The organism is Ruegeria sp. K3 (assembly GCF_056531845.1).
Map to the genome: position 1 here is coordinate 168,742 of NZ_JBQFMM010000009.1, position 42,724 is coordinate 211,465.

At 57.9% G+C, this 42,724-nt stretch carries 44 protein-coding genes and 2 tRNA genes (1 of these 46 cut by a window edge); 32 read left to right on the top strand and 14 right to left on the bottom strand.

What is annotated here, in order from left to right; translation table 11 throughout:
• The 4 genes from ACR0MP_RS16510 to ACR0MP_RS16525 form a co-directional block, all read left to right on the top strand.
• Positions 1–856 carry the 3' portion of a hypothetical protein gene (locus ACR0MP_RS16510; protein WP_480887339.1) on the top strand. The gene continues 827 nt to the left of window position 1, outside the view, so 856 of the gene's 1,683 nt are visible here — the last part of the coding sequence; its start codon lies off the left edge, out of view; it ends in the stop codon at positions 854–856.
• Positions 853–1,482 (top strand): DUF3726 domain-containing protein, encoded by a 630-nt coding sequence (locus tag ACR0MP_RS16515; protein ID WP_480887227.1) that lies wholly within the window; start codon positions 853–855, stop codon positions 1,480–1,482. Before ACR0MP_RS16510 ends, ACR0MP_RS16515 begins: the two co-directional genes overlap by 4 nt.
• A gap of 13 nt (positions 1,483–1,495) precedes the next feature.
• A complete protein-coding gene (locus ACR0MP_RS16520; protein ID WP_170408219.1) occupies positions 1,496–2,506 on the top strand; it encodes an Ldh family oxidoreductase in 1,011 nt (336 codons plus the stop codon).
• Between the two features lie 77 nt (positions 2,507–2,583).
• The gene (locus ACR0MP_RS16525; RefSeq protein WP_480887224.1) at positions 2,584–4,401 is read left to right on the top strand and encodes a BCCT family transporter; all 1,818 of its coding nucleotides are present in this window, start codon (positions 2,584–2,586) and stop codon (positions 4,399–4,401) included.
• Between the two features lie 145 nt (positions 4,402–4,546).
• Here ACR0MP_RS16525 and ACR0MP_RS16530 read toward each other — a convergent pair.
• Positions 4,547–4,621: transfer RNA gene (locus ACR0MP_RS16530), tRNA-Thr, on the bottom strand.
• 83 nt (positions 4,622–4,704) lie between these two features.
• Between ACR0MP_RS16530 and ACR0MP_RS16535 the strand changes: the two genes are divergently transcribed.
• From ACR0MP_RS16535 to ACR0MP_RS16580, 10 genes are all read left to right on the top strand, one after another.
• Positions 4,705–4,860: a hypothetical protein gene (locus tag ACR0MP_RS16535; RefSeq protein ID WP_170425679.1), complete on the top strand. Its 156-nt coding sequence runs from the start codon at positions 4,705–4,707 to the stop codon at positions 4,858–4,860.
• 6 nt (positions 4,861–4,866) lie between these two features.
• Positions 4,867–6,135: a UDP-N-acetylglucosamine 1-carboxyvinyltransferase gene (gene murA, locus ACR0MP_RS16540; RefSeq protein WP_170398447.1), complete on the top strand. Its 1,269-nt coding sequence runs from the start codon at positions 4,867–4,869 to the stop codon at positions 6,133–6,135.
• Positions 6,132–6,608, top strand: a complete 477-nt coding sequence (locus ACR0MP_RS16545; RefSeq protein ID WP_170408222.1) for a DUF2948 family protein — start codon at positions 6,132–6,134, stop codon at positions 6,606–6,608. The genes murA and ACR0MP_RS16545 overlap by 4 nt, the downstream gene beginning before the upstream one ends.
• Positions 6,605–7,126: a GNAT family N-acetyltransferase gene (locus ACR0MP_RS16550; RefSeq protein ID WP_170408223.1), complete on the top strand. Its 522-nt coding sequence runs from the start codon at positions 6,605–6,607 to the stop codon at positions 7,124–7,126. Before ACR0MP_RS16545 ends, ACR0MP_RS16550 begins: the two co-directional genes overlap by 4 nt.
• A 60-nt stretch (positions 7,127–7,186) precedes the next feature.
• Positions 7,187–8,488 carry a histidinol dehydrogenase gene (gene hisD / locus ACR0MP_RS16555; protein ID WP_480887222.1) on the top strand — a complete coding sequence of 434 codons (1,302 nt, stop codon included), beginning with the start codon at positions 7,187–7,189 and terminating at the stop codon, positions 8,486–8,488.
• Positions 8,489–8,586: 98 nt separating this feature from the next.
• Positions 8,587–9,066 (top strand): UPF0262 family protein, encoded by a 480-nt coding sequence (locus ACR0MP_RS16560; protein ID WP_170398457.1) that lies wholly within the window; start codon positions 8,587–8,589, stop codon positions 9,064–9,066.
• Between the two features lie 3 nt (positions 9,067–9,069).
• Complete coding sequence (locus tag ACR0MP_RS16565) at positions 9,070–9,522, top strand: arsenate-mycothiol transferase ArsC (protein WP_170398460.1); 453 nt, start codon at positions 9,070–9,072, stop codon at positions 9,520–9,522.
• 2 nt (positions 9,523–9,524) lie between these two features.
• Positions 9,525–9,923 carry a ketosteroid isomerase-related protein gene (locus ACR0MP_RS16570; protein WP_170398462.1) on the top strand — a complete coding sequence of 133 codons (399 nt, stop codon included), beginning with the start codon at positions 9,525–9,527 and terminating at the stop codon, positions 9,921–9,923.
• Positions 9,916–10,578 (top strand): GNAT family N-acetyltransferase, encoded by a 663-nt coding sequence (locus ACR0MP_RS16575; protein ID WP_480887220.1) that lies wholly within the window; start codon positions 9,916–9,918, stop codon positions 10,576–10,578. The genes ACR0MP_RS16570 and ACR0MP_RS16575 overlap by 8 nt, the downstream gene beginning before the upstream one ends.
• A gap of 82 nt (positions 10,579–10,660) precedes the next feature.
• Entirely contained in the window at positions 10,661–11,422 is a 762-nt protein-coding gene (locus ACR0MP_RS16580; RefSeq protein ID WP_480563079.1) for a hypothetical protein, read from the top strand.
• Between the two features lie 56 nt (positions 11,423–11,478).
• On the opposite strand, the gene ACR0MP_RS16585 is transcribed toward ACR0MP_RS16580, so the two are convergent.
• On the bottom strand, positions 11,479–12,252 hold the full coding sequence (locus ACR0MP_RS16585; protein ID WP_170408227.1) for a FadR/GntR family transcriptional regulator: 774 nt from the start codon (positions 12,250–12,252) through the stop codon (positions 11,479–11,481).
• Positions 12,253–12,582: 330 nt separating this feature from the next.
• Here ACR0MP_RS16585 and ACR0MP_RS16590 point away from each other — a divergent pair, with 330 nt between their 5' ends.
• From ACR0MP_RS16590 to dld, 3 genes are all read left to right on the top strand, one after another.
• On the top strand, positions 12,583–13,635 hold the full coding sequence (locus tag ACR0MP_RS16590) for a TRAP transporter substrate-binding protein (RefSeq protein ID WP_170398473.1): 1,053 nt from the start codon (positions 12,583–12,585) through the stop codon (positions 13,633–13,635).
• A 128-nt stretch (positions 13,636–13,763) separates the two neighbouring features.
• On the top strand, positions 13,764–15,830 hold the full coding sequence (locus tag ACR0MP_RS16595) for a TRAP transporter large permease subunit (RefSeq protein WP_480761889.1): 2,067 nt from the start codon (positions 13,764–13,766) through the stop codon (positions 15,828–15,830).
• Between the two features lie 14 nt (positions 15,831–15,844).
• Positions 15,845–17,527 (top strand): D-lactate dehydrogenase, encoded by a 1,683-nt coding sequence (gene dld / locus ACR0MP_RS16600; protein WP_170737025.1) that lies wholly within the window; start codon positions 15,845–15,847, stop codon positions 17,525–17,527.
• Positions 17,528–17,560: 33 nt separating this feature from the next.
• Here the strand turns inward: dld and ACR0MP_RS16605 are convergent, their stop codons facing one another.
• On the bottom strand, positions 17,561–18,184 hold the full coding sequence (locus tag ACR0MP_RS16605; protein ID WP_170398478.1) for a DnaJ domain-containing protein: 624 nt from the start codon (positions 18,182–18,184) through the stop codon (positions 17,561–17,563).
• A 107-nt stretch (positions 18,185–18,291) separates the two neighbouring features.
• On the opposite strand from ACR0MP_RS16605, the gene ACR0MP_RS16610 reads away from it, so the two are divergent.
• The 8 genes from ACR0MP_RS16610 to ACR0MP_RS16645 all read left to right on the top strand — a co-directional run bounded on the left by ACR0MP_RS16610 (position 18,292) and on the right by ACR0MP_RS16645 (position 28,363).
• Entirely contained in the window at positions 18,292–18,546 is a 255-nt protein-coding gene (locus ACR0MP_RS16610) for a BolA family protein (protein ID WP_170398480.1), read from the top strand.
• A gap of 159 nt (positions 18,547–18,705) precedes the next feature.
• Positions 18,706–19,812 (top strand): cytochrome-c peroxidase, encoded by a 1,107-nt coding sequence (locus ACR0MP_RS16615; RefSeq protein WP_480893832.1) that lies wholly within the window; start codon positions 18,706–18,708, stop codon positions 19,810–19,812.
• 11 nt (positions 19,813–19,823) lie between these two features.
• Positions 19,824–21,008, top strand: coding sequence for a cytochrome-c peroxidase (locus tag ACR0MP_RS16620; protein WP_480439567.1), 1,185 nt, complete (start codon positions 19,824–19,826; stop codon positions 21,006–21,008).
• A 5-nt stretch (positions 21,009–21,013) separates the two neighbouring features.
• The gene (locus ACR0MP_RS16625; protein ID WP_170408230.1) at positions 21,014–21,583 is read left to right on the top strand and encodes an arsenate reductase (azurin) small subunit; all 570 of its coding nucleotides are present in this window, start codon (positions 21,014–21,016) and stop codon (positions 21,581–21,583) included.
• A gap of 13 nt (positions 21,584–21,596) precedes the next feature.
• Complete coding sequence (locus ACR0MP_RS16630) at positions 21,597–24,278, top strand: arsenate reductase (azurin) large subunit (protein WP_170408231.1); 2,682 nt, start codon at positions 21,597–21,599, stop codon at positions 24,276–24,278.
• 143 nt (positions 24,279–24,421) lie between these two features.
• A complete protein-coding gene (locus tag ACR0MP_RS16635) occupies positions 24,422–26,626 on the top strand; it encodes a HEAT repeat domain-containing protein (protein WP_480893834.1) in 2,205 nt (734 codons plus the stop codon).
• A gap of 14 nt (positions 26,627–26,640) precedes the next feature.
• Positions 26,641–27,126, top strand: coding sequence for a plastocyanin/azurin family copper-binding protein (locus ACR0MP_RS16640; protein WP_170408233.1), 486 nt, complete (start codon positions 26,641–26,643; stop codon positions 27,124–27,126).
• Positions 27,119–28,363, top strand: coding sequence for a molybdopterin molybdotransferase MoeA (locus ACR0MP_RS16645; protein WP_480887214.1), 1,245 nt, complete (start codon positions 27,119–27,121; stop codon positions 28,361–28,363). The genes ACR0MP_RS16640 and ACR0MP_RS16645 overlap by 8 nt, the downstream gene beginning before the upstream one ends.
• 153 nt (positions 28,364–28,516) lie before the next feature.
• On the opposite strand, the gene ACR0MP_RS16650 is transcribed toward ACR0MP_RS16645, so the two are convergent.
• The 8 genes from ACR0MP_RS16650 to ACR0MP_RS16685 all read right to left on the bottom strand — a co-directional run bounded on the left by ACR0MP_RS16650 (position 28,517) and on the right by ACR0MP_RS16685 (position 32,820).
• Positions 28,517–29,035 carry an N-acetyltransferase family protein gene (locus ACR0MP_RS16650; protein WP_480887212.1) on the bottom strand — a complete coding sequence of 173 codons (519 nt, stop codon included), beginning with the start codon at positions 29,033–29,035 and terminating at the stop codon, positions 28,517–28,519.
• Positions 29,032–29,586 carry a helix-turn-helix transcriptional regulator gene (locus tag ACR0MP_RS16655; protein ID WP_170408235.1) on the bottom strand — a complete coding sequence of 185 codons (555 nt, stop codon included), beginning with the start codon at positions 29,584–29,586 and terminating at the stop codon, positions 29,032–29,034. Before ACR0MP_RS16655 ends, ACR0MP_RS16650 begins: the two co-directional genes overlap by 4 nt.
• Positions 29,587–29,702: 116 nt before the next feature.
• Positions 29,703–30,719 carry a Fe(3+) ABC transporter substrate-binding protein gene (locus ACR0MP_RS16660; RefSeq protein ID WP_480887211.1) on the bottom strand — a complete coding sequence of 339 codons (1,017 nt, stop codon included), beginning with the start codon at positions 30,717–30,719 and terminating at the stop codon, positions 29,703–29,705.
• Between the two features lie 141 nt (positions 30,720–30,860).
• The gene (locus ACR0MP_RS16665; RefSeq protein ID WP_223117417.1) at positions 30,861–31,424 is read right to left on the bottom strand and encodes a hypothetical protein; all 564 of its coding nucleotides are present in this window, start codon (positions 31,422–31,424) and stop codon (positions 30,861–30,863) included.
• 20 nt (positions 31,425–31,444) lie between these two features.
• Positions 31,445–31,966, bottom strand: coding sequence for a hypothetical protein (locus ACR0MP_RS16670; protein WP_480887209.1), 522 nt, complete (start codon positions 31,964–31,966; stop codon positions 31,445–31,447).
• Positions 31,956–32,342: a hypothetical protein gene (locus ACR0MP_RS16675; protein WP_170636916.1), complete on the bottom strand. Its 387-nt coding sequence runs from the start codon at positions 32,340–32,342 to the stop codon at positions 31,956–31,958. The genes ACR0MP_RS16670 and ACR0MP_RS16675 overlap by 11 nt, the downstream gene beginning before the upstream one ends.
• A gap of 185 nt (positions 32,343–32,527) precedes the next feature.
• Complete coding sequence (ykgO, locus tag ACR0MP_RS16680) at positions 32,528–32,653, bottom strand: type B 50S ribosomal protein L36 (RefSeq protein ID WP_005648635.1); 126 nt, start codon at positions 32,651–32,653, stop codon at positions 32,528–32,530.
• A 92-nt stretch (positions 32,654–32,745) separates the two neighbouring features.
• Positions 32,746–32,820 (bottom strand) — tRNA-Val (locus ACR0MP_RS16685).
• A gap of 149 nt (positions 32,821–32,969) precedes the next feature.
• On the opposite strand from ACR0MP_RS16685, the gene ACR0MP_RS16690 reads away from it, so the two are divergent.
• Complete coding sequence (locus ACR0MP_RS16690) at positions 32,970–33,842, top strand: N-formylglutamate amidohydrolase (RefSeq protein ID WP_170408238.1); 873 nt, start codon at positions 32,970–32,972, stop codon at positions 33,840–33,842.
• A gap of 2 nt (positions 33,843–33,844) precedes the next feature.
• Here the strand turns inward: ACR0MP_RS16690 and ACR0MP_RS16695 are convergent, their stop codons facing one another.
• Positions 33,845–35,098 carry a DNA polymerase IV gene (locus ACR0MP_RS16695; RefSeq protein ID WP_170408239.1) on the bottom strand — a complete coding sequence of 418 codons (1,254 nt, stop codon included), beginning with the start codon at positions 35,096–35,098 and terminating at the stop codon, positions 33,845–33,847.
• A gap of 91 nt (positions 35,099–35,189) precedes the next feature.
• Between ACR0MP_RS16695 and ACR0MP_RS16700 the strand changes: the two genes are divergently transcribed.
• Positions 35,190–35,588 carry an NUDIX hydrolase gene (locus ACR0MP_RS16700; protein WP_170408240.1) on the top strand — a complete coding sequence of 133 codons (399 nt, stop codon included), beginning with the start codon at positions 35,190–35,192 and terminating at the stop codon, positions 35,586–35,588.
• 257 nt (positions 35,589–35,845) lie between these two features.
• On the opposite strand, the gene pyrF is transcribed toward ACR0MP_RS16700, so the two are convergent.
• Complete coding sequence (gene pyrF, locus ACR0MP_RS16705) at positions 35,846–36,550, bottom strand: orotidine-5'-phosphate decarboxylase (protein WP_480887206.1); 705 nt, start codon at positions 36,548–36,550, stop codon at positions 35,846–35,848.
• Between the two features lie 141 nt (positions 36,551–36,691).
• On the opposite strand from pyrF, the gene ACR0MP_RS16710 reads away from it, so the two are divergent.
• On the top strand, positions 36,692–37,012 hold the full coding sequence (locus tag ACR0MP_RS16710) for a hypothetical protein (protein ID WP_170398514.1): 321 nt from the start codon (positions 36,692–36,694) through the stop codon (positions 37,010–37,012).
• A gap of 127 nt (positions 37,013–37,139) precedes the next feature.
• Positions 37,140–39,758 carry an ATP-dependent chaperone ClpB gene (gene clpB / locus ACR0MP_RS16715; protein ID WP_170737006.1) on the top strand — a complete coding sequence of 873 codons (2,619 nt, stop codon included), beginning with the start codon at positions 37,140–37,142 and terminating at the stop codon, positions 39,756–39,758.
• Between the two features lie 72 nt (positions 39,759–39,830).
• Here clpB and ACR0MP_RS16720 read toward each other — a convergent pair whose 3' ends face one another.
• Positions 39,831–40,208: a VOC family protein gene (locus ACR0MP_RS16720; RefSeq protein WP_170425724.1), complete on the bottom strand. Its 378-nt coding sequence runs from the start codon at positions 40,206–40,208 to the stop codon at positions 39,831–39,833.
• A gap of 40 nt (positions 40,209–40,248) precedes the next feature.
• Between ACR0MP_RS16720 and ACR0MP_RS16725 the strand changes: the two genes are divergently transcribed.
• The 3 genes from ACR0MP_RS16725 (at position 40,249) to msrQ (ending at position 42,438) form a co-directional block, all read left to right on the top strand.
• On the top strand, positions 40,249–40,788 hold the full coding sequence (locus tag ACR0MP_RS16725; RefSeq protein ID WP_170737004.1) for a winged helix-turn-helix transcriptional regulator: 540 nt from the start codon (positions 40,249–40,251) through the stop codon (positions 40,786–40,788).
• A gap of 131 nt (positions 40,789–40,919) precedes the next feature.
• Positions 40,920–41,819 carry a protein-methionine-sulfoxide reductase catalytic subunit MsrP gene (gene msrP, locus ACR0MP_RS16730; protein WP_170664176.1) on the top strand — a complete coding sequence of 300 codons (900 nt, stop codon included), beginning with the start codon at positions 40,920–40,922 and terminating at the stop codon, positions 41,817–41,819.
• 4 nt (positions 41,820–41,823) lie between these two features.
• The gene (msrQ, locus tag ACR0MP_RS16735; protein WP_170408256.1) at positions 41,824–42,438 is read left to right on the top strand and encodes a protein-methionine-sulfoxide reductase heme-binding subunit MsrQ; all 615 of its coding nucleotides are present in this window, start codon (positions 41,824–41,826) and stop codon (positions 42,436–42,438) included.
• The last annotated feature ends 286 nt before the right edge of the window (positions 42,439–42,724 follow it).

Below are 42,724 nucleotides of genomic sequence, written 5' to 3' on the forward strand. Positions count from 1 at the left end.
TGAGACCGCAACAGAGGCAGAAGCGGCCAAGTTTCGCAACATCTTCGCCCGTAGCAGATTGTCGATCTCGTGGTGGAAGTCCGAGCATCCAATCCAGATCGAAAAGCTCGCGGCGCTGAATGCTGACTTGTGCGCAATATCGGACTATCTCGACAAGACCGATCTGACGGGCAATCAGCCTTGGGACCGCTTGATAAAGTGGTCTCAGGCTGCGCTCAGCGAAGAAGGGCAGGAGTTGTTGGCCTCACTGATCCTTGAACCCTACGGAGAACTGGTCGATGGGCTGACCAGCTGTATGGCGGACAGCAACGGTGCGGCGCATGTGATTGATGGCACGATGACCGTTGGCGCAGTGCGCGACCTGATCCGCGCCAGCTTTGGCTGGGCAATGGATCTGGACTGGTACGCGCCCGAACACTGCGCGCGCGCTTGGTATGTGTCCGAGGAAAAGCTCGAGCCCCGGCTGGGTGAGCGGTTTGACGAGCCGATTGCAGACTACGAACAGCCGCTTGCCCCGGCGCGCGACGCGGCTCTGGCCGAAAGCGCGCTTTCGGAATGGGCGGATGGTGCACCCATCGCCGAGTTCCTACTTGAACACCCTGAACACCGCCACACGATCCGTCGCGCGCAAATGAGCCGCGTCGCGCCTTACGGCGAAATTCGCGACAACACGATCAGCGCGGATGTTCTGCCGATCGACATGCTGCGTGCCAAACTCTCGTTCTTTGGCGCCACGCATTTCGATCCTCGTTCAGACCGCTGGGTACGTATCTGCATGTATGCTGGCGCGCCTTATCCCGAAGAGTTAAGCAGCAAGACTGCCGATCTGTGGGTCTATCCGGAGCTAGGATCGTGAACGTATCGCTGAATGAGGTCGAAGCCACGGCCAAACGCGCCGCGCGCGGAGCCGGATATCCATGGGGTCTGGCGGAAGAGGCGGGCAAAGCCACACGTTGGCTATGCGCGCACGGGATTGATGGCACGAAATCCCTGGCGCAATTGTTGGAGCAAGGTCTGGTGGCCTCACTCAAGAATCACCGCCCGGTTGAGATGCAGTCGGCTTGGGCGGGGCAAGGCGTGCTTTGTCCGATCATTACGGGCGCGTTGCTTTCTGATCGGTCTGACCTGCTGCACGCAGGTCCCATACGTATCCAAAACCTTGCGGTGCCTGTCTATCTGCTGCCCTTCGTAGCTTCTGCGGCGCGCGCTCAGGGTAGCGTGATCTCGCTTACGTCCGACCTGTTCTCGGCCGCAACGGATGGCGGTCATTTGGAAGCCGGGCAGGAATGGCCCGCGCTTTCTGATCACGTCCAGATCGCGCTGGGCGGCCAACTCTCCACCCCTCGACCGCAAGTGACCCGCGCAACCCCGGACCCGGACAGTTGGGACACCCTTAACCGATTTGCCCACCGCACCTATGCGCCCGCCACCGAAGAATCCCGGCTGTTGGGTGCCGGTGCGGGCCTTTCCGACAATGACTGAATGAGAGACCGACATGATCGAAACCCGTACCCTTAGCCTTGCTGAAATCGAGGATCTTTCTTTCCGTGCGTTGGTGTCCGCGGGCACCAGCGAAGAAAACGCGCGTCCATTGGCAATTGCAACCGCCGCAACCGAGGCGGACGGGGTAGCGAGCCATGGTCTGGCCTATATCCCGATCTATTGCGAACATGTTCAGTGCGGCAAGGTAGATGGGCAGGCCAACCCTCAGCTGTCCCAGCCGCGCCCCGGCGTAGTGACGGTCGACGCCGCGACCGGGTTCGCCCACACGGCGATCGACGCGGGGTTCGAGGCATTGATCGCTGCGGCGCGCACGCAGGGCGTTGCGGTGCTGGCGATCCGCAACAGCTATAACTGCGGCGTTCTGGGGTATCACACCTACCGGCTGGCGCAGGCTGGTTTTGTGGGACTTGGGTTCACCAACGCGCCCGCCTCCATCGCGCCGTCCGGTGGTGCCAAACCGGTGGTCGGAACCAACCCATTTTCAATCGCGGTCCCTGGAAACGACGGCCAACCCGCATTACTGATCGATCAAAGCGCCAGCACCATCGCCAAAAGCGAGGTCATGAAACACGCGCGCGAAGGCAAACCAATCCCGGTTGGCTGGGCGTTGGACGCAGATGGCAACCCTACGACCGACCCGAATGTTGGGCTTAAGGGTTCCATGGCCCCATCGGGTGGGTACAAGGGGGTTGGCGTTGCCCTGATGACCGAGGTTTTGGCTGCAGCGCTGACTGGTGCCACGCTTGGGATACACGCCTCACCTTTTTCGGGAACCGCCGGTGGGCCTCCGAAAACAGGCCAGTTCTTTATTGCAATTGACGCTTCTGCGACTGCGGATGACGCATTTTCTTCCAGAATTGTCGATCTTGTCGAAGCGATCCGATCTCAGAACGGCGCACATTTGCCCGGTGACGGCCGCCAGGCAAAGCGTTTGGTGGCCAAGAACGATGGTGTGGCTGTCAGTGTAGCGACCCTCGACAAAATTGAAGCTCTGCTGACGTAGGGCTCGATGGCGAAGCTCCGGGACGCTCATGAAGATCTTTCTGGAAATCAGGACACGTGCGAATAGGGAGGAAACACATGTCTATGAAGGAACCTTTTACCGATCTGGAGATCAAGCGATCTTCGGGCGGGTTTTATGAAGGGCACAGTGTTGAGATTGCCTTGCTGAGCAAGTCAATCATGGTCGCGCTGGTTATCTGGGCGCTTGTCTGGCCCGCAAATGCAAACGGAGTTCTTGGAAGCCTGAACTCGCGTCTGCTGGAAGATTTCAACGCCTTCTATATCATTATTGTCGGCTTTTTTGTCTTTTTCCTGTTTGTCGTGGCGGCGCTGCCGCAAACCGGTAAGCGGCTTATGGGCCCAGAGGGCGAAAAACCAGAATTCTCGGATTTCTCATGGTTTTCGATGATGTTTGGCGCGGGCTTGGGCGTCGGTCTCATGGTGTTCGCTACCGCTGAGCCTTTAGGGCTGTGGGGATCGAACCCGGTTGTCATCGCGGGCGATGTCGTCGGCAATAGCGAAGACGCATTGCAGTCAGGATATCGCTACACTTTCTTGCATTACGGGTTTCACGCCTGGGCGATCTATGTGGTGACCGGCCTGTCGCTGGCCTATTACGCCTACACGCGCAACATGCCCCTGACTATTCGCACCGCGCTGACACCTCTGTTCGGCAAGCTGATGAACGGCTTCCTGGGCCACGTCGTGGATGTGCTGGGCGTGGTAGCAACCATTCTGGGTGTTTCAGTTACCATCGGGTACGGGGTTTCGCAGTTCATCGACGGCCTATACGCCATTTCGGGTATGGAATGGATGATGGATCTGACCGGTGACGCACCAGCCCCCAGCACTGTTGGTCTGCTGGCTGGCCTCATTGTGATCATGGGCCTTTCGATCATCTCGGCTGTCTCTGGTGTTGGTCGTGGCGTCAAGTACCTGTCTAACCTGAACCTGGTGTTGTCGCTGATCCTGTTGCTGGTCTTTGTTGTCTTTGGGTCGTTCCTGTTCGCGATGACGACTTACGCAACTGCATTTGTCGATTACATCCAGCACTTCATTTCGCTCAGCTTTGGTGCTTTCAATCCGCAATCGGCGGCGGCGTTTGATGCTGCCCTGCCGAGTGAAGCAGCGCCGTTTGCCGATGCGCTTTATGCCGGTGCGACCAATCCTTGGGGATCGTTTGACGGGTTCAAATCTGGCCTGGAAGGCGACGCCGCCGCGCTGCCGGAATCTGTACTGGCTTCGGTCTACGCCGCAGGTGATCCGGGTCGGCAGTTTGGCTGGCAAGCGGGCTGGACCACGTTCTACTGGGCCTGGTGGATTGCGTTTTCGCCTTTCGTCGGCCTGTTCCTGGCGCGCATTTCCAAAGGACGCTCTGTGCGTGAGTTCATCATCGGTTGTGTCTTTGCCCCTGCGCTGGTCTGCTTTGCGTGGATGACCATTCTGGGTGGCACCGCGATCGATCTAGAACTGAATGGCACCGCCGAAGGCGCCATCGTCGGGGCGTCGAACACCGCCAAGCTGTTTGTCACATTGCAAGAGATGATCACCGGTGGGCTGTTGTCTGGCATCACCGTGATGTGCGTCGTCCTGATCATGACCTTCCTGGTCACCTCGGCGGACTCGGGCATTCTGGTGATGAACACCATCATGTCTGGCGGAGATCAGAACATCGGTAACAAGCACAAGATCGTCTGGGGCTTTATCCTGACAGCGGTGATTGGCGCTCTGATCCTCGCTGCGGGTGAAAACAATCCGATGGACGCCTTGCGAAATGCGATGATCATCGGTGCGCTACCCTTTACGATGGTCATGGGCCTGATGTGCATAGCGCTCGCCAAGGCGCTTTATCGCGATGGTCTGAGGCAAAAGCAGACCACAGCACCTGCGGAATAAACCTAGGCACGGGCGGTTGTGATGCAACCGCCCGCTGTCATCAGGCGCTTGCGCGCGTCAACTTCAACTCAATTCAATGAAAATGCCAGTGGCTGAGACGCCACGTGATCGTGCACCACTCGAAGCATTATGTCGGACGTGAAGATGGTGCTGCTGGAGAGAATTGAACTCTCGACCTCTCCCTTACCAAGGGAGTGCTCTACCTCTGAGCTACAGCAGCGCTGTGGGCGGGTGATTAGACTCAAACGAAACGCGGCGCAAGGGTGTCTGGACGGTTTTTTTCTACTCCTGTAGAGAAAGGCAATGGCAGACAAAAATTCACCTAAAAAACACGGCAAGTCCGGGGAAACGCGCGAAGACCGTCTAAAGGCGGCGCTAAAAGCGAATATGGCGCGGCGCAAGGCTCAGGCCAAGGCGCGGGCCACCTCCGGGGACAAAGCCGGAAAGGACGAGGGATAAGAGCAAATGGATTCGATTCTGGTAACGGGTAATGGCCCGCTGAACGGGCAGATTCCCATTGCGGGGGCCAAAAATGCGTGTCTGACGCTGATGCCCGCGACCTTGCTCAGCGAAGAACCGCTGACGTTGACCAATGCGCCGCGTTTGAGTGACATCAAGACCATGACGGCGCTGCTGCGGTCGCTGGGGGCCGAGGTGTCTTCGCTGCAGGATGGTCAGGTCATTGCGATGTCCAGCCATGACCTGAACAGCCACACGGCGGATTATGACATCGTGCGAAAAATGCGCGCTTCGAACCTGGTGTTGGGGCCGATGCTGGCGCGGCTGGGGCAGGCCGTGGTGTCGCTACCTGGTGGATGTGCCATTGGCGCGCGCCCGATGGATTTGCATGTCGAAGGGCTTGAGGCGCTGGGCGCCGAGATCGAGCTTAAAGATGGCTATCTGCACGCGAAGGCGTCGGGCGGGCTGAAAGGTGCTGTGCATGAGATGCGCTTTGCCTCGGTTGGCGCGACCGAGAACATCGTCATGGCCGCCACGCTGGCCAAGGGCACCACGGTGCTGAAAAACGCCGCGCGCGAGCCCGAGATTGTCGATCTGGTCGAATGCTTGCGCAAGATGGGCGCTCAGATTTCGGGTGAGGGGACCTCGACCATCGAAATTCAGGGTGTCGATCGTCTGCACGGCGCGACCCATCAGGTGGTGACCGACCGGATTGAGCTGGGCACTTATATGCTGGCCCCGGCGATCTGCGGGGGCGAGGTTGAGCTGCTGGGCGGGCGCATGTCGCTGGTCGAATCCTTCGCCGCCAAGCTGGATGCGGCGGGGATCAGTGTTTCTGAAACCGACAAGGGGCTGAAAGTTTCTCGTAAGAACGGGCGTGTGACCTCGGTCGATGTGGTCACCGAACCCTTCCCCGGCTTCCCGACCGATCTGCAGGCGCAGATGATGGCGCTGATGTGTACTGCCGAAGGTGTGTCCGTGCTTGAAGAGCGTATTTTCGAGAATCGCTTTATGCATGCGCCTGAACTGGTGCGCATGGGCGCGAATATCGAGGTACATGGCGGCACGGCCACCGTAACCGGGGTCGAACGATTGAAAGGCGCTCCGGTGATGGCGACAGACCTGAGGGCCTCAGTCTCGCTGATCCTTGCCGGAATGGCGGCGGAAGGTGAGACGGTTGTCAGCCGGGTCTATCATTTGGACCGCGGATATGAACATGTGGTGCGCAAGCTGGAAGGCGTGGGCGCAAAGATCGAACGGATTAAAGGTCAATGACAGACGCGAGTTTCAAAGACGGCCGCGAGGCACCGCTGAACCTTGGAGCCGAAGATGCCGATGACCTGCAGGTGATTGCGACCCTGACGCAGGATGCGGTTTTCCCGGTGACCGAGATGACATGGCAACCCGGCCAGCGCCGCTTTGCGCTGCTGCTCAATCGCTTTCGTTGGGAAGACAAGGATGCCGCTGCCCGGCGCGGTCGCGCCTACGAGCGGGTGCAGGCCGTTTTGATGTTCGGCTCGGTTCTGTCGGTAGCCAGTCAGGGCATCGACCGCAGCGACAAGGACATGATCCTGTCTCTGCTCTCGGTCGAATTCGAGCCAAGCGAGGATGGTGCGGGGCAAATCCTGTTGACCTTGGCAGGCGACGGCGCGATCCGCCTGTCGGTTGAGGCCATCGATGCAACGCTCAAGGATGTGACGCGTCCCTACAAGGCGCCTTCTGGACAAGCGCCCCATCACCCCGAGTGAAGAATAAACGTGGCATCGCTCAGGCCTTCCCGAATCCGCCACGCGGCATCGCGGTGCGGCGGGCAACCGTGTTTGATGTATTCGACATCAGCCGTGTTCTGATCCGATCGATCCGTGACCTCTGTCGGGCGGATCATCTGGATAATCCCGAAAACCTTTCCCGCTGGTCTGCCAATAAGGATCCGGCTTCGGTCCGAAACTGGATCGATAGTGGAGCAATCCTTTGGGTCGCTACGCAAGTGGGAGTGGTTACTGCAGTGGGCGGTCTAAGTGGCGAGGGTGAGATATCTCTGCTCTATGTCGATCCCGATCACGCAGGGCGCGGACTCGGAACAGCGCTGCTGCATCGGTTGGAAGAGGAACTGCAGACACGTGGCGTCGCTGAGGCGCATCTGCACGCAACCAAAACGGCACATTCGTTCTATCTGGCGCACGGCTGGCATGATGTCGGCGACCCGACGGAATGGCACGGCATTCCCCAATTCCCAATGCGCAAATCGCTGCACCCAGTGGCCTAAGGGTTGAGGCCACCCGGCCCGGGCGATAAGACCCGTTGAAACGCTTCCGGAGTCTCTCACATGCCCGTTTTCCTCGATACGACCTCCGCCGATTTCGAACCTGCATTTCAGGCGCTGTTGTCCGCCAAGCGCGAGGACAGCCCCGACGTGGATGCGGTTGTGTCGCAGATCATCGATGATGTGCGGACCCGTGGTGATGCTTCGGTGATCGAACTTACCGCGAAATTCGACCGGCTGGAGCTGACGCCCGAGACCATGGCCTTTTCATCCAATGAGATCGCCGAGGCCGTCGCGCAGGTCACGCCACAGGACCGCGCCGCGTTGGAACTGGCTGCAGAACGCATTCGTGCATATCACGAAAAGCAGATGCCCGAGGATCATCAGTGGACCGATGAGGCAGGCGCAACACTCGGCTGGCGCTGGTCGGCGGTGTCGGCTGCGGGGCTTTATGTGCCGGGCGGATTGGCTTCATACCCGTCGTCGGTTTTGATGAACGCAATACCTGCGAAGGTGGCGGGCGTAGACCGGTTGGCCATTGTCGTCCCCACACCCGAGGGTCAGGCAAACCCGCTGGTCCTGCTGGCGGCACAACTGTCGGGCGTGGATGAGATTTATCGCATCGGCGGCGCTCAAGCTGTGGCCGCTTTGGCCTATGGCACCGATACGATTGCGCCGGTGGACAAGATCACCGGGCCGGGCAATGCTTTTGTCGCCGCTGCCAAACGTCGGGTTTTTGGCAAGGTCGGCATCGATATGATCGCGGGCCCCTCGGAGATTCTGGTAATCGCCGACAAGGATAATGACCCCGACTGGATCGCGCTGGACCTGCTCAGCCAGGCCGAGCATGACGAAAGCGCCCAGTCCATTTTGATCACGGATGACGCAGAATTTGGTCAAGCCGTGACGCAAGCGGTGGAAAAACGTCTTGAGACCCTGCAACGCCGCGCCATCGCCCGGGCCAGCTGGCGCGACTTTGGTGCCGTAATCACTGTGCGCGACCTGGGCGAGGCTGCCGCGCTGTCCAACCGCATCGCGCCTGAACATCTGGAACTCTGCGTGGCCGACCCGGTGGGGTTAAGCCAGCAAACGATCCATGCCGGTGCCATTTTCCTGGGCCAGTACACGCCCGAAGCCATTGGCGATTATGTCGGCGGCCCCAATCACGTGCTGCCCACAGCGCGTTCGGCGCGCTTTTCGTCTGGCCTTAGCGTGATGGATTTTCTCAAACGCACAACGCTCAGCCATATGACACCCGAAGCTTTGCGCGCTATCGGCCCGGCGGCTGAAACGCTTGCGCAATCCGAAAGCCTCGAAGCGCATGGCCTGTCCGTTTCGGCGCGCTTTAACCGGCTGAATGGCTGAAGTGACGCAATGACTTGGCACGCATGGCGCTTCTGTACGTTGCTCAATGAAAATCGTTGTTATAGGTCTGTGCAGACGCAAGGATTGTGACCGTTAAGATGACCCGTATTTCGCATATCGAACTGGACGACCGAAATCTGCCCCCGCCGACACCTGAGATCGAGCAGGAGCGGAAGGTCGCCATATATGATTTGCTTGAAGATAACTCGTTCACGCTGCCAGCGCGCGACGATCGGATGATCCCCGACGGGCCCTACCATGTGCAGCTATCAATCCGTGATAAGCGACTGGTTTTCGATATCGCCACCGAAGCCAGCGAGAAGGCGGCGGAGTTTCATCTGTCGCTTGGTCCATTTCGGCAGGTCGTAAAAGACTATTTTCAGATCTGCGAGAGCTATTTCGATGCGGTGAAAACACTGCCGCCCAGCCAGATCGAAACGATCGATATGGCTCGGCGCGGCATCCACAACGAAGGCAGCCGCGTATTACAGGAAAGGCTGGAAGGCAAAGCTGAGGTTGATACTGATACTGCCCGCCGCCTCTTTACGCTCATCTGCGTCCTTCATTTTGGAGGCTAACGGGTGACGCCTCTGCCGCAGTCCATTCTGTTCTGTTGCGACCACAATTCGGTTCGGTCACCCATGGCCGAAGGCATCATGAAGAAGTTTTACGGCACCGGCACCTATGTGCAATCCGCCGGTGTGCATAACGATCTTGAGATCGATGGGTTCTGCATCGCAGCCTGTCAGGAGATTGGCGTTGAGCTGTCCCGTCACCGCTCGCGTTCTTTTGACGAAATGGAGCAATGGGGCGATGACCTCAGTTCATTTGATCTGATCGTGGCCCTGTCACCCGCCAGCCAGCGAAAAGCGCTGGAACTGACGCGTTTTTTTCACCTCGATGTCGATTATTGGCCAATTATGGACCCTACCGGACTAGGTGAAACCCGCGAGGACAAGCTACGTCATTATCGACAAACCCGAGATCAGATCATCGCGCATCTGAAAGACCGCTGGGGTGAACCGACGGAGTGACCATGAACCCGACCGTGAAAACTTATTTTGATGCCTTCAATGCCGGTGACGTGGATGGCATGTTGGCCTGCCTGTCGGATGACGTGGCCCATCATGTCAACGAAGGTCAGATTCGCGTCGGCAAAGAGAAATTTGCCGCCTTCTGCGCGCATATGAACCGCTGCTACCGCGAGAACCTGACGGATATCGTGATCTTCGAGGCCGAAGGCGGTACCCGTGCCGCGGCTGAGTTCATCGTCAACGGAACCTATCTGGAAACTGATGAAGGTCTGCCAGAAGCGTATGGGCAGACCTACCGCTTGCCTGCGGGTTCGTTTTTTGACCTTAACGACGGGAAGATCACCCGCGTGACCACGTTCTACAACCTTGCGGACTGGACCAAACAGGTCTCGAATGGCTGAGATTTCGCAGGTCCGCGCAATGACCGGATCGACATTGGTCGACGCGTTGGATGAAGTCGCGCGCCTGCGGATCGACGTATTTCACGCCTGGCCATATCTCTATGATGGCGATCTGGAGTATGAGCGGAAATACCTGCAGTCTTACGTCGATAGCGCCAGGGCCATCGTTGTCGGAGCGTTCGACGGTGATACTTTGGTGGGTGCTTCGACGGGTGCGCCCTTGACGGATCACGCCGACGATTTCGCGGCCGCGTTCGAAGGCTCGGGCCTGTCGCTGGGCGATATCTTCTATTGCGCAGAATCGGTTCTGCTGCCTGAGTATCGCGGGCAGGGCGCAGGCCATACGTTCTTTGATCTGCGCGAAGCCCACGCCCATGCGATGGGATTCACCAAAAGCGCCTTCTGCAGTGTAGTACGCCCTGACGACCACCCCATGCGACCAGATCATTACCGCCCGTTGGATGCCTTCTGGCGCGCGCGGGGATATGCGCCACTTCCTGGCGTCGTGGCGCAATTCTCGTGGAAGGATCGAGGCGACGATTGCGAAACCCAAAAGCCGCTTCAATTCTGGATTCTGGATTCGGGATTTATAAGCCATCCATGCGCATCACGCCGGGTGTTTGAAACGGGTTGTGGCATTGTGAGTTGGCGATGACATGTGCGGCCGAATTTGCCTGAAACACCCTGTGATTGTATAGTTTCACTTATTCAATTGCGCGTTTTCATGGGGAAATTTGATGAAGTCCGTTTTCAATCGCCTGATTCCGGCCTTGGTGCCGCTGACTTTGATCACCGGTTGTGCCTACGAGAACAGGGCCTTTAATGCCGAGCAAACCGTGCTGTCGAATACATCGGGAGACGTTATCCAGCACGCTTTAGGGATCGGGGGTGCGTTTGAAACGGCACCAAAAACATTTCAGTCCACAAGCCTGTTGCTTGAACGCGGTCCTATTCGTACGTCGTATTATGCGCTGCAACTTTCAGATGCCTACAAAAGGCTGGGCGACGAAGCAGCGCGCAATCGGGACCTGACAGCGGCGGCACTGATCACTGTAGCAGGCGGTGCCGCGCTTGGAAGTGCGGCCTCGATCTCAGGGAAAGACTTGGCCTTGGTCTTGGCCGGTGGAGCTTTGATCAATGAAGGCGTTAAATACGTAAACCCTAACAGCGCGGCGCAGGCTTTCTACGTGGCATCCGAGTCAATGGCGTGCGCAAGCGCTGCGATTGCCGCCCATGTACCTGTGGACACTCCACCCGACATTCGTGTGTCTTCTCTGACCCTTTGGTACATTCGAAAAATTGAGGTTTTGCTGCGCGCGGGATTGAAGCGGGACGTACCGGATTGGAACACGTTGCTCAAAAACCTTGGTTTGACGAGGCAAGGAGCCAATGAGGTGGACGCTCTGCGAGCTGGAGACATAAACCTCAGTGCATTGGAAGTAGACTTGGAAAAGTGCCTGAGGCGAGAACCGGTCGAGAAAGGCAAAGCCAAGACTTAGTACGTCGTGCGGGAGACTTTTCCGTAGAACAAAAAAATACGCCTCTGTTTTTGACCTCAATCCGAAAACTGCCGCCGTTTTGCTGCGCGGATCTCGCGAGCTTGTTGTTCTTGTCCAACGCGAAATGAATCCTCGACGAAATCCATATGCGTGCGTGCGGCGGTTTCTGCGCGGTCCGGGTCGCCATCGATGATGGCCTGCGCGATTGCCTTGTGCTGATCTAGCAGTGCTTCACCCGTGCCGTCCATCGAGCGCAGGAAGCGGCGGTTGTAGAACACGCCTTGGCGCGTGAGGTCATAGATGGATGCCATCATGTGGATAAGGGTCGTGTTTTGGCTCGCATCGACAACGGCGGCGTGCAGTCGAAAATCAGCCTCTTCACTGGCATCCTGATCGTCATTCTCCCAGGCTCGCTGCATTTCATCGATGATTTCTGCAATCCGTTCCTTGTCGGACTGTGTGGCGCGCTGTGCGGCGAGGCGGCTGGCAAAGGCCTCTTGCTCGCGCCGGTATTCAAGATAATCGTAGAAAGCACTGCCGTGCCGGGCATAGAGAGACAGAAGGGCGGGCGACATGGCACGACCGGTCAGTGGGGCGATAAAGGTGCCCTCGCCATGTCGCACGGTCACCAAGCCGCGATTTTCGAGGATTTGGAGTGCTTCGCGCAGCTTGGGGCGTGAAACGCCTAGGGCTTCCGCAAGCTCCCGTTCAGACGGGATTTTGCGACCCTCTTTCAGGATTCCATCAACAATCATTGTCTCGATTTGTGCGACGACCGCATCGGCAATTGATTCGTGACCAACGGGATCAAAGAGGCTGTTCGTGCTCATAATTCCTGTCCGGTAGTTAGATTAGAGATCGTCGAAGTTGTTTATAATATTTACCACTAGCTTTCGACATTGCAAGAAAAACTACCCAAAAATACGGATACTCGCTGCGCGTATAAGCGTTTGTTTTTATTGAGTGTCACAAAATTATTCGAAAATTCCGGGTTATGAAAGGTCAATCTTGGTTATGAGCCACATCACAACGGCGTAGCCATATTGGTAAATAAAATTGTTGACTGAATGACAAGGTAAACAATATTTACCACTTAAGCCGTGCTCGCGGCGAGAGTGACAGCCAGACCACCGGCTGATCTTTACCTTGGAGGAGAACCCATGAAGACCACCCTGACATCGCTTGCCGTTGCGGCCTCGCTGCTGGCAGCCCCGGTTGCCCACGCGGCGGATAAGATGCTGCTAAAAACCCCAATCGCGTTTTCAACCGCTCTACCGGGCCTCGGCTCGCCGATCCCGCGCGTGGCCGAACAGCTGGACCTGATGTCCGGCGGCACGCTGAAGATGAAGGTTTACGAACCGGGCAAGCTGGTCCCGCCGTTTGAAATTCTGGATGCGGTGTCTTCAGGCAAGATCAATTCGGGCTATACCACCGCCGGCTACTGGGCGGGTAAGATCCCGGCTGCACCGTTGTTCTCGGCCGTTCCGTTTGGCCCTGAGGCGGGTGAATACATGGCGTGGCTGTACTATGGCAACGGCATGAGCTTGTATCAGGAGATGTATGATCAGGCCGGTTTCAACGTCCATGTCATTCCCTGCGCCATTATCGCTCCCGAAACCTCGGGCTGGTTCGCGAATGAGATCAACAGCCCCGAAGACCTGAACGGCCTGAAGATGCGCTTTTTCGGTCTGGGCGGTGAAGTGATGCAGAAGCTGGGTGTGGCGACGTCACTGCTGCCCGGCGGCGAAATCTTCCCGGCACTGGAAAAAGGCGCGATCGACGCGACCGAATTCTCGATGCCTGCCATCGACGCACGCCTCGGTTTCCACAAGTTGGTCAAGTACAACTATTTCCCCGGCTGGCACCAGCAAGCGACGGTGTTTGAACTGATGATCAACAAGGACGTCTGGAACGAAGCCAGCGATCAGCACAAAGCGATCATCGAAAATGCCTGTAAGGCTTCGATGGCTGACAGCTTTGCCGAAGGTGAGGCGATCCAACACGCTGCGCTGCTGGACAACGTTGAAAACAATGGTGTTCAGATCAAGCAGTGGAACGACGAGATGCTGTCGACCTTCCGCGCGACCTGGGAAGAGGTTGCCGCAGAACAGGCCGCCAACGACGAATTCTTTGCCAAGGTTCTGGCCGACATGAACGAATTCCGTGACGGTTATGCGGTCTGGAAAGAGAACGCATTCCTCCCCCGCAAGTAAATTTGCCACTTGCGATTGTCCGGGGGCGGCTTCCTTCCGCCGCCCTCGGACCCTTCTGATTTTCTTTATTTTCCCCAACGACCCGGGCGCATTCACGTCCCCACTGCCAAACTCTTGAGGAGGAGACCATGGCCGAGACACAGCGTCATCAGGACGACCCGATTGAAGTCTATGAAAGTATCCTTGAGCATGGTGAGCCCGACCGTCAAAAGCTGGCAGTAGCGATCGACAACGGCGTCAAAGCGGTAGGTCATGTGGTCATGTGGGCCAACCTGTTGCTGGTTGGGGCCATCGTTTCACAGGTGGCGATGCGCTATCTACTGAACCAGAACTATCCCAAACTAGACGAGATCCAGTGGCATTTCTACGGGTTGGTGACGATGGTCGGCATCTCGTATGCGCTGGTCACCGACAGCCATGTGCGAGTGGACTTGCTGCATATGCAACTCAGCCAGCGTGCGCGGCGGATTATCGAGATCATCGGAATTTTCACCCTGCTCGTGCCGTTCATCTATCTGATGATCGATCAGGGCTATGACTATTTCTACGAAAGCTGGAGGGTCAACGAATCCTCGGACAGCCCCACCGGCCTGCCCGCGCGTTGGGCCTTGAAAGGTGTGATCCCGGCCAGTTTTGTATTGCTAGCATTGGCTGCAGCGGCGCGGCTGATTCACGACGTGCACGCGCTATTCATGAATTTGGATGAAGAGCGTCAGGGCAAGGGCCTGCGCCTGATCATCTGGGCCCTTCTGGGCTTTGCTGTGGTCGCAACAGCGCTGACCTTCCTGGTTGAAACAACCGAGGAAAAACTGGTCATCGCCATGTTCCTGACCTTCATCGCGTTGCTGTTCACCGGATTCCCGGTGGCGTGGACGCTGGCCGGGGTTGGCGTTGCGTATTGCGGTCTGGCCTATCTGTTCGACAATGGCATGATGAACTGGACCGGGCTTGAGGAAACGCTGACCGGTCTGGACTATCTGACGCTGGGCGCGGTGGTGAACCGGGTCTATGCCACCATGTCAAATGCGGTTCTGGTGGCGCTGCCAATGTTCATCTTCATGGGCCTGATGTTGGACGAATCCGGTGTGGCCGAGCGTTTGATGTCCTCGATGCAGCGCCTGTTCGGCACGGTGCGCGGCGGGCTGGCGATCACGGTAACGATGATCGGCATCATTCTGGCCGCCTCGACCGGGATCATTGGGGCATCTGTGGTTCTGTTGGGCGTGCTTTCGCTGCCGTCGATGATGGAGCAGAAATACAGCCCCTCATTGGCCGCCGGTGTGGTCAGCGCTTCAGGCACGCTGGGCATCCTCATCCCGCCGTCGATCATGCTTGTCATCATGGCGGACCAGATGGCGCTATCGGTCGGCGACCTATTTATGGCTGCAGTGTTCCCCGGCGTGATCATTGGCGCGCTCTACCTGACCTATATTTTTGTCATCGCCCTGATCAAACGCGACGTGGCCCCGGTACCCGAAGGCGCAACCCGTCCTGACTGGAACGCAGTCAAGGACGTGCTGATTGCAGTCTTGCCGACGCTGGCCCTGATCCTCGCCGTGCTGGGCTCGATCTTCGCGGGTTTGACCACACCGACCGAAGCCTCGGGCGTGGGCGCGTTGGGAGCCACTCTGCTGGCGCTGGGATATCGCAAGCTGACGCTGGCCAAGCTGGTGAACGTGCTGAAAGCAACGTTCAACACCACCGCCTATATCTTCGCGATCTTCCTGGGTGCCACAGTGTTCTCCTATGTCTTGCGCGAACTGGGCGGCGACGCGCTGATCGAGGATATGATCCACAGTACCGGGCTCGGCCCAAATGGCACTGTCTTCATGATCCTGTTCATCGTCTTCCTGCTGGGCTTCGTGCTGGACTGGATCGAGATCACGCTCATCGTTCTGCCCTTGATGCGCCCCATCGTGAACGGGCTGGGCCTGGATATCGACGGCTTCGGTGTCATCGATGAACCTGCGCTGGTGTGGTTCGTAATCCTTGTGGCGGTGACGTTGCAGACCTCTTTCCTGACACCTCCGGTTGGATTTGCGCTTTTCTATCTAAAAGGGGTCTGCCCGCCCGAGATCAAGCTGACTGACATCTATAAAGGGATTATCCCATTCGTGATACTGCAGCTGACCGGCCTGTTCTTTGTCTTCTTGTGGCCGCAACTGGCCACGTGGTTGCCCTCGGTCGCGTATTAACGGAGGGTAGCTGGATGAACGATGCCGATCTGATCAAGCGTCTTCAGGCCATTTGTGGGCGGCGGCGCGTTTTGACTTCGTCGCGCAGCACCCGCCGCTTTCGCCGGGGGTTCAGATCAGGTGAAGGGGACGCGCTCGCGGTGGCTCAGCCCGCCACGCTGCTGGAACAATGGCAGGTGCTTCAAGCCTGCGTTGCCGCCGACAAAATCGTCATCATGCAAGCCGCCAATACCGGCCTGACCGAAGGGTCTACGCCCAAGGGTAGCTACGATCGTGATGTAGTGTTGATCAACACGCGGCGGATGGACGATCTGCATCTGATCAATGATGGCAAGCAGGTCATCAGCTTTCCGGGCAGCACACTGTTTGCGCTGGAAAAGCTGCTGGACCCGATTGGCCGCCAGCCGCATTCGGTGATCGGATCTTCGTGCATCGGTGCCTCAGTCGTTGGCGGGGTGTGCAACAACTCGGGCGGATCGCTGGTCGAGCGCGGCCCCTCCTATACCGAGCTGTCACTGTACGCGCGGATCACTCAGGACGGCGAGCTTGAGTTGGTCAATCATCTGGGCATGCAGTTGGGTGATACACCCGAAGAAATCCTGACCCGGCTGCAGAACGGTGATTTCTCAGCAACTGATATCGAGACCGACAATCGCAAAGCCTCTGACACCGATTACGCCCGTCGGGTGCGTAATGTAGATGCTGAAACGCCGGCACGCTTTAACGCTGATAAGTCGCGTCTATACGAAGCAGCGGGCTGCGCGGGTAAACTGGCGGTTTTTGCGGTTCGGCTGGATACATATGCCAAGAACGAAGCAGAACGTACTTTCTACGTCGGGGCGCACGACACCGAGGCATTCACGGAATTGCGCCGTCGCATCCTGTCCGACTTCAAAACCCTGCCGGTCAGCGCTGAATACATGCATGAGGAGGTATTCGATATCTCTGACCGCTATGGCAAAGACACCATGGTGATGATTGACAAGTTGGGCACCGACCGTTTGCCCACTTTCTTTGCGCTGAAGGGCGCGGTGGACGCGCGTTTGGAAGGCATTCCGGTTCTCGGCAATTTTACCGATCGTTTCATGCAGTTCGCGATGCGACTTTGGCCCGATATCCTGCCGCGCCGGATGCGGGCCTATCGGGATCGGTATCCGCATCACCTCATACTCAAAATGCGCGATGGCGGTATCGATGAAGCGCGCGATCTACTCAATGACATGACTGCTGAAGACAAGCTGGATTTCTTTGAATGCGACCTGCGTGAGGCAAAGATCGCTGGGCTACATCGTTTTGCTGCCGCAGGTGCAGCCATTCGTTATATGAAGGTTCATGCAGCCGAAGTGGAAGATATCATCGCCCTAGATATCGCGCTGCGCCGCAATGACGTCGACTGGTTCGAAGACTTGCCAGTTGAGATCGCGGATCAACTGGTCGGCAAGCTCTACTATGGCCACTTCATGTGTCATGTTCTGCATCAGGATTACATCGTCAAGAAAGGCGCGGATCCGAACGCGTTGAAGGCCGCAATGCTAAAGTTGCTGGACATACGCGGCGCTGAATACCCGGCCGAACACAATGTCGGCCACCTCTATGCGGCCAAACCCGATCTGGCAGCTTTCTACAAGTCGATCGATCCCACGAACAGTATGAACCCGGGAATCGGAAAGATGTCCCGCAACAAGCACTATTCGTGAGACGGAACGCTGCTGACCCGTATCCGTTGAATACTACTTGAAGCTGCGGCTGTCCTTGATCTGATCCCAGGCCCAGACGACCTCTTGCAACTGCTCTTCCTGAGATCGGTCACCACCGTTCATATCCGGGTGCAGCACCTTGATCAGCTTCTTGTAGGCTTTGCGAATCTCTGCCTTCGACCAGCTATCTTGCGCTTCGAGGATCTCAATCGCGCGGCGCTCAGTCGGCGGCAGGCGTCGACCGCCGGAATTGGCGCGGCCGGGATTTTTGGTGGCGTTTTCGCCTAGAACCTGATGCGGGTCCTCGATCCCCAGACGTGCCCAGGCACGGGCCTCGGGATCGCCCATCGGTTTGGTCTCACGCTCCCACACTTTGTCCTTCGAACGCTGCGCGTTCAGTTCGGCCTCGGTGGTGCCGTCGAAGAAATTCCACTTCTGGTTATATTCGCGCACATGTTGCTGGCAGAACCAGAAAAAATCATCCAGCACGTCCGGAGCTTTGGGCGCGCGAAACTTACCGGGTTCTTCACAGCCCTCATGATCACAGATTCGCACCGAAGTTTCGGACGCACCTGACATACCCCGACGGCCGCGCGGCTTCTTTTTCTTAGCGCTCGACACGGACATATCGAATCCGAAGGGATCTGACTTTACCATCTGCACAACCTCACGAAGGCATCTTTTCGACTCGGAGGCAGCAGTTTAATCTAAGCAGCCGAAAGTAGAAGAGGGGGACGGCAATTTATTTGCCGTTGAGCATAAAAATGAGCGTGACCGACGAAATCCGTGAACGATTGCAGGCAGCATTTAACCCGCGTGAGCTGGAGGTGGTTGACGACAGCGAGAGCCATCGTGGTCACGCTGGATATCAGGAGGGCGGTGAGAGTCATTTCAACGTCCTTATTCGTTCTGCGGCTTTCGAGGGGCAATCCCGCGTTGCTCGCCATCGCGCAGTACATACGGCATTGGGGGATATAGTCCCCCGTATCCATGCGCTTGCTCTGGATATCGACGTCTGACAGTCGCGGCCTTGGTTCAGATAAGCGACGATTACGTCGCCAATTCTCTGCGGATTTAATCTCGATCAAGGCATCGCGATACATGACCCTCTAATATTCGCCTCGTCGATCTCCGGTTAACCGGAGCGATCAGATTTGCGGATAATGAGGGCTTTTTAAATGATGACCAAAGCCAGAACGTGGTTCTCGGCACTGTCGACAGTTTCATTGCTGTCGGTGGGTGTTGCGTTCCCGGTTCACCATGCCCAGGCGGAACAGCCGGGCCCGGTAGAAGCCATTGAGTTCGACCAAGCCAAGGCGGCACTTGGCAAACGTTTGTTTTTTGACCCGCGCCTGTCTGGCGACACCGAACTGTCCTGCGCCAGCTGCCACCAGCCGGAAAACGGCTTTACCGACGGGCAGGCCCTATCGGATGCCTATGCCGGCAGCCTGCATTTCCGCAACGTGCCGACGCTGATTAACAGCGCCAAGCGCGCCGCGTGGTTCCATGACGGGCGCATTGGCACCAACCTCAACGACGCGACCCGCGAAAGCATCACCGAGACATACTCGATGAACATGGATATGCGTTTGATGCAGGAACGCATCAAGCAAGATCCGGTTTATGTCGAGATGTTCGAAGCCGCCGGATTTGGCGAGCCGTCGAACGGCGGGGTCCGTAACGCCATCCCGGAATATCTGAAAACGTTAATTTCGCGCGGCGCGCCGTTCGATTCCGGCGAGATGTCGGAAGACGCCAAGGCGGGCTATGAGCTGTTCAATGCCAGCGGCTGCAATTCCTGCCACTCGGGCGAGCGGTTCACGGATGATCTGCCGCACAATATCGGCGTGGGCGACAACCCCGATATCTGGGCGACCCCGGAACGTCACATCACCTTTGTGACCATGATGAAGTTCCTCGGCGTCGAGAATTACATGAACCTGCGCGCCGACCCCGGTGCGTATATCCGCACTCACACCGCCGATACCTTCGGCACGTTTATGACCCCCACGCTGCGTGAGCTGATCTATACCGCGCCATTTATGCATAACGGCTCGATTGCGACGCTCGAGGATGTGGTGGCCTTCTACAACGCCGGTGGTGGCGAAGATGAAAACAAGGATCCGCGCATCAAGCCGCTTGGCCTCAGCGAGACCGAACAAGCACAGCTGGTGGCCTTCCTTAAGGCGCTGTCTGGTGAGCCGCTGACCGGCCCGGACTTCGTCGCCGAGGACATCGATACGGATTATGCGCCGATCGAAAACTGGCAAGACGCGACAAACTGAGGAGTGGACCCATGAAAGACCTAAAGTCTTACCTTTCAGGCACAATCGCCACCGCTGCCCTGTTTGCCGTCCTAGGTGCACAGGCGATTGCGGAAACCAGCATGGAGATTGAGGCCGGCATCGGTGGCGCAGACCCCGATGTAGACTCGCCGCTGGTGGCGCTGGGCGAGCCGCCGATCCCGCTGGACAACCCGCAAACCGACGCCAAGATCGAACTGGGCAAGATGCTGTTCTTTGATGCCCGTCTTGGCGGGAATCCGTCGACGCCCTGTTCGGCCTGTCACATGCCAGATGTCGGCTGGGACGTCGAGGCACCGATCTCGTTCGGCTATCCGGGCACGACCCACTGGCGCAACAGCCAGACCATCGTGAACTCGGCCTATTACGGCAAGCTGTTCTGGGCAGGTTCCTCGAAAAGCCTTGAGAACCAGGCCAAATCCGCCGCAGGCGGTGCGGTCGCCGGCAACGGTGAGGCCGACATGATGGAGGCGCGCCTGGCCTTCGTCCCCGAATATGTCGAACGCTTCAACGATGTCTTCGGCGATCAGTGGCCGCGTATCAGCAATGCATGGCGGGCCATCGCCGCGTTTGAACGGACCATAGTTCAGACCGACACGCCCTTCGACAATTATCTGCGTGGGGATGACGCGGCGCTGACCGACGAGCAGAAACGCGGGCTGGAATTGTTCACCGGCAAGGCGCAGTGTTCCGAATGCCATAACGGTGCGTTGCTGTCGGATGAAAAATACTACAACACCGGTGTGCCCGCCTATGACGGTTGGCAGGACGATGGTCTGGCGCAAGTCACCTTCCGGTATGAGCTTTATGCCAAAGGCTCGACCGAAGAGATGTACCGCCACACCAAGGACGACCCCGGCTTCTATTTCCGTACCAAGGAAAAGGCCGACAAGGGGAAGTTCCGCACGCCAAGCCTGCGCTATACCCTCTATACCGAACCCTACATGCACAACGGCATGTTGGAGACGCTTGAGGATGTGGTCGAGTTCTACAACCAGGGCGGCGGCGAGAATGAGTTCTCGGCCAATAAATCTCCGCTGATCCAACCCCTTGGCCTGAATGATCAGGAAAAAGCGGATCTGGTGGCCTTCCTGAAATCCCTGTCCGGTGACGAGATTCTGGTCGAAGAACCTGATCTGCCGGATTACCAGCCGCTTCCCGCGGCAGCAGAGGAGTAAGCGTCATGAAAGATCATAACGCAACCGGATGCAGCTGTTCGGGCGACGCCAAAAAGGCCTGCACAGTGAACCGCCGCCAGTTCCTGTTCGCCTCGGGTGCCACCACCTTTGCCGTGATGGTGACCATGCCCACCCGCCATGGCCAGGCGGAACAGGTGCCCGCTTTGGTATCGACCTATCCGCGCAAGCTGATCGGCAAACTTTCCGAGTTGGAACAGGATGTGCCGGTCGAGTTCTACTACCCGGACGAGGGCGACTATTCGGACTCGATCCTTGTGAAAACCGGCGTGGAAAGCGGCGGCGGCATTGGTCCGCAAAAGGATGTTGTGGCCTTCAACCTCACCTGCACCCATCAGGGCGGGTCGATGTATGACAGCTACAAGCCTGAACATAAGGTGCTGGGCCCGTGCCCGTTGCACCTGTCCACCTATGACATGACACGGCACGGCATCCTCGTTTCGGGGCAGGCCTACCAATCGTTGCCGCAGGTCCTTTTGGAACTGGATGGTGACGATATCTACGCCGTTGGCATGTTCGGCCTGATCTACGGCCGTTACGACAACCTCATTGCATAAGGGAAGCGGAATCATGGCAACCCCGTATTACGTACCCGAAACCAACGTCCCGCTGCCGCCCAAAAGAGCCGAGGTCATCTCGACCGCCTGCGACTACTGCATCGTGGCTTGTGGTTACAAAGTCTACCGCTGGCCCGTGACGGCCAAACCCGGTGGCCCCACCGCAGACGAGAATGCGTTTGGTGAAGATTTCCCCGTTGCGCCGCTGGGTGCATGGGTCGCGCCGAACCAGCACAATATCGTTCTGCACAAAGGTCAGCCGCACCACGTGGTGATCATCCCTGACAAGGACACGCAATACGTCAACACCGACGGCGACAGCTCTTTGCGGGGCGGGTGTATCGCGCAGAAATGCTACAACCCGCAGACGCCCACTCGTGACCGTCTGAAGACGCCGCTGATGCGAATCTATGGCACGCTGATGCCGGTTCCGTGGGATCTTGCGCTGGATGTGGCGGCTGAGGTGGGCAACCACGTCATCGCCAAACACGGCACCAATGCCTATGGTGTGAAGACTTTCAGCTATCAATATATCGAGAACACCTATGCGATCTCGAAATACGCGCTGCGCCATATCAACACCGCAAATTTCACCTTCCACGACACGCCGTCCGACGTGACCTCGACCCCCGGTTTCCGGGATGCGGGTTTCGACAATTTCGGCCCGTCGTATGAGGACTGGCGCGATGCGGAAACGTTGCTCGTCTGCGGTACCGACCCCTATGAGACCAAGACCATCCTCTATACTCAGTGGATGATGAAGGGGATGCAGAACGGTCAGAAAGAGATCTATTTGATCCCGCGCCGGTCTGCCGGTGTGGCCCATGCTGAAAAGATGGGTGGCCTGCATATCGACGTTCTGCCCGGCACCGACCTGCTGGTCGTCAACGCCATTGCCCGGGTCATCGTGGAAAATGGCTGGGAAGACAGCGACTGGATCAAGAAATGGGTCAACAACAAATGGGAAAGCTCGTCGGGCTTCGGTCAGGGTACGCGCAACACGCCATGGCAGTGGCGCACGACCTGGGGCAAGTTCCAGACCAAAGGCTTTGAGGATTGGAAAGAATGGCTGCTGTCGCAGGACGAATTCGCGCCTGAAACCGCTGCAGCCATGGCCGAGATCGACGTGCAGAAAATCTATACTGCCGCCGAATGGCTTGCCAAACCCAAGGCGGATGGCACCCGGCCCAAGACCTCGGTCATGATCGAGAAAGGGTTCTACTGGTCGAACAACACCGGCAACACGCAGGCGATCTCGGCTCTGGGCATCATCTGCGGCTGTGGTGGTCGTCCGGGTCAGGTGATTGGCCGGGCCGGTGGTCACCAGCGGGGCGGCGTGAAGGGCGGGAAATACCCGCGCAACAAGTCGCCCGAGAAACTGCCGGGTCGCCGTCGCCGCGCCATGGATACGGACCGGTATCTGATTGCAGGTCATACCCGTATGGCCCATGTGATCGGCACCACATGGATTCAGGCGATGTGTGGTTCGCAACAGTTAGCTGACAAGTTCGAGGAACTGACCGTCCGCAACCCGCATCAGATTGCGTCTTTCGACAAGCAAGAAATGATCGACACGCTGAAGGCCCGCGCCGACAGCGGCGGTATGGTGGTCATCAACCAGGACATCTATCTGCAGGATCCGATCGGCAACCGCTATGCCGACATCGTGTTCCCTGCAGCGACCTGGGGCGAAGAGGACTTTCTGCGCGCCAACGGCGAACGCCGCCTGCGCCTGTATCAGAAGTTCTATGATGCGCCCGGTGCGGCCAAGCCCGACTGGTGGATCATTGCGCAACTGGCACAGCGGATGGGCTTTGACGGGTTCGACTGGCAGAACTCGAACGAGGTTGCCGAAGAGGCCGTGCGCTTTACGCGCGGGTCGCGCAAGGACTTCCACGCGGTCTACCGTCTGGCAAAGAAAGAGGGCAAGGGTCTGCACCAGAAGGTCCGAGAATTCGGCACCGATGGTGTGCAATGCCCGGTCATGCTGGATGCCGACGGTGTCACGCTGATTGAAACCAAGCGTCTGCATGACACAACCCGCACGCTGCCTGATACCGGTGCGGCTGGTGCGGATGTATTCAACAAGAAGCTGACGCACTTCAACAGCCAGACCGGCAAGTGCAACATCCAGAAATCGCCGTGGGGCCTGTTCTCGGATTATTGGGAATGGCTGAAACCAAACAAGGACGAAGGCGAGTTGTGGGCCACATCCGGTCGGATCAACGAACGCTGGCAGTCTGGTTTCGACGACCGCCGCCGCCCCTATATCGTGCAGCGCTGGCCGGAAAACTGGGTCGAGATTCACCCCGACGATGCGGCTGAACGTGGCATCGAAAGCGGCGACTATGTGATGGTCTATTCGGAGCGCGTTCCGGGTAACAAGCACACGCTGCTCGGTGTGGAAGGCGACGACTTCCAGTTCTCGAAACTGATGGAGAACGGGCATATCGAACTGACCAAAGCGGCGATCACCGCCGTGGCCATGGTTACGCCCGCCATAAAGAAAAGCGTCGTTTATATGGACTTCCTGCACATGCAGCAGCCCGCCAACGCGCTTGAGGGCCGGATCGTCGACTGGATCAGCGGCAACTACAACTACAAGATGGGCGTTGCCAAGGTCCGCAAGCTGGGGCCGAGCCCCTACAAGACCTCGTTCCGCACGATGTCCTTTGCGCCGCGTGATATCGCCTGACGGCTTTCCGGGGGGCGGACGCCATGCCGCCCCTCGGGTCCGGTCCCACTGCAGAAGGGACCACCTGGAAGGCAGGCTTCGGTTGGGAAACCTGTCTTCCACTTTACCCAACCCGTCCCAACGCAAAACATGGCAGACTTGATATGAACATGCATTCCGATACCGCCCTGCGTGACAAGGCCACCAGCCTGTTCTCCGACTACGCAAAATCTGATTATGACGTTATCCGCCTGCGCGCCATTCAGGCCCTGACCGCCATTGGAGCCAGCAACAGCCCGGCCTTAGTCGAGGCGTTGCTGGATGATGACGAAGACGTCCGTCAAGACGCAGCCCAAGCGCTGGGCGCGCTGGGCGTAACGGAGGCCGCGCCGCAACTGCTGGAAAACCTGATCCACGATCCCTGCGGTGAGGTGAAACTGGCCTGCGTCACCGCCTTAGCACAGCTGAACGCCAAGGACGCCATGCCGTACCTGCGCACCCTCGTCACTGGACGCGGCGAGGATATCACGTGGGACGAGGACGAGCTGCATCAGGATGAATGGGACGACTGGCTGGATACTCAGATCGCGGCGATCAAAGCGTTAGGTCGCATGGGCGATGCGGCTGCGATTGAACCCATTGTCATGGCCCTGATGGACGAAGACGGGCAGGAACTGGGGGATGTGGCCTGCGAAGCGCTGGGCCAGATCGGTACGCCGTCCGTGCCGACCTTGGGTGTGTTCGCCGAATCTTCGAACCGCCGTCTGCGTCACCGCGCTCTGCGCACGCTGGCCCCCATCGGAGGACCCGAGGCCGAAGCCATCTTGCGCAAAGCCACCACCGACAAGGACGGGGCCGTGCGTCTGATCGCATATGAGGCGCTGATGCCGAACGACCCGGCGCTGGTCGAACAGGCCCTGACAGATGCGGTCGAGGATATCCGCAACGCAGCGCTGAACCAGTCCGGCCTTTCCGAACCCGAACTGCTGGACCGCATGATGCGCGACCCCGGCGCCAAGGTGCAACTGGCGCTGATCGACCGGCTGGACCGCAGCCAGCCTATCGTTGATCAAGACGACCTGCGCTGGCAGGTGCTGGATTTCCTCGCAACCGGACAACAGCCTGAGGTCTCGGCGCAGGCGCTGGGCCTGCTGGCGGCGTTGGCCCCGCAACTGGTGGCAGATCGGCTGAACGCGCTGTTCTCGGTCGAGGCGGACGACCTCAAGGCCGAGCGTATCCAATGGGCCATCGTCGACGCGCTGGCGACCTCGCCCCTGCGCGAGGCGGCAGAATGGCTGCAACGCGCCTGCCGCGCGCCCTTCCGGTCGGTGCGGCTGAAGGCCGTGGCCTCGCTGGCGATGATTGTTACTGACACCGACCGCCCGCATGTGAACCAGCAGCAGGGCCGCGAATTGCTGCTGTCCTTCGCGCTCGCCCCGATGAGCGTGGTCGAAGACGCGCACGAGGAAGAGGCCCCGCAAACCGACATCGCCGCGCTGGAAGAGGCAGGGCTGGATGTATCCGACGGTGGTGAAAACGGCCCTACCTCCAGCCTCGGCGCGATCCTTGGCCATGACGCTATCGCGGCAGAGATGAAGAAAGAGGCCGAGGATGATGACCTGCACCCCCTGACGCCACGCGAGCAGGCATTGTTGGTCAAGGCCACCCGCCATCCCAAACGCCGCCGCGTGGCGTTGGATGACAATGCCGAAGCCTTGGAGCGTGAGACCCGCATTTCGGCCATCCGCCTGCTGGGCGACGTCACAGGTATGCAGATCATGCTGGCGCAGATCGCGCAGGACCCCGAGACCGAGATCGCTGCGCAGGCGCTGGCGGCACTGGGCTTGTCGGTCGCGCGCAACGGGTCCGAACTGAACCAGTCGCATTTGATCGAGCTGATCACACAGGGGCTTTCGCATACCGATGCCAATCTGTCCCTGCAGGCGCTGAACCTGCTGCAACAGGCTGACCTGCCACCGCAGGATGCGCTGCGGGGCAAATTGCGGGCTATGCTGAAAACCGGAGATACTGCCTTTCGTATCGACGCCATGCAGATTTTGACCCGCTGGGACGGGACGGCCGATGTGGCGCGCAGCTTGCTGGACGATGTCTCGGCCCCGGTACGGCAGGCGGCGATGCGGCTTTTGTCTGAAACGGCCCCGGATCAGGCTGGTGCGGCCATCGTACCCTTCCTTCTGGCCAATCCTGAGCAACGGATCGTGACCTATGTCAATGACAGCACCCCTGCCTTGGTATCCATTGGGCGCGAATTGTTGGCCGGATTGCGCGACGAGAACCGCCGCGACCAGTGGCCGGTGTTGATCAGCGCTTTGGCCGACCTGTTGGGAGACCCCTACCGGGCGGTCTGAAACCGGAGGGATAGATGGCGATTTCGCTGAAACTAGGCGCGGCGATTCTAACGGGGGCAATGGCTTTTGGTAGTGTCGCACTGGCCGAGGAGATCCCCGAGGTTGCCGTAGTTCATCAGGTCATCGACCTGAACGCCGACACTCCGGCGCATGCATTTCGGTTCGAACCCAAATTCCTGCAGGTTCCCGCTGGGGCGACTGTGCGTTTCAAAGGCTCGACCGGGCGGCACACGGTCACTGCCATTCCTCGAATGATACCCGTGGGCGCGCGCGTCTTCGAGATTCGGGGCAAACCCGAACTGGATCTGACTTTCGAGAAAGAGGGAGTCTACGGCATCCGTTGCCGCGTTCATGGGCGTCACGGAATGGTCATGCTGCTGGTAGTTGGTGATCCAAGCTCGAATCTCGAAGAAGCCAAGGCCTATCTACCTAAACTTGGAGAGGCCGAGCGGGTCGGTTTCGAAGAGCTCTTTGCGTATATGGAGGCCCAAAATGGCTGATGGATGTGCCTGCGACCACCATGCTCATATGTACCTGACCGTAGATGACGCCCTAAGGCGCGGTTTGTCCGTGGCCAACCCCATCACGGATATCGAAACACTGCCGCTGGTGCAGGCCATTGGCCGGATATTGGCCGAGGATTGCGCTAGCAATGTAGACATGCCCGCCTTCGATAATTCGGCCATGGACGGCTATGCCGTTCGCAGCGCCGATCTGGGCGAGGGGCCTGTGTTCGAACTGCTAGTTGGCGGTCGCATAGCCGCCGGCGATAGCGGCGCACACGATGCGCCGGATGGCAGTGCCTTGCGTATATTCACAGGAGCGCCGGTGCCGTCTGAGTTCGATGCGGTATTAATGCAGGAAGACTGTGAGTTTCAGTCCGATCGCATCCGGTTCAACCGCCGTCCAAAATCCGGTCAGCATATCCGTCGCGCGGGCGAGGAATTGAAAGCTGGTGCCCCGATCCTGCGGCGCGGGTGTGAAATTTCTGCGCGTGAGGCCGCCGCGTTGGCCTCGGCTGGTTATGGCGAGGTGAAGGTTTTTCGCAAGCTCAAGGTCACGATCTTCTCGACCGGTAGCGAGCTGCGCCAGCCGGGTGAAGCGCTTGGCCCCGGACAGATCTACAACTCGAACCGGTACATGCTTTTGGCTTTGCTGGATAAACCCTGGATCGAACTAGCCGACCGAGGCCCGGTCGAAGATGATCCGGTGCTGCTGAAGCAGGTCTTGAGGGATGCCTGTAATAGCTCGGACCTGATCATCACCACGGGCGGTGTTTCGGTCGGGGACGAAGACCACATGCCGCGCCTGTTCAGTGAAATCGGTGGCGAAACCGAGGTGATGAAAGTGGCGATGAAACCCGGCAAACCGATCATGTTCGGTTGTCGGGGTGATGCGCTTTATGTGGGCCTGCCAGGAAATCCGGTTTCGGCCTTTGTTACGTGGCAGATCATTGGTGCGCGGATGATGGAACGCCGTGCCGGTCTGCATCGGAACGAACGCACCCCCGAGCAGGCGGTTTTAGCAGAACCTATTCAACGCCGCGCGGGGCGGCGTGAGTACCGCCCGGTAAGCATCGACGGATGTACACCGAATGGCGCACCGCGATTGCGCCTGATGGCCGAGTCTTACAGCGGGCGCGTTGCCCTTCTTGCACAGGCCGATGGTCTGGCAATTATTCCGGCAGAAACTGAGAAGCTGCCAGCCGGAGAAGCTCTGGATTTCCTTCGATTCTAGATGGATCCCGATGCGCTTGAGGTATCAAATTCTTTGGTCAACGAGCGCCCTTTGCTGTCGATGGCGCGCGGCTGTAGGCCTTTGGTGCCGACCTATGTCGGGACCTTTGGGGATCGCCGAATGCTCTGTCGCGAATGTACGCGCGACGGGCAGCTAGGTGACGTCCTTGAACATGTAAGTGGTCGGCTCCAGCCGATCCTCAAACGGGTTTCGGCAATAGTTCGGGATCTCTCCGGCAATCTGATAACCCATCGACTGATACAGCAAGCGTGAAGGATCGCTGCTACGGGTGTCCAGCACCAGCATCGTGCGTTTCAATTCCTGAGCACGTTCATGCAGTGCCTCCATCAGCGACCGACCCAAACCACGACGGCGAGCCTGCGGATGAACCAGCAGTTTTGCCACATCCGCGCGATGCGGCTGGTTTGGCATTGCGGCGGGGATCAGTTGCACTGTGCCCAGAATGCGTCCGTCACCATATGCGACAAACAGATCGAGTGTCTCCGCGCGGAGTTCGGGCTGCACCCTGTCCCGCCAATAGGCGCGGGCATCGTCTCGCGAAAAAGGAAGGATGAACCCGATACTGGCACCGGTATGGACACAGCGGTGCAGGATATCGGTCAGATCCTCAAGCGCTTCGTCGAAATATTCCTGTGGCAATCGCGTAATCATATCAGCACCAACAGATAGCGCGCACCGCGTTTGGGTCCGGTTTCGAACTGCGTTGGCCCCGACAGGTGATAGCGAAGGCAGTCGCCGCCGCTGAGCGCATGGGCAATCCCGTCCACTGTCAACGTTAGCCCTCCATCAAGTAGGATCAGGTGGTGCTCCTGTCCCGGCTTGGGCGGAGTATCGTAGGTGATGACAGTACCTGGGGGCAAATGACCTTCCATTACTTCCCCACTGAGGCCAGTCGCCGGTGGTGAAACCGAACGGCGGGTAAACCCGCTTTCGGGGTCATGCCATTCAGGCTGCTTCTCGAAAGGTACTTTGGGATCGAAACTGTCTTCGACCATCATCAGCAGGCGTGACATGGGCAGGCCGTATGCTGCGCATAAACGGCCAAGCGTTTCAGCGGTAGGGCTGACATCACCGTTTTCCATTCGCGACAGTGTCGCCCGGCTGACCCCACTTTGGTCTGCCAGCTGCTCAAGCGACCAGCCATGACCCTGGCGCAGCTCGTTCAGACGCTTAGCGAGGCGGTTTGATAGTGTGTCGAGCATGGCTCACATATGGGAATCAGTTACGAATATGGGATTATTGCCTTGCTTTACTTCAAACACAATAGAAAAAGGGCGCAGAAATCTGCGCCCTTTTGCTGCTCGGGTATCGGACTGGATTACTTCCAGCCAACTTCGTTATAGATTTTCTGTGCCTCGGGGATGTTTTTAGCGGCCTCTGAGAGGTTCACCTCATCCGCTTTGAATTCCCCCAGAGCGGCCACGTTCTCAGCCAGCGCGACGCCTTCGACAGCGGGGTATTCATCGTTTCCGTTCGAGAAGTAGACCTGGGCCTGATCGCTTGCGAGATACTCAAGGAACTTAATCGCGTTTTCTTTGTTGGGCGCGTTTGCTGCAACACCCGCACCCGACAGGTTCATATGTGCACCTTCGGCATCCTGTGCCGGGAACTGCACGCCGATCATCTCGATATCCGCGCTTAGACCCTTGACGTCTTTGCGCATAGCGCGGGCCATATAGTATGTGTTGGCAACCGCAATCTCGCACTCGCCTGACACGATGCCGCGCAGCTGGTCTGTGTCACCGCCCTGAGGTTCGCGTGCCATGTTGGCGGCGACACCTTCAGCCCATTTCCTGGCTTCTTCCGCGCCGTGATTTGCAATGATCGATGACAATAGTGTCTGGTTATAGATATTGCCGGACGAGCGAATGCAGATCTGCCCTTTATACTCCGGTTTTGCCAGATCCAGATAGGTTGCGGGTGGGTTGGCGACATCAGCCTTGTCAAAGAAGATGATCCGTGCGCGCTGAGAAAAGCCGTACCACTGATTGTCTTCGTCCTGAAGGTTTGCCGGAATACGCTCCTCTAAGATTGCGCTCTCGACCGGCTGCAGGATGCCTTCGCTCTTGGCGCGGGCCAGGCGCGAGCTGTCGACCGTCAGCAGGACATCAGCGGGCGAATTCGCGCCTTCTGCTTTCATCCGTGCTATCAGTTCGTCGGCCTTGCCTTCGATGCGGTTGATGGTGATGCCGGTGGCCTCTTCGAAGTCGGAATACAGGCGTTCGTCGGTGTCGTAGTGGCGCGAGGAATACAGGTTCAGCTCGCCCTCGGCTGCGGCAGAGGTGGCGATCAGGGCCGTCAGGGTGGCGGCAAAGCAGGTAGAGAATTTCAGCATCATTTGTCCCAACATTGAAAATCGTGACGGGATTTAACCCGACTGATTTGGTCAATTAAACGATTCTCGGTGGGATGCAAGGAAATCCGACAAAATTAGTTGGTCAAAACGTCGCTGAACCTACCTTGCCGGACGGCCCCTTCAGGATTGACGCCGCCTACTTTGTTTTCTTTCGGGTTGCGGTGGGATGGGTGACGGTGCCGGCTCGGGGTCCGGATCGTCGCTGAGCACCGGTTCTTTGGTCAGCATCGCCTGTGTTACCGCTTCCATGTATTTCTGCAGCATGACCGGCGGATCGGCTGGGGCCAGTTTGATTGATAGCCTGCTTGCACCTTCCTGATTATAGGCATAGCGCGAGGAATAACTTGCGTTGACCTGCGCCGCCACGGGTCCCCAGCCACCTTTGACCGATGCGCTGCCTGATTTCTCGGTCTGTTTGGTCATCGAGATCGCCATCTTTACCTCGATCTCGGCCTCTTGCACCGCATAGAACGCGGGCAGGAAACCCATCGACACGAGGCTGAATTCCTTTGGGGGACCATCGGGGTTGGATAGGTCGGGAAGCTGGATTTTCTGATCCGCCATGTATTTGGCGATATCAGTCGAATGTCTATCCAATTCAGTTTGCGACTCTGCCACGGAAATCGCCAGTTTCTGAACCATTTCCGCGAAAGGGACGTTTAGCAGTTCCTGCCCGATACTCATTTCCAATCTCCTTTGTGAATTCAGTCTCTATCAATAATCTTCGTTGCGGACCGTCTTTTGACCGAGAACGAGACCTTCGCTGCGTTCTGGCTGACCGCCTGTTTCTTCGCGTTTGTAGCGAACTGGGCTTTGTCGCCATCCCGACCAAGCCCAACAAAGGCTTCGACCTGGACATTGTCGATGGTGAAATCGTCGCTGCCGTCGGATCCTGCAAGGATCTGTTCGCCCAGGGCCTGCGAAAAAACCTGCGCATCTACGATCTGCGTATCTTTGTCTTCAGCCTCCATTCCGCCCTGGCCTCCGGCCATTGGGTTCACCACCGGAGAACCCGAGCCCATCAGCATGCCACTGCCTCCTTCTTCCAGATCGTCGATCTGGTCTTGCAGGTCTTGGATCGTCTCCAGCAACACGACCTCGCGCGCCTCCAGCGCGGTCAGGCGGTTTTCCAATGACTGAAGCAGTGTGGTGAAGGCCTCGGGCAGTTCGGTGATGCGCACATCTATAGGCTGTTTTTTGGGGGTCTTGTCCTTTTTAGTCGCCATCGACCCCTCCACCAGAACCACTTTCATCCACCGGTCCCGGCGCGAACCGCATCCGCATGGTCGACGCGCTGCTCGCATCGAGCGTATCTGTTTGCGTCAGTTTTGGCCCACACAGAAACGCGCCAATGATCCCGCGTTTGCCTTCTTCTGTGGTGCTGGTCATCTCCATGACGACCTTCAATTCTACATCGACATCCTGCATGTGGTAAAAGACTGGCGGAATGCCCATCTCGCGCAGTTCCTGAGGATAGTTCTTCAGCGCGTTCAACTGATCCAGGCTAAGTTGTTCGGCGGCCTGGGCCACGCTTCGGCCTATATCGGCCACCATCTCGGTCAGGGTTGTTCCTAATAGCGTATCCAGATCATCGTTGGCCAACCCGACCTCCCGTCATAAAAACAGGGAAAGCGTAGCACGAGACCGTCTCATAACAATACTAAATCTCAGAACCGGACTTTCGGAGCGATTTCCGGCACTTCCGCCGACACGAAAGGGCGCTAGAAGCAGGGCATAAAAAAAACGCGCTCGAAAGCGCGGTTTTTCTAATTAGGTTCGTGCAGCCCTTAGCCCTGGCGAGCTTTGAACTTGCGCTGCGTCTTGTTGATCACGTAGACGCGGCCTTTGCGACGCACAACCCGGCAATCACGATGCCGGTTCTTGAGCGAGCGGAGCGAGTTCTTGACCTTCATGGGTCTGTCTCCAATCTGCGGCGCCTTCATCAAAGACGTGGCCAGCGCCTGGGTTAATCGGGTGCCCCGGAAAGACCAGAGCAATGAATTCATGGTGGGCGGTACAAGGATCGAACTTGTGACCCCTTCGATGTCAACGAAGTGCTCTACCGCTGAGCTAACCGCCCATGAAACCGTTGCGTGACCTGCCCCATAACGAAATGGGGCGCGGAACCCCGCGCCGGTAGCGGGGTCTATAAAAGGAGTCGTTGGGGGGATCAAGGGGTTTGGCAGAACTATTTTACGGTCTATGTTGAGTGCGAACAACGGAGAGCCCATGCCCGACGCCGCCACCAATGCAGCCTATATTCTGGATATGCCCGCAACGCGTACGTCCTGCGTGGTATTTGCCTCGCCCCATAGCGGTCGGACCTATCCCGAGTCTTTGTTGAAGCGGTCTGTTTTGAACCGCAATATGATTCGGTCCTCTGAGGATGCGTATGTCGATCAGCTTTTTTCCTCAGTCGCTGAATTCGGTGCACCGCTGCTCGCCGCGGCCATGCCGCGCGCCTATCTGGACCTGAATCGCAATTCTGATGAATTGGATCCCGCATTGATACAGGGTGCGCGTCGTCACGGACATAATCCGCGGGTTACTTCGGGCCTCGGGGTGATTCCCCGCGTGGTCGCCAACGGCAGGGCGATCTACAGCGGCAAGCTGACTATGGATGAGGCGCGCCTGCGGATCGATACCTATTGGCGTCCATACCATACTCGTCTGAAATCTCTGCTGGCGGAATCGCATCAGATGTTTGGGCAGGCCATTCTGATCGATTGCCACTCGATGCCGCACGAGGCGGTGGCGCTGGCCGGCGGCTCGCGCCGGGCCCGACCGGAAATCGTTTTGGGCGATCGGTTCGGTGCGGCCGCTTCCGGTGTGATCGTTGATCAGATCGAGGCCGCTTTTTCCGACGCGGGTCTGAATGTGGCGCGCAACACGCCTTTTGCAGGGGCCTACGTCACCCAGACCTATGGTCGACCTGCCCGCCATCAGCATGCGGTTCAAATCGAGATCGATCGTTCACTTTATATGAACGAGGAAACGATCCAGCCGAACGGCAACTTTGAGGCGTTGCGTGATGTGTTGCGGCAGGTCACCGCGCAGATCACCAGTATCGGGTCCGATCCAATGTCACTTGCCGCCGAATAGACCTAGCGCAGCGCACGACCTTTTACGATTGCATCACTGCCGAAACGGCGCCGGATTTCGTCCGTCGCACGTTCGGCCTGTGATCGGCGTTCTGCACCGGGATCCAGAAGGTCGCCCGAGATATCGGCCTGATCCTCTGAGCACAGGTCAGACAGGCCGCATCCCAAAAGGCGATAGGGACCCTGATCGCCAACCTGATCAAATAGCCCACGAGCGGTGCGATAAATCCGATCCGCTATCTGAGTCGCATCGCGTAGCGATATCCGCCGGGTGATGATCTTGTGGTTGGCCTGTTTCAGCTTCAGCGTCACCACTCGCCCAGCCAATCCCTTGGCTTTGGCCCGGTCGGCTACCTTTTCAGACATACGCCACAGATGCCCGTCCAGAATTTCAAGACTGGCGGTATCCTCGAAAAAAGTGGTCTCATTGCTGATCGACTTCATCGGCTCATGGGCCGATACGCGCCGTTTGTCCTGCCCGCGCGCCAGATGCCACAGACGGTAGCCCATCGACCCGAACCGCGCTGTCAGCGCCTCCTGATCCCAGCGCAGAAGATCAGCAAATGTGCGAATCCCTGCGCGATCCAGAGATTCCTGCGCCGCCGGACCAATTCCCCAGATTAATCGCACCGGCCGGTCATGCAGGAAATCAGCCGTCTCGGCCTGGCCGATCACTGAAAAACCCCGAGGCTTGTCGAGATCCGAGGCCACCTTGGCCAGAAACTTGTTATGGCTCAAGCCAATCGATCCCGTCAGGCCCAGCTCATCTTTCATCCTCTTGACCAGACGCGCAAGCATGACCGCTGGCGGTGCACCATGCAGCCGCTCGGTGCCGGATAGGTCCATGAACGCTTCATCCAGCGACAGTGGTTCAACATCAGGTGTCAACTCGTCCATCATGGTGCGTATCTCGCGCGCGACGCTGGCATAGAGCGACATACGCGGTTTGATCACCACCGCTTCGGGGCATAGTTGAAGCGCCTTGAACATTGGCATGGCTGAACGTACCCCGCGAACGCGGGCCACGTAACATGCAGTTGATACCACCCCGCGCTTGCCGCCGCCAATGATCACAGGCTTGTCGGCAAGTTCGGGATTGTCGCGCTTTTCGACCGAAGCATAAAAAGCATCGCAATCCATATGCGCGATCGTCAGGTCAAACAGCTCTGGGTGCGATTTGACCCTCGGGCTGCTGCAAGTTGGGCAGCGCGGCCCTTGCTTAATTTCCTTCAGGCAGTCGCGACAGATGGCGGGCATGATGTAGTTTCTTTCCGGCCAGCGGCGGATTGATCAAGACATTCGATAGGTTAATAAGTATCGCGAATGGATAAGGATAAAAAGAGGACCGATGGACTTCGCCGGGGCAAAAATAGCGTTGTTTCTGGGGCGCAAGCTGCTGGTCATTCTAAGAGATGATCGATCTGATATCCCGTTTCCAGGTCATCTCGATTTTCCAGGCGGCGGGAAAAAGTCAGGCGAAACACCGATCGAATGCGCGTTGCGTGAAACAGATGAAGAGGTTGGGCTGCGCCTGTGCGCAACCGATCTTGTCTGGTCACGGCAATATGGTCAAAGCTGGTTCTACGTCGCCCTGCGCCCGCCGGAAGATGTTGGTCTGATCCGTTTTGGGGACGAAGGGCAGGGGTGGAGGCTGATTTGTCCGCAGGATTATCTGTCGAATCCGTTGGCCATTCCAAATTTTGCAGATCGCCTTCGGGATTATTTGTCGGAAACGGCGCAGCTTTGAACGGGACTTCGAAAGAAAACCCCCCGCGCCTGCGGGGGGAGGTAACGAGCCTCAGGAAGAGATGGCCCGTTGGGGAGTGTCTTGTGTGTAGAATCGCCGAAAATGGCGTTTTTCGATAGCCACAAGCCGAACGCCATAAAACTCATGTTTTTCATGTGTGTTTTCGGGCACAGGGACGATTTGGCGCGGCGGCGCGAAAAATTGACCTAACGTCAATTGCTTGAGCACCGTTCCTTCCGCAATTTTTGGCTTTTCGCCTAATGGTGAGTCAATGAATTTAACTCGCTCAAAACTGCTTGTGCGGCGGCTTTGGGGTCATCCGCCTGATAAATCGGGCGGCCCACGACGATATGATCGGCCCCATCGCCGATTGCACTGGCCGGGGTTGCGACCCGCTTTTGGTCGCCCAAAGCTGCACCAGCAGGGCGTACCCCAGGGGTTACAATCAAACGACCTCCGGATTGGGGCAGGGCGCGGATTAGCGCGGCTTCCTGAGGACTGGCGATGACGCCATCAGCTCCGGCCTCGAAAGCCTTGGCCGCGCGTTCTACAACGAGGTCCTGTACGTCACCCGCTTTCAGAAGGCTTGCATCCAGATCGTCCCTGTTCAGTGATGTCAGGACTGTTACCGCCAGAATTTTCATGTCCTTGCCTGCAGCGCCCTCCTTAGCGGCGCGTACGACATGCGGATCACCATGCACCGTCAAGAAGTCCAGATCGAACTGAGCCAACCCACGCACTGCATTTTCTACAGTGTTGCCGATATCGAACAGCTTCATGTCCAAGAAAATGCGCTTTCCGTGATCCTGTTTCAACTCGTTGGCCAATGCCAGACCGCCGCTGGTCAACATACCCAGCCCGATCTTATAGAACGAAACCGAGTCGCCCAGCCGCTCGGCCATGGCTAGACCCTGCAGGGCGTTTGGGACGTCGAGGGCTACGATAAGGCGGTCATCGGACATGGGGCGCTCCTTTTTGGCAAACGTTTGCGTCCTAACGGGTTCAGGGCGATCTGTCCATGTGTGAAGCCCGAGGTGACGCAGTTCACTCACTATTTTGCGCAATGTGCTAAAGTGCCGACGTTCAGAACAGGGATAGAAATGATGAAAAAGGTAATTGTACTTGGCGCGGCACTGATGTTGGCCGCATGCGAAGACGCGCCTCAAAGCGATCCGCCCGAAACCGGTGTCGCGCCGGCTCCAACCAATGACAATCTTCTGTTAGTGCGTGGGTACCGATCGGAAGACGACTGGTGTCAATTGACCGGGGAAACAGCCTATACCGGCAACTTCCTCGATCATACGGCTGATCTGGTTTCATGCCCCACAGGCAGCAGTGCCGAGCAGTCTTTGGTCGAAATGTATAACGCTGAATTGATGGGAGAAACTGGCGGTTATTCCGTCTACTCGATTCCGCGCGGATGACGCCGATTTATATGCTCTAGCCCCTTGAATGGGAAAAGACATTTCCCAAATTGAATGTGAGGCCCAGACCGACGCGTGCCGCCAAGCGGGCGCATCAATACGGGGCGCTTAAGAAAAGGAGAATGCTATGGACTTGAACAAGTTCACCGAGCGGGCACGGGGTTTCGTGCAAGCCGCGCAGACCATTGCGCTGCGCGAGGGGCACCAAAGGCTGGAGCCCACACACATACTCAAAGCATTGATGGACGACGATCAAGGGCTGGCCAGCAACCTGATCACACGCGCTGGCGGCGCACCGAACCGCGTGGTTGAGGCGTTGGACGCGGCCATGGGCAAAATCCCGAAGGTCAGCGGCGACGCGAGCCAGATCTATATGGACGGCCAGACCGCCAAGGTTTTGGACGAGGCAGAGAAGCTCGCCACCAAGGCGGGCGACAGCTTTGTGCCGGTCGAACGCGTTCTGATGGCGCTGTGTATGGTGAAATCCAAAGCCAAAGAGGCTTTGGAGGCCGGTGCTGTATCGGCCCAGAAACTGAACGAAGCGATCAACGATATCCGCAAGGGCCGCACTGCTGACACCGCATCGGCGGAAGAAGGCTACGACGCGCTTAAGAAATATGCGCGCGACCTGACCGAGGCTGCAGCCGAAGGCAAGATCGACCCGATCATCGGGCGGGATGAGGAAATCCGCCGTTCGATGCAGGTTTTGTCGCGCCGCACCAAGAACAATCCGGTACTGATTGGTGAACCCGGCGTCGGTAAGACCGCGATTGCCGAGGGCATGGCCCTGCGCATCGTCAATGGTGATGTGCCGGAATCATTGAAGGACAAGAAGCTTCTCGCGCTCGACATGGGTGCGCTGATCGCCGGTGCTAAATATCGCGGTGAGTTCGAAGAACGACTGAAGGCTGTTCTGACTGAAGTGACCGAAGCCGCCGGTGAGATCATACTGTTCATCGACGAGATGCACACGCTGGTAGGTGCAGGTAAATCCGACGGTGCGATGGATGCCGCCAACCTGATCAAGCCTGCGCTTGCCCGGGGTGAGCTGCATTGTATCGGCGCGACAACGCTGGATGAGTACCGCAAATACGTCGAAAAGGACGCAGCCCTCGCCCGCCGGTTCCAGCCGGTGATGGTCACCGAGCCGACGGTCGAGGATACGATCAGCATCCTGCGCGGCATCAAGGAAAAGTACGAGCTGCACCATGGCGTGCGTATTTCCGACTCGGCACTCGTGTCGGCGGCGACGCTCTCGCATCGCTATATCACCGACCGGTTCCTGCCCGACAAAGCCATCGACCTTGTCGATGAGGCGGCGTCGCGCCTGCGGATGGAGGTGGATTCCAAGCCCGAGGAACTCGATCAGCTGGATCGTCAGATCCTGCAAATGCAGATCGAGGAAGAGGCGCTGAAGCTGGAAGATGACGCGGCCTCCAAGGATCGTCTGGAAACCTTGCAAAAGGATTTGGCCGATCTGCAGGAGCAATCCGCCGAGATGACTGCTCAGTGGCAGGCAGAACGCGACAAGCTCGCGGGTGCCCGTGATCTTAAGGAACAGCTCGACAAAGCTCGCGCTGATCTGGAAATCGCGAAGCGCGAAGGGAACCTCGCCAAAGCGGGTGAGCTGTCCTACGGTGTCATCCCTGAGCTTGAGAAAAAGCTGACCGAGGCTGAAAACGCCGAAAGCAACGCCATGATGGCCGAGGAAACGGTGCGCCCAGAACAGATTGCGTCGGTGGTCGAACGCTGGACCGGTATCCCGACCTCGAAAATGCTGGAAGGCGAGCGTGAGAAACTGCTGCGGATGGAAGACGATCTGCATTCCCGCGTGATCGGTCAGGATGCGGCGGTCACTGCCGTTGCCAACGCCGTGCGCCGTGCGCGTGCCGGTCTGAATGACGAGAACCGCCCATTGGGCTCGTTCCTGTTCCTCGGGCCGACCGGTGTGGGTAAGACCGAGCTGACCAAGGCCGTGGCGAACTTCCTGTTCGACGACGACAACGCGATGGTGCGCATCGACATGTCCGAGTTCATGGAGAAACACGCGGTCGCCCGTCTGATCGGTGCCCCTCCGGGCTATGTCGGCTATGACGAAGGTGGTGTGCTGACCGAAGCCGTGCGGCGCAGACCCTATCAGGTCGTGCTGTTTGACGAGGTCGAAAAGGCACACCCGGATGTGTTCAACGTGCTGCTGCAGGTCCTGGACGATGGCGTCCTGACCGATGGTCAGGGTCGTACCGTCGACTTCAAGCAGACGCTGATCATCCTGACGTCGAACCTTGGGTCTCAGGCACTCAGCCAGTTGCCCGAAGGGGCTGACAGTGCGCAAGCGCGGCGGGATGTCATGGACGCGGTCCGGGCTCATTTCCGGCCTGAATTCCTGAACCGTTTGGATGAGACCATCATCTTTGACCGGCTCAAGCGGGCCGATATGGATGGCATCGTCGATATCCAGATGGCACGTCTGCAGAAACGTCTGGCCGCCCGCAAGATCGAGCTGGCACTGGACGATGGCGCGAAGGAATGGCTGGCCAATGAAGGCTATGATCCGGTCTTCGGTGCCCGCCCATTGAAACGCGTGATCCAACGCGCCCTGCAGAACCCGTTGGCCGAAGCACTGCTGGCCGGTGAGATAAGGGATGGTGAGACCGTTCCGGTGACCGCCGGAACCGATGGTTTGATCATCGGCGACCGGCTGGGAACGTCCGAGCGTCCGCGCCCGGATGATGCAGTCGTGCATTAAGTCTCAGGTAATGAAGAGACCCGCCATCCAGGCGGGTCTTTTTTTGGTGGCTTGTATTGCGACTAAGAGCGTTCAGACCTGCCCGGTCAGATCCTGCGCCAGCATCATTGCATTGCCGTCCGGGTCGTAAAATGTGGCGGTGCTGACCATCCCCTCGATCGTCTCGGTTTCGCCGTCAAACCGAACGCCGGACCCTTCCAGAGCACCGCGTGCACTTGCGATATCAGCAACACCAAAGACCGGAACGGTGTTTCCGGGCGCGGGTTCTGCCTGCTCGCCCAAACCAAGGGTCACGCCTTCGGTTTTGGTGAGCATCTCGCTCCAACCCGCCTCATCAATATGATGGATCAACTCAAACCCGAGCTTGTCATTATACCAGCGCGCACTGGCGTGGCGATCTTTGACCGAAATGGCAAGAGTGATGGTGTTTTCTAAGGAAACGAGGGCCATGGAACTTTCCTTTTGTCCTAAAATAAAGTAACTATACTTTATGGACATTAAGGCACTTGTCAAGCTCACCTCTCGGGCCTGGTCGCTGAACATTCTTGCGCAGCTGCACCAGGGGGTTCCGGGCAGGCAGGCCCCCTTGCTCGCCGCGACGGGGGCAAGCCGGACGGCGTTTGCGGCAAGTCTGGAGCATCTGGCAAGCCTTGGCTTGCTTGAACGGAACCCGGGCCACGGGCACCCTTTGCGACCTGAATTCCGTTTGACCAAAGCCGGGGTTCAGGCGGCGGCTGTAGCGGCAGAAATCGTGGCCTTGGTGCCGGATGATACCGAATTGAAGCTACTGCGTCGTAGCTGGACGGTCCCTATTCTGGCGTTGACCCGCCAACCGCGGCGCTTTTCAGGGCTCAGGTCGGATCTTCGGGTGATCACTGATCGCGCATTGTCGTCCTCGCTCAAGCAGTTAGAGGCGCAGGACTGGGTTCGGCGCGATATCGAAATTTCGGCCCGGCTGCCTTTTCCGACCTATCAGGCGGTCAATCTTGGGTGCGAAATAAACCGTGTTGTCGGCTTGAACATCGGGTGACCGTTATCCTCGCGCCCAAGCGTACCTAATTTTCGTTACAATCTGTTCGCTCAATCGTGACGCCTGTTTCCTTGGCTCTGTGCTATCAGACCTTACTTCAGTTACGAGGTTAATGGATAACGGAGAACCAAATGGCGCATCGCTGGACCAACAAACTGACGCATGCGGACGTCACCCCAAGGGCGGCGTTTCTGAACCGGCGACAGGTCATGGCCGGTTTGGCGGGTGTCGGGCTGGCGAGCCTCGCGCGGCCAGCGGCGGCCGAGGCGCTTGAACCGAATACCTGGGAAGAGATTACTTCCTACAACAATTATTATGAGTTCGGGACACGCAAGGATGATCCGGCGAAATATGCACACACACTGGTAACCGAGCCCTGGAGTGTAACCATCGACGGTCTGGTCGACCGCCCTGGTGAATATGATTTCAAAGACATCATGTCTGAAATGACTGTTGAGGAGCGAATCTATCGGTTCCGCTGTGTTGAGGCCTGGTCGATGGTGATACCTTGGAACGGGTTTGAACTGGCAGATCTACTCGGCATGGCTGGCGTTCAGGACGGCGCGAAATACGTGGCGTTTGAGACCGCCTATCGTCCCGATGAGATGCCGGGTGTGGCGTATCCGGTACTAGACTGGCCATATCGCGAAGGGCTGCGTTTGGATGAGGCGATGCATCCGCTGACCATTATGGCTACTGGGATCTACGGCAGGGACATCCCGAACCAGAACGGCGCGCCTTTGCGATTGGTGGTACCGTGGAAATATGGCTTCAAATCGATCAAATCGATCGTGCGGATTACCCTTACGGATACCCAGCCTCCGACAAGTTGGAACATGGCAGGTCCTAGGGAATATGGGTTCTACAGCAATGTGAACCCCAATGTGGATCACCCCCGCTGGTCGCAGGCTTCGGAACGTCAAATCGGCGGAGGTCTGTTTGCCAAGCGAATCCCGACGCTGATGTTCAACGGATATGAAGATGAGGTCGCCAGCCTTTACGAAGGCATGGATCTGGCGAAGAACTACTGAGATGATGCGACGGCTCAACGACCTCTTGCGACGGCTTCCCAATTGGGCCGTTTATTTGCTGGGCGCGCTGCCTGCGCCCTGGTTGTTTTATCAGGGCATGACCGGTGGTCTCGGGGTCGAGCCGATCGAGGCGCTCGAGCACGAGTTTGGCGAACTGGCGCTGCAGCTTCTGATTTTGGGTCTCGCGATTTCGCCCTTGCGTCGCTTCGCTGGCCTAAATCTGATGAAATTCCGCCGCGCGTTAGGTGTACTGACATTTTCCTATGTCGCATTGCACCTGTTGATCTGGCTGGTTCTGGATGTTCAGATTCCCAGCCAAGTCTGGGCGGACATTATCAAGCGGCCCTATATCACGGTGGGCATGGCTGCCTTTGTATTGTTACTGCCGCTTGCAATCACGTCCAACAACTGGGCGGTTCGCCGTTTGGGGCCTCGTTGGCGCAAATTGCATCGTCTGGTCTACCCAGCAGCAATTCTGGGCGCGCTTCATTATGTGATGCTGGCGAAGGGGTTTCAGATCGAGCCATTGGTCTACCTGGCGATTATCCTGGGTCTTCTGGCCTTGCGCCTGCCGGTCACATCATTCCTGATCCGGTTTAGGCAAGCCGATTCAGCCTGACTCGCAGGCGAGTCTGTGGGTAACAGTGTGAATAACATATCCATGGCGCTGATTTGCGATGGTCTGTGTCCGCGACTTCCGGGTTGAATGGCTGGATTATATTTGTAACCTTTTGTTTTAGTTAGATAAAATTCTGTTTTTGCGTTTTTTTGCGTTTTTTTGATTTTTCCACTTGCGGCTTCTGGGCGATATACTTAGAACGCCCTTCACCGGCGCTGCTGAGGTGCTGGGACGCGGTGGAAGCTGCGGAGACGCTCGGGAGAGACTGGGGGCATCTGAGGTTTTT

Coding starts and splice junctions, on each gene's coding strand:
- ACR0MP_RS16520 (WP_170408219.1), top strand. CDS start 1,496: ATGATCGAAACCCGTACCCTTAGCCTTGCTGAAATCGAGGATCTTTCT.
- ACR0MP_RS16525 (WP_480887224.1), top strand. CDS start 2,584: ATGTCTATGAAGGAACCTTTTACCGATCTGGAGATCAAGCGATCTTCG.
- ACR0MP_RS16535 (WP_170425679.1), top strand. CDS start 4,705: ATGGCAGACAAAAATTCACCTAAAAAACACGGCAAGTCCGGGGAAACG.
- murA (WP_170398447.1), top strand. CDS start 4,867: ATGGATTCGATTCTGGTAACGGGTAATGGCCCGCTGAACGGGCAGATT.
- ACR0MP_RS16545 (WP_170408222.1), top strand. CDS start 6,132: ATGACAGACGCGAGTTTCAAAGACGGCCGCGAGGCACCGCTGAACCTT.
- hisD (WP_480887222.1), top strand. CDS start 7,187: ATGCCCGTTTTCCTCGATACGACCTCCGCCGATTTCGAACCTGCATTT.
- ACR0MP_RS16560 (WP_170398457.1), top strand. CDS start 8,587: ATGACCCGTATTTCGCATATCGAACTGGACGACCGAAATCTGCCCCCG.
- ACR0MP_RS16570 (WP_170398462.1), top strand. CDS start 9,525: ATGAACCCGACCGTGAAAACTTATTTTGATGCCTTCAATGCCGGTGAC.
- ACR0MP_RS16575 (WP_480887220.1), top strand. CDS start 9,916: ATGGCTGAGATTTCGCAGGTCCGCGCAATGACCGGATCGACATTGGTC.
- ACR0MP_RS16580 (WP_480563079.1), top strand. CDS start 10,661: ATGAAGTCCGTTTTCAATCGCCTGATTCCGGCCTTGGTGCCGCTGACT.
- ACR0MP_RS16585 (WP_170408227.1), bottom strand. CDS start 12,252: ATGAGCACGAACAGCCTCTTTGATCCCGTTGGTCACGAATCAATTGCC.
- ACR0MP_RS16590 (WP_170398473.1), top strand. CDS start 12,583: ATGAAGACCACCCTGACATCGCTTGCCGTTGCGGCCTCGCTGCTGGCA.
- ACR0MP_RS16595 (WP_480761889.1), top strand. CDS start 13,764: ATGGCCGAGACACAGCGTCATCAGGACGACCCGATTGAAGTCTATGAA.
- dld (WP_170737025.1), top strand. CDS start 15,845: ATGAACGATGCCGATCTGATCAAGCGTCTTCAGGCCATTTGTGGGCGG.
- ACR0MP_RS16605 (WP_170398478.1), bottom strand. CDS start 18,184: ATGGTAAAGTCAGATCCCTTCGGATTCGATATGTCCGTGTCGAGCGCT.
- ACR0MP_RS16610 (WP_170398480.1), top strand. CDS start 18,292: ATGAGCGTGACCGACGAAATCCGTGAACGATTGCAGGCAGCATTTAAC.
- ACR0MP_RS16615 (WP_480893832.1), top strand. CDS start 18,706: ATGATGACCAAAGCCAGAACGTGGTTCTCGGCACTGTCGACAGTTTCA.
- ACR0MP_RS16620 (WP_480439567.1), top strand. CDS start 19,824: ATGAAAGACCTAAAGTCTTACCTTTCAGGCACAATCGCCACCGCTGCC.
- ACR0MP_RS16625 (WP_170408230.1), top strand. CDS start 21,014: ATGAAAGATCATAACGCAACCGGATGCAGCTGTTCGGGCGACGCCAAA.
- ACR0MP_RS16630 (WP_170408231.1), top strand. CDS start 21,597: ATGGCAACCCCGTATTACGTACCCGAAACCAACGTCCCGCTGCCGCCC.
- ACR0MP_RS16635 (WP_480893834.1), top strand. CDS start 24,422: ATGAACATGCATTCCGATACCGCCCTGCGTGACAAGGCCACCAGCCTG.
- ACR0MP_RS16640 (WP_170408233.1), top strand. CDS start 26,641: ATGGCGATTTCGCTGAAACTAGGCGCGGCGATTCTAACGGGGGCAATG.
- ACR0MP_RS16645 (WP_480887214.1), top strand. CDS start 27,119: ATGGCTGATGGATGTGCCTGCGACCACCATGCTCATATGTACCTGACC.
- ACR0MP_RS16650 (WP_480887212.1), bottom strand. CDS start 29,035: ATGATTACGCGATTGCCACAGGAATATTTCGACGAAGCGCTTGAGGAT.
- ACR0MP_RS16655 (WP_170408235.1), bottom strand. CDS start 29,586: ATGCTCGACACACTATCAAACCGCCTCGCTAAGCGTCTGAACGAGCTG.
- ACR0MP_RS16660 (WP_480887211.1), bottom strand. CDS start 30,719: ATGCTGAAATTCTCTACCTGCTTTGCCGCCACCCTGACGGCCCTGATC.
- ACR0MP_RS16665 (WP_223117417.1), bottom strand. CDS start 31,424: ATGAGTATCGGGCAGGAACTGCTAAACGTCCCTTTCGCGGAAATGGTT.
- ACR0MP_RS16670 (WP_480887209.1), bottom strand. CDS start 31,966: ATGGCGACTAAAAAGGACAAGACCCCCAAAAAACAGCCTATAGATGTG.
- ykgO (WP_005648635.1), bottom strand. CDS start 32,653: ATGAAGGTCAAGAACTCGCTCCGCTCGCTCAAGAACCGGCATCGTGAT.
- ACR0MP_RS16690 (WP_170408238.1), top strand. CDS start 32,970: ATGCCCGACGCCGCCACCAATGCAGCCTATATTCTGGATATGCCCGCA.
- ACR0MP_RS16695 (WP_170408239.1), bottom strand. CDS start 35,098: ATGCCCGCCATCTGTCGCGACTGCCTGAAGGAAATTAAGCAAGGGCCG.
- ACR0MP_RS16700 (WP_170408240.1), top strand. CDS start 35,190: ATGGACTTCGCCGGGGCAAAAATAGCGTTGTTTCTGGGGCGCAAGCTG.
- pyrF (WP_480887206.1), bottom strand. CDS start 36,550: ATGTCCGATGACCGCCTTATCGTAGCCCTCGACGTCCCAAACGCCCTG.
- ACR0MP_RS16710 (WP_170398514.1), top strand. CDS start 36,692: ATGAAAAAGGTAATTGTACTTGGCGCGGCACTGATGTTGGCCGCATGC.
- clpB (WP_170737006.1), top strand. CDS start 37,140: ATGGACTTGAACAAGTTCACCGAGCGGGCACGGGGTTTCGTGCAAGCC.
- ACR0MP_RS16720 (WP_170425724.1), bottom strand. CDS start 40,208: ATGGCCCTCGTTTCCTTAGAAAACACCATCACTCTTGCCATTTCGGTC.
- ACR0MP_RS16725 (WP_170737004.1), top strand. CDS start 40,249: ATGGACATTAAGGCACTTGTCAAGCTCACCTCTCGGGCCTGGTCGCTG.
- msrP (WP_170664176.1), top strand. CDS start 40,920: ATGGCGCATCGCTGGACCAACAAACTGACGCATGCGGACGTCACCCCA.
- msrQ (WP_170408256.1), top strand. CDS start 41,824: ATGCGACGGCTCAACGACCTCTTGCGACGGCTTCCCAATTGGGCCGTT.